Raw genomic sequence first — 56,250 nt, 5'->3', positions numbered from 1 at the left:
TTTAAGTTCACTTCACGACGAAGGTCACCTTCAACTTTTAATTTATCAACTTCCGCACGGATAGCATCTGTTTGTTCATTCGTTAAATCACGAACGCGAACTTCTTCAGACACGCCAGCGTCAGCTAAAATTTGTTTTGCAGTCGTGTTACCAATACCATAGATATAAGTAAGTGAAACGACCACACGTTTATCACGAGGAATATCTACTCCTGCAATACGAGCCATATTTGTTACACCTCCGATTATCCTTGACGTTGTTTATGTTTTGGATTTGCTGGGCAAATCACCATAACGCGTCCTTTACGACGAATTACTTTACAATGTTCGCACATTGGTTTTACTGATGGTCTTACTTTCATGATAATACCTCCTGTGGTTTTACGGAGTACAATTATTTAAAGCGATAAGTAATGCGGCCACGGTTCAGATCATACGGGGATAATTCCACCGTCACTTTGTCTCCAGGTAAAATACGAATGTAGTGCATCCGGATCTTACCAGAAACGGTCGCTAGAACTTGGTGTCCGTTTTCCAATTCTACTTTAAACATTGCATTCGGCAAAGTTTCGACGACTGTACCTTCGACTTCAATCATATCTTCTTTTGCCACGCACAGTACCTCCTTGTACTTGTGATTTTCACACGATAAAATGGCGGAAACTCGGTTCCCACCTGATATTCTCAAACTATGCTCCTACTTAATAAAAAGTAGAAGTCGGACTGACATATTCTATCATATCCTGTCAAAGATTTCAAGAGAAAGTTTTAAGCTGCAAGTTGGACTCGGGCAATCTATGATTAGTCAATGATCTTTTGAACATCTTCGAATACAGCGTCGATGTCGCGATCCCCATCAATCGATTGCAATAACCCTTTGTCTTTGTAATAAGTCAAAATTGGTTCACTGCTTTTGATATTGACAGCTAGACGATTTTTGACCGTCTCAGGCTTATCATCTTCACGTTGGTAGAAGTCATGACTTCCACAACGATCACATGTTCCTTCCTCTTTTGGAGGATTGAACAATTTATGATAAGTTGCCCCACAATTGCGGCACATGAAGCGGCCGGCTAAACGTTCTACAAGAACTTCTTCAGGAACATGAATATCAATAACGGCATCAAGTTTTTTGTTAAGGTCAGCTAGCATCTCATCTAACGCTTTTGCTTGATCCAATGTACGAGGAAAACCATCTAATAAGAAACCTTTCTCGGTATCAGGTTCAGCTAAACGTTCTTTAACGATCCCATTTGTAACCTCATCAGGAACTAATGCGCCTTGATCCATGTATGATTTTGCTTTAAGGCCTAGTTCTGTTTCGTTCGCCATCGCAGCCCGAAACATATCGCCTGTTGAAATATGAGGAAGACCGTATTCAGCAACGATACGTTCTGCCTGAGTACCTTTTCCAGCACCAGGTAATCCCATTAAAATGAAGTTCATTCTAATTCCTCCTGTAAGTTTTTGAATAGTGTTGAGGAAATCCTCAACACTTCAATAACTTTAATTGATGAAACCAGTATATTTCCGTTTCAGCATAAGCCCTTCTAACTGCTTGGCAGTATCAAGTGCCACACCGATAATGATCAATAGACTCGTTCCACCTAGACCGATCGATTGCGGTAGATTCCAAGCCATCTGAGCGATGATTGGAAGTAAAGCAACCAATCCTAAAAAGATCGATCCAACCGTGCTTAATCGCATCAACAAACGTGATACATATTCTTCGGTTCCTTTACCAGGACGCACACTCGGAATGTAACTTCCTTGTTTTTGCAAGTTTTCCGCTAATTTCTCAGGGTTCACTTGAACAAATGCGTAGAAGAAAGTAAACGCAACGATCAAGACAGTATAGATGATCGCACCCGGTACAGTGTTGTAACTAAAGATCGTTTGCACCACTTCGTACCAAGTTTCTCCTCTATATGAACTACCTAATGCTTGAATGATCGCATTTGGTGTTGTAATAAAAGAACTGGCAAAGATAACTGGGATAACCCCGGCAGCATTTACTTTCAAAGGAAGGTAACTGCTGGTAGGCGCTCCTGCTACCCGTTTTGTATATTGGATCGGAATCTTGCGTTCTGCTTGTTGAACATACGTTACTAAAGTAATGACGATCAACACAGCGATCACAAGCAGCGCCATAAAGATAGCATTTAGCCAGATATCCGATTGATCCACGTTAATGAAGTAATCTTCAATCAATTCTTTGATGCTTGCTGGTAAGCGTGAAATGATCCCTGCAAAGATGATCATTGACACACCGTTTCCGATACCACGCTCGGTGATCTGCTCTCCTAACCAAGTGACTAACATCGTTCCGGCTGTTAAAATCAGACCGATCACGATATAGGTTGCCATATTAGGATTGTTTACAAACCCGAGTTGAGTGTAATAGTTAAATCCAGCCGTTAATGTCATGGATTGGACAAAGCCCAATACCAACGTCAAGTAACGTGTTGCCTGATTTAGTTTCTTACGACCCACTTCACCTTGTTTCGACCATTCAACAAATTTAGGGACGATATCCATCTGCAACAACTGAATAACAATTGAGGCAGTGATGTAAGGCGAAACCCCCATCGAGAAAATCGAAAATTGTTGCATGGCGCCACCACTTACCAAGTTTAACATGTTTAAAAATGGTAGATCCGCGATGGTATTTAGGCGACTTGCGTCTACGCCTGGCACAGTAATATGTGTTCCCAGACGAAAGACAAACAAGATTAAGACGGTGAACAATATTCTGGATCTAATATCCTTAACCTTAAAGGCATCCTTCAATAGTCTGATCATTAGATCACCTCGATTGATCCACCAGCAGCAACGATTGCTTCTTCAGCTGCTTTTGAGAATTTAGCTGCTTTCACAGTCAATTTCTTCGTTAATTCTCCGTTAGCTAATACTTTGATTCCAGCTTTTTCGTCTTTGACGATTCCAGCTTCGTGTAAAGCAACAGGTGTTACTTCAGCACCGTCTTCAAAGCGGTTCAAGACATCAAGATTGATGACTGCATATTCTTTGCGGTTCACATTTGTAAAGCCACGTTTTGGTAAACGACGGAACAATGGTGTTTGTCCACCTTCGAATCCTAGACGTACTCCGCCGCCTGAACGAGCTTTTTGACCTTTTTGTCCACGTCCAGCTGTTTTACCGTTACCAGATGAAGTTCCTCGACCGACACGGTTACGTACTTGGCGTGAGCCTTCTGATGGTTTTAATTCATGAAGTTTCATAGGTTTGGCACCTCCTTAATCAAACTAGATCTGCTGATCCTTAGACCTCTTCAACGTCCACTAAGTGAGAAACAGTGTTAACCATGCCTTTGATTGCATCATTAGCAGGTTTTACAACTGTTGAATTCAACTTTGTAAGACCTAACGCTTTTACAGTATCACGTTGGTTTTGGGGACGTCCGATAATACTGCGTTTTAAAGTAATTTTCAATTCAGCCATTATAGTGTCCTCCTTAACCGATTAATTCTTCTACTGATTTGCCGCGAAGTGCTGCCACTTCTTCAGCGCGTTTTAATTGTTTTAAACCTTCAACTGTTGCGCGAACAACGTTGATTGGTGTGTTAGAACCTAAAGATTTAGATGTGATATCAGCTACCCCAGCTAATTCCAATACGGCACGAACTGGTCCACCAGCAGCTACCCCAGAACCTTCTACAGCAGGTTTCATAAGGATGCGTCCGCCGCCGAATACACCGATAACTTCGTGAGGGATTGTAGAACCAACCATTGGTACTTCCACCAAGTTTTTCTTCGCGTCTTCGATTGCTTTACGGATTGCTTCTGGTACTTCTTGTGCTTTACCAGTACCGAAACCTACGTGTCCGTTTTTGTCACCGACAACAACTAATGCAGCAAAACGTAGACGACGTCCACCTTTAACAACTTTAGTTACACGGTTGATCGCAACAACGCGGTCTTCTAATTCCAAATGTTTTGGATCAATATAAACCATGAATGGTGTTCCTCCTTCTCTTAAAATTCCAGTCCATTTTCGCGAGCTGCTTCAGCTAAAGCTGCTACACGGCCATGGTAAAGGTATCCACCACGGTCAAAGACTACTACTTTAATACCTTTTGCTGCTGCACGTTCTGCGACTAATTTACCGACAGCTTGTGCTTGTTCAGTTTTTGTTGCACCTGAAACTTCTTTGTCTAAGGCAGAGGCACTTGCTAGCGTCACACCCGCTACGTCATCAATTACTTGTGCGTAGATGTTTTTGTTCGAACGGAACACGTTTAAGCGTGGGCACTCAGCAGTACCAGAGATTTTGTTACGTACACGACGATGTCTTTTCTGACGTGTCTTGTTTTTATCTGGTTTTGTAATCACAATTTGTCACCTCTTTTAATTTTGCTAGCCTAAGCTGCTAGTCGTAAAGAATTACGACTATTTACCAGTTTTACCTTCTTTACGGCGTACAAATTCGCCAACATAACGAATTCCTTTGCCTTTATAAGGTTCTGGAGGACGAACGCCACGGATATTGGCAGCCAATTCGCCAACGACTTCTTTATCTGATCCTTTAACGATCACAGAAGTGTTTGAAGGAACTTCGATTTCGATTCCAGCTGGCGCTTCGATTTCAACTGGATGAGAGTAACCAACGTTCAATACAAGTTTTTTCCCTTGTAATTGAGCACGGTACCCAACCCCGATTAATTCTAACGCTTTTTGGAAACCTTCAGAAACACCAACAACCATGTTGTTGAAGTTTGCACGGGTAGTTCCGTGGATAGTTTTCATTTCTTTACTATCATTTGGACGAGTGAATGTTACTTCGTTTCCTTCGATATTCATTGTGATATCAGAAGAGAAAGTACGTGTTAATTCACCTTTAGGTCCTTTAACTGTAATGTCGTTTCCGTTTTGCTTGATTTCAACACCAGCAGGAAGAACGACGATCTTATTACCGATACGACTCACTTAGAGGCACCTCCTTGTGGAATATTTTAAATTACCATACATAAGCGACTACTTCGCCGCCAACATTTTTTGCTCTAGCTTCTTTGTCAGTGATTACACCGTCAGAAGTTGAGATAATCGCGATTCCTAGACCATTCAATACTTTTGGTACTTCGTCAGCTTTGACATAAGCACGCAAGCCTGGTTTAGAGATACGTTTTAAGTTTGTGATAACACGTTCACCGTTTTTACCGTATTTAAGAAATACGCGGATCACGCCTTGTTTGTCATCTTCAATGTATTCAACATCGCGGACGAAACCTTCACGTTTCAAGATTTCAGCGATATCACGTTTGATTTTTGAAGCAGGTACTTCTAGGCTTTCGTGTTTAACCATGTTTGCGTTACGCACGCGCGTTAGAAAATCTGCAATTGGATCTGTCATGACCATGGGATAATTTACCTCCTTTATGCGAGTATAGTTTACCAGCTAGCTTTCTTCACGCCGGGAATTTGTCCTTTATAGGCAAGTTCGCGGAAGCAAATACGGCAAAGATGAAATTTACGATAAACTGAATGTGGACGTCCGCAACGTTCACAACGAGTGTATTCTTGCGTTGAGAATTTAGCAGGGCGTTTGTTTTTAGCAATCATTGATTTTTTAGCCACGTAGTTCGCCTCCTTTTTTTATTTTTGGAATGGCATGCCTAATTGTGTCAACAATTCACGAGATTCTTCATCTGTGTTTGCTGTTGTTACAATCACGATATCCATACCACGTACTTTGTCGATCAAATCATAATCTACTTCAGGGAAAATCAATTGTTCTTTGATACCTAAAGTGTAGTTTCCGCGTCCGTCGAACGCTTTTTTGCTCACACCGTGGAAGTCACGGACACGTGGCAATGACACACTTACTAGTTTATCTAAGAATTCATACATTCTTTCGCCGCGTAGTGTTACTTTCGCACCGATTGGCATTCCTTCACGTAAACGGAATCCTGCGATAGATTTTTTCGCTTTTGTGATCAATGGTTTTTGACCTGAGATCAATTGTAATTCTTCAACAGCTTTGTCTAAGTTTTTAGCATTAGAAACAGCGTCACCGACACCCATGTTGATAACGATTTTATCAACTTTTGGTGCTTCCATGATTGAGCTGTAGTTAAATTTGTCCATTAATGATGGGACAACTTCTTTTGAATATTTTTCTTTAAGGCGGTTCATCTGTTAGCCCCTCCTTCCTTCATCAGATTATTTATCAAGAACTTCTCCGGTTTTCTTAGAAACGCGGACTTTTTTGCCGTCAACTTCTTTGTAACCGACACGCGTAGCTTCACCGTTCGATGGATCAACCACCATCACGTTAGAAACATGAATTGGTGCTTCCATTTCAACGATTCCGCCTTGAGGAGCAGTTTGAGAAGGTTTTTGGTGTTTTTTGACAACATTGACACCTTCAACAACGACTTTGTCTTTTTTAGGAAACGCTGCTAGCACAACGCCTTCTTTGTTTTTGTCTTTACCAGTGATAACTTTAACTTTATCGCCTTTTTTAACAAACATGTTTGTTTCGCACCTCCTTTAGATAAGAATCACTATTACAATACTTCTGGTGCTAGGGAAACGATCTTCATAAAGTTGCCTTCACGCAATTCGCGGGCAACTGGGCCAAAGATACGAGTTCCACGAGGGCTCTTATCGTCACGGATAATAACCGCAGCATTTTCATCGAATTTGATGTATGAACCGTCTGTACGACGAGCTCCTGATTTAGTACGAACGATAACGGCTTTAACGACGTCACCTTTTTTGACAACCCCACCTGGCGTTGCTTGTTTAACCGTAGCAACAATCACGTCACCAATATTGGCAGTTTTACGACCAGATCCGCCAAGGACTTTGATCGTTAGAATTTCACGGGCACCTGAGTTGTCCGCCACTCTTAATCGGCTTTCTGCTTGGATCACGATGTGTATCCTCCTTTCAGATTTTGCAATTCACAATCTATATAGGAAAATCTCGTGTGATTAGATAATCACTGCCTTTTCAACAATCTCTACTAGACGGAAACGTTTCGTAGCTGATAATGGACGAGTTTCCATAATTTTCACGATATCGCCAACTTTTGCTTCGTTGTTTTCATCGTGTGCTTTGTATTTCTTAGAATAGTTCAGACGTTTGCCGTAGATAGGGTGGTTTTTCTTTGTTTCAACGACAACAGTGATAGTTTTATCCATTTTGTCTGATACCACGCGACCTTGGTAAACTTTGCGTTGATTTCTTTCTTCAGTCATACGCTAAATGGCCTCCTTCCACTATTACTTAGCTTGTTCACGCAATACTGTTTTAATGCGTGCAATCGATTTACGTACTTCTTTGATACGTGCAGTGTTTTCTAATTGACCTGTTGCTAATTGGAATCTAAGATTGAACAATTCTTCTTTCAATTGTTTTTCTTGATCTAGCATTTCGGCAGTGGTTAATTCTCTGATTTCTTTAACCTTCATTCGATTCACCACCCATTTCCTCACGTTTTACGATCTTCGTTTTCACTGGTAATTTGTGAGAAGCAAGACGTAGCGCTTCGCGCGCAACTTCTTCAGGTACACCGGCAATTTCAAACATGATTTTACCACGTTTAACTGGTGATACCCATCCTTCAGGAGCCCCTTTACCAGAACCCATACGTACCCCGATAGCTTTGGCAGTATAAGATTTGTGAGGGAAAATTTTGATCCATACTTTCCCGCCACGTTTCATATAACGAGTCATTGCGATACGGGCAGCTTCGATTTGACGGTTTGTGATCCAGTGTGATTCAACAGCTTGTAAGCCGTATTCACCGAATGCTACTTCTTTTCCGCCTTTCGCTTCGCCACGCATTTTTCCGCGGAACTCACGACGGTGTTTTACACGTTTAGGTACTAACATGTTTATTTCCCTCCTTTCTCAGTGTTCTTTTTAGTTGGAAGAACTTCTCCACGATAAATCCACACTTTAACTCCTAGTTTTCCGTATGTTGTATCTGCTTCTTCCCATGCGTAATCGATGTCCGCACGTAATGTATGAAGTGGAACGGTTCCTTCTGAGTAACCTTCTGAACGAGCGATATCCGCACCATTTAGACGGCCAGAAACTTGTGTTTTGATTCCTTTAGCGCCAGAACGCATTGTGCGTTGGATCGCTTGTTTTTGAGCACGACGGAAAGCAACACGGTTTTCTAATTGACGTGCGATTCCTTCGCCTACTAATTTAGCATCTAAATCTGGTTTTTTGATTTCAACGATGTTGATGTGAACTCGTTTGCCAGTTAGGCTATTTAATTCTTTTCTTAGGTTTTCGACTTCAGATCCGCCTTTACCGATAACCATACCTGGTTTAGCTGTGTGGATTGAAATATTCACGCGGTTTGCTGCACGCTCGATCTCAACTGTAGACACAGCGGCATCAGCAAGTTTAGATGCGATAAATTTACGGATTTTCAAATCTTCATGTAGAAATTCAGCATACTCTTTTTCAGCATACCATTTAGCATCCCAGTCACGGATGATGCCTACACGCATTCCAATTGGATGTACTTTTTGACCCACTGATTGTCCCTCCTTATTTTTCTGATACGACTACAGTAATATGACTTGTACGTTTGTTGATCGGTGAAGCTGAACCTTTCGCACGTGGACGGAAACGTTTCATCGTTGGTCCTTCGTTTACGAATGCTTCAGAAACAATCAAGTTTTCAACATCTAAGTCAAAATTATTTTCTGCATTGGCAATAGCTGACATCAAGACTTTCTCGATGATTCCAGCTGCTTTATTTGGTGTGAACTTTAAGATCGCGATTGCTTCAGCAACGCTTTTCCCTCTGATTAAGTCAATAACTAGACGAGATTTACGAGGAGAAACGCGGACTGTTTTAGCAGTTGCTTTCGCTGATGTGATTTGTTCTGCCATTTTTGGATATCCTCCCCTCAAAATTAGCGTCTTGTTTTCTTATCATCGGCAGCATGTCCGCGATAAGTTCTTGTTGGTGCAAATTCACCTAATTTGTGTCCTACCATGTCTTCTTGGATGTAAACTGGTACATGTTTCCGTCCATCATACACAGCAATTGTAAATCCGATAAAATTAGGGAAAATTGTAGAACGACGTGACCAAGTTTTGATCACTTTTTTCTTTTCAGCGCCTTCTTGTGCTTCGACCTTTTTCATCAAATGGTCATCGACAAAAGGTCCTTTTTTCAAACTACGACCCATGGTGTACCTCCTCTCAAAATGTGCGACACACGGTCAAGTATATTACTTAGTTTTACGACGACGAACGATAAGTTTGTCTGATTTTGCTTTTTTGTTACGTGTTTTGTAACCAAGTGCAGGTTGTCCCCAAGGAGAAACTGGTGCTTTACGTCCGATTGGTGCTTTACCTTCACCACCACCGTGTGGGTGATCATTAGGGTTCATTACGCTACCACGTACAGTTGGGCGTTTGCGCATCCAACGAGAACGACCGGCTTTACCGATGTTGATCAATTCGTGTTGTTCATTACCAACAGAACCGATTGTTGCACGACATGATGCTAAGATCATTCGTACTTCACCAGAGTTCAAGCGGATCAATACGTATTTACCTTCTTTACCAAGTACTTGAGCACTTGTTCCAGCTGAACGAATCAATTGTCCACCTTTACCAGGTTTCATTTCGATGTTGTGGATAACAGTACCGACTGGAATGTTTTCTAATGGTAATGCATTCCCTACTTTAATATCTGCATCTGGACCAGAAACGACAGTCATGCCAACTTCTAATCCTTTAGGTGCTAAGATGTATGCTTTTACTCCATCCTCGTAATGTACTAACGCAATGTTAGCAGAACGGTTTGGATCATATTCAATCGTTTTAACCGTAGCAACGACGTTGTCTTTGTTACGTTTGAAATCGATCAAACGGTATTGACGTTTGTGACCGCCACCTTGATGACGAACCGTGATACGTCCGTTGTTGTTACGACCAGCATTGTTTTTCAAAGGAGCTAACAATGTTTTTTCTGGTGTTGAAGTTGTGATTTCAGCGAAATCAGAACTTGTCATATTACGACGGCCGTTCGTGGTAGGTTTGTACTTTTTAATCGCCACGTCTTTTTCCCTCCCATGTAAAGTTTATGCGTGAGTTGCTTATTCAGCAGCTTCGAAAATTTGGATTTCTTTAGAATCTTCAGTTAAAGTCACAACAGCTTTGCGACGTTTTTTTGTATATCCTGCATATTTACCCATGCGTTTGAATTTCGGACGAACGTTGATGATGTTCACGTTTGCCACTTTCACTCCGTCAAAGGCAGCTTCTACAGCTTGTTTTACTAAAGTTTTGTTAGCTTTTGTGTCCACTTCAAAAGTGTATTTCTTGTCATCCATGGCAAGCATTGATTTTTCAGTGATCACTGGGCGTTTAATAACGTCTAGTAAGTTCATTATGCAAGCACCTCCTCGATCTGAGTAAGAGCAGTTTGTGTCACTAACATTTTGTCGTTAGAAACGATGTCTAAAACACTAATGTTATCAGCAGTAACTACAGAAACTTTTGGCAAGTTGCGCGCAGATAAAGCGGCAAAGTCGTTTTCAGATTCTAAAACTACCAATACTTTAGAGTCAATTGTCAAGTTAGCTAAAACTTGTTTGAATTCTTTTGTTTTTGGAGCATCAAAGCTTAATCCTTCTACTGCTACCAAGTTATTTGAAGCAACTTTTTCTGACAATACAGATTTCATTGCTAAGCGACGAACTTTTTTAGGAAGTTTGTAGCTGTATGAACGTGGTGTTGGTCCGAAGACTACGCCACCTCCACGCCATTGTGGTGAACGGATTGAACCTTGACGGGCACGTCCAGTTCCTTTTTGGCGCCATGGTTTACGGCCACCGCCACGAACGGCACTGCGGTTTTTCACAGCGTGTGTTCCTTGTCTTAATGAAGCGCGTTGCATGATGATTGCATCATAGACAACTGATTCATTTGGTTCGATTCCGAAGATTTCTTCGTTCAATGTAATTTCGCCATTTTGGCTTCCATCTTGTTTGAATAATGCTACATTCGGCATTCCTTAGTTCCTCCTTTCTTCCTATCTACTTATTTAGCTTTCACAGCTGATTTGATTGTAATCAATGATTTTTTCGCGCCAGGTACATTACCTTTGATCAAGATAACGTTGCGTTCTGCGTCTACGCGTACGATTTCCAAGTTTTGGATCGTGATGCGATTTCCGCCCATACGTCCAGCAAGACGTTTGTTTTTGAATACACGGTTAGGTGCAACTGGACCCATTGATCCAGGACGACGGTGGTAACGAGAACCGTGAGCCATTGGTCCGCGGCTTTGTCCGTGACGTTTGATAACGCCTTGGAATCCTTTACCTTTCGAAGTGCCGGTTACATCGATGATGTCTCCTGCTTCAAAAATATCAACTTTGATTTCTGATCCTACTTCTAAGCCCTCTAGCTCTACATTCTTGAATTCGCGAATGAAGCGCTTAGGAGCCGTGTTTGCTTTTGCAACATGACCTTTCGCAGGTTTGTTAGACAAAACTTCACGCATATCTTGGTAGCCGACTTGAATTGCTTCGTAGCCGTCATTTTCGATTGTTTTCACTTGTAGCACTACGTTTGGTGTAGCTTCTACTACAGTTACTGGAATCAATTCGCCAGATTCAGTGAAGATTTGAGTCATTCCCACTTTTTTCCCTAAGATTCCTTTGGTCATGATTACACCTCCATCTTAATTATTATAGTTTGATTTCGATATTAACACCGCTTGGCAAGTCTAGCTTCATTAAAGCATCAACAGTTTTTGGTGTTGGATTCACAATGTCGATTAGACGTTTGTGTGTACGCATTTCGAATTGTTCGCGTGAATCTTTGTATTTGTGCGTCGCACGGATGATCGTGTACAAGCTGCGTTCAGTTGGTAATGGAATTGGACCAGATACGCCAGCTCCAGTTCTCTTTGCAGTTTCTACGATTTTATCCGCTGATTGATCTAAAATACGATGTTCATACGCTTTTAAACGGATACGAATTTTTTGTTTTGCCATTGTTTTCCCTCCTTCGCCTATTTTGAAAAGTAGACATAGCTCCACGAAAATTTTCCGTCACGCTCGTCCATGGCAAAGCGTCCGGGCGTGTCGCAACCTCTCGTTTCGTAGCCGGCAGAAAATTTCTTTGCTGCCAGTGCGACTTACGTATTTACGTAAACAGCACCTTTATGATTATATTACGGATAAACATTGATTGCAAGCTTTTTTTATGGAAAAACCGGGATTCTTTTGCATTTCTTTCAGAAAATTTTCTTTTGGTTTCGTAACAAAAAAAAAGAAGCGTTGACCGCTTCTTTTAAGCACTTCTTCATTTCCCATTTATTATAGAAGAAAACCTGCTATTGCGGCGCTTCCTCCTGCATACGGTCTTGGGCGTGGGTATAGGCACCATGCCACACATGACCCACATAAGGATTGATCACCACTCCTTCTTTGATTGCCGCTGTGACAAAGGCTTTCGCTAACCGAACGCTTTCCACGACGGGTTTGCCTTTTGCAAGACCCGCAGCGATCGCTGCTGAAAAGGTGCAGCCTGCCCCGTGATTGAAATCGGTAGCGATTTTTTCACTTTCTAACAAGAGGAAGGATTGCCCATCATAAACGAGGTCAATGGCTTTTGCTCCTGGCAAGCGATGCCCCCCTTTGATCACGACGTATTTAGCACCTAATTCATGGATTTTTTCAGCAGCTTGCTTCATGGCCTCCACACTCGTCAAATCACCCAAACCTGAAAGAATCCCCGCTTCTACTAAATTGGGGGTGACAACATCTGCTAACGGCAACAAATGCGTGATGATGGCATCGACGCTTTTTGGCTGTAAGATTTCTGCAGTCCCTTTGCAAGCAATGACAGGATCGATCACCACATTTTTGACTTGCTGCTGTTGGATCATCTGCGCAGCTTGGACAATATTGTCTTCATTGCCTAACATGCCCGTTTTTAGAGCATCCATCGGATCACCTGCAAAAGCAGAGATCATTTGTTTTTCGACAAGCGCTGTTTCCATCGCCGTTACTTCATGGCTCCAACCTGCTTGTGGGTCCATCGTGACGATCGAAGCGATCGTGGCAAAACCAAAGACACCATATTCCTGAAATGTTTTTAAATCTGCTTCGATACCGGCACCTCCGGTTGAATCTGACCCAGCAATTGATAGGACTTTTTCCATCTTCCTCATCTCCTTGTGCTTTTTGCTAAGTATAGTCAATCTTCCCCTTGACGAAAAGAGCCATTTGGCTTATTTTTAAACCATCCAATTGAAAAAGGTGGTGCAGGATGGCTTCATCAAGTATCGACAAACAGAAGAAACAACCGATTTACCAGCAGATCGTGACTCATTTTATCGAAGAGATCCAAGCGGGAACCTATGGACCTGGGGATCGTTTGCCGCCAGAGCGCAGCCTCGCCCAGACTTTTGGCGTCAATCGTTCCACCGTCGTCAAAGCGTTAGATGAATTGAAAAGCTTAGGATGGATCGAACGAAAACAAGGCAGCGGCTCTCGTGTATTGGAAGGTCGTTGGGGGAACCGCCAAACGCCACTTTCTTATTTGCGCTCGTCTTTAAGCAGCCCTTATCTGCAGCAAGACCCTTACGTTCAACAGATTCAGCATTTGCGCACCGAGAAGGATGTGCTGGATCTGTACACAGGTGATCTACCTGCCGATCTGATCCCCGATTTCACGTTTCCTGCCTTTACCTGGGAAGAGATTCGCAAGGAAAGCACCAAAGTATTACCGACGGGTTATGAACCTTTGCAAGAAATCTTATTGCAGCACCTTGCTGATTCCTTCAATTTGCCCACCAACGGACAAAAACTAGTGATCACTGCTGGATCGACACAAGGAATCACCTTGCTAATGCAAGTCTTATTGCATGCGGGGGATTGCATCGCGACAGAGGACCCTTCTTTCTTGTTCTCTCTCCCCTTGTTTTCCACGATGAATGTCCAGCTGATCGGGATCAAGCAAGATAGCGAAGGGATACGGCCTGCGGCATTGGAAAAAGTGTTGAAGGAAAAGAAGATCAAATTTGTTTATCTGAATCCCACCTTCCAAAATCCAACGGGTCATACTATGAGTGACCATCGGCGCCAAGCGATCATCCGCCTTTGCCAGACCTACCAAGTACCGATCATAGAAGACGATGTTTTTAGCGAGTTGGCTTTTGATAAAGTACCGCCCAAGCTAAAATCCATGGCTCCCGAAACCGTCATTTATTTAGGCTCGCTTTCCAAATTACTAGGATCATCCATCAAAATCGGCTGGCTTTTGGTGCCAGAAGCGTTAGCCGACCAATTTGCCCAAGCGAAAAAACGGATGGCGATCGATACCACGATCTTCCCGCAAGTCCTTGCCAACATCGCCTTACGCTCCCTTGATTACCACCAGCAACAGCGGACACTGCTTGCAGAAATGGCCCAGCGTCAGCAAGACTTACTCCAACTCTTGCAGGCATTCCAGGAGGATTGGCAATGGCAGTCGACGAAAGGTGGTCTTTACCTGTGGTTGACTTGGCGTCACCGCACATTGACTCGCAAAGATTGGTCACTCTTTTTGGCGAACGATTGCTTAGTAGCACCTGCGTTTCTTTTCAGTAACGATACGAATGGCTTGCGTTTGAACTATACCCGCTTAGCCAAAGATGATTTACCGCGATTTCAAGAACGATTCACAAAAATCACCCAACAGTTAAAGGAGCAAACCTATGAACGAAACCATTGAGCTTTTGCACAATCACCGCACTTATCGACAATTTGACCCTGACTACCGCTTGAGCCAAGAGCAAGTAACCGCGATTTTGACTGCGGCTCGTCAAGCACCTAGCTGGATGAACGGGCAAGCCTATTCGATCTTAGTGATCGACGACCCGCAGATTCGCCAACAAATGGTCGAATGGAATCCTGGCAATCCTCATATCGCAGCAAGTTCACTCTTTCTGCTATTTTTAGCTGATTTAAATCGAACCAAAAAAGTTGCTGACGAAAAACAGACTCCCTATCCAATCGATGAGGGCTATCAGCCACTATTGATCGCCACCACTGATGCCAGCATCGCTTTGCAATCTGGTGCGATCGCTGCTGAATCACTGGGCTTAGGCACCGTCATTTCTGGCAGTGTCCGCAAAGACAGCGCCAAAATCGCTGAATTGTTGCACTTACCAGAATATGTCTATCCTGTGGCTGGCTTGAGCATCGGTAAACCAATCGTAGAAATGAAGGTCAAACCTCGCTTGCCAGAAGAAGCGGTCATTCATTACAACCATTATCAGGACTATTCTTATGAGGCGATCGAAGCGTACGATCAAACGATGACTGCTTTTGGAGAAGCCCGCGAGACCAAACCATGGTCAGAAAAATTCGCTGGCTTTTACAGCAATCGTCCTGACCAAGGATTTGACGCCTTCTTGAAGAAGCAAAATCTAATAAAATAAAAAGCACCGCTCTCTTTAGCTTCGATGAACCGTAACGGATTCATCCACGCTAGAGAGAGCGGCTTTTTTTCTACAAGAGTCAAAAAAAGAGCAAAAGCGCGTACGCTTTTGCTCTTCGATCAATCAAATTAAGCTTGGATTGAAGTTACAACGCCTGAACCAACAGTACGTCCGCCTTCACGAATTGAGAAACGAGTTCCGTCTTCGATAGCGATTGGGTGGATCAATTCAACGTCGATTGTTACGTTATCACCAGGCATAACCATTTCAGTTCCTTCTGGTAATTCAACAACACCAGTTACGTCAGTTGTACGGAAGTAGAACTGAGGACGGTAGTTAGTGAAGAATGGTGTGTGACGTCCACCTTCTTCTTTTGTTAAAACGTAAACTTCAGCTTTAAATTTTGTATGAGGTGTGATTGTACCAGCTTTAGCCAATACTTGTCCACGTTGGATGTCTTCACGAGCAACACCACGTAGCAATGCACCAATGTTATCCCCTGCTTCAGCATAGTCTAACAATTTACGGAACATTTCAACACCAGTTACAGTTGTTTTAGCAGTTTCTTCAGCAATACCAACGATTTCAACTTCGTCACCAACGCGAACTTGTCCACGTTCAACACGGCCTGTAGCAACAGTACCACGTCCAGTGATTGAGAATACGTCTTCGACTGGCATCATGAATGGTTTGTCAGTGTCACGTTCTGGAGTTGGAACGTATTCGTCAACTGCAGCCATTAATTCCATGATTTTTTCTTCGTATGAAGCATCGCCTTCAAGAGCTTTCAAAGCAGAACCAGCGATTACAGGAACATCGTCGCCTGGGAAGTCATATTCTGACAATAAGTCACGAACTTCCATTTCAACTAATTCTAGTAATTCTTCGTCATCAACCATATCCATTTTGTTTAAGAAAACAACGATGTATGGTACACCAACGTTACGTGATAACAAGATGTGTTCACGTGTTTGAGGCATAGGACCATCAGCAGCAGATACTACTAAGATCGCGCCGTCCATTTGAGCAGCACCAGTGATCATGTTTTTAACGTAGTCCGCGTGTCCTGGGCAGTCAACGTGAGCATAGTGACGTGCTTCAGTTTCGTACTCAACGTGAGCAGTTGAGATAGTGATTCCGCGTTCGCGTTCTTCTGGAGCGCCATCGATTTGGTCGTAAGCTGAAGCTTGAGCCAAACCTTTTTTAGATAATACAGTTGTGATAGCAGCTGTAAGTGTAGTTTTACCATGGTCAACGTGTCCGATCGTACCAATGTTTACGTGGGGTTTAGAACGGTCAAATTTTTCTTTTGCCATTTTAAAATGTTCCTCCTAAAAATGCAGTTTATTTTTTATATTTGATAGGTAGGGAGCCGCAGCTCCCCATCCCTTATCATCGATAATATTGTACACGAAACTCAGAAAAAAATATAGCTTTTTACTTAATTTCCTATACTTCCATCAATTATTCAGCTTTGCCGCCGTTTTTCTTGATGATTTCTTCTTGAACAGATTTAGGTACATCTTCATAGTGATCAAATGTCATCATGAACGTACCGCGACCTTGTGTTGATGAACGAAGTGTTGTTGCGTAACCGAACATTTCAGCTAATGGCACGATTGCGTTCACGATTTGTGAGTTACCGTGTGCTTCCATTCCTTCTACGCGTCCACGACGAGCAGTTACGTGACCCATAACATCACCTAAGTAATCTTCTGGTACAGTGATAACTACTTTCATCATTGGTTCAAGAATTACTGGGTTTGCTTTCTTCGCTGCAGCACGTAAAGCCATAGAAGCTGCAACACGGAAGGCAGTTTCACTTGAATCGACATCATGGTATGAACCATCATAAAGTTTTGCTTTGATGTCTACTAATGGGTAACCGGCTAAGACACCGTTCGCCATTGAGTCTTCAAGTCCTTTTTCAACTGCTGGGATGTATTCACGAGGAACCACACCACCGACAATCGCGTTTTCGAATTCGAAGCCTTTACCTTCTTCGTTTGGTGTAAATTCGACCCATACGTGACCGTATTGACCTTTACCACCAGACTGACGTACAAATTTACCTTCCGCTTGTGTTGCTGCACGGAATGTTTCACGATAAGAAACTTGAGGCGCACCTACGTTTGCTTCAACTTTAAATTCGCGACGCATACGGTCAACTAAGACGTCCAAGTGAAGTTCTCCCATACCAGCGATAACAGTTTCGCCTGTTTCAGCGTTTGTTTCCACACGGAATGATGGATCTTCTTCAGCAAGTTTTTGTAAAGCAACCCCCATTTTATCTTGGTCAGCTTTTGATTTAGGCTCAACAGCGACTTCGATAACTGGTTCTGGGAATTCGATTGATTCAAGGATTACTGGTGATTTTTCATCACATAGTGTATCCCCAGTTGTTGTGTCTTTCAAACCAACAGCAGCGGCGATATCGCCTGAGTATACTGTTTGGATTTCAGCACGAGTGTTGGCGTGCATTTGTAGGATACGACCGATACGTTCGCGTTTGCCTTTTGAAGCATTCAATACGTATGATCCAGAGTTCAAGATACCTGAATACACACGGAAGAATGTCAAACGACCTACGAATGGGTCAGTCATTACTTTAAATGCTAATGAAGCAAATGGTGCTTCATCGTCAGCCGGACGATCAGTTTCTTCGTCTGTTTTAGGATTGATCCCTTTAATCGCAGGAACATCAAGTGGTGAAGGCAAGTAGTCGATGACTGCATCCAACATCAATTGAACCCCTTTGTTTTTAAAGGCAGATCCGCAAAGAACAGGGAAAAAGTCAACAGTCAATGTTGCTTGACGAATACCAGCTTTCAATTCTTCTTCAGTGATTTCTTCACCTTCCAAGAATTTCATCATTAGTTCTTCATCAGTATCAGCAACAGCTTCGATTAATTTTTCGCGCCATTCTTCAGCTAATTCTACGTATTCTTCAGGAATTTCAGTCTCTTGGATTTCAGTTCCTAAGTCATTTGTGTAGATTTCAGCTTTCATTTTTACTAAGTCGATAATACCAGTAAAGTCATCTTCCGCACCAATTGGTAATTGGATTGGGTGAGCATTTGCTTGTAAACGATCATGTAAAGTTGATACAGAGTATAAGAAGTCTGCACCAATTTTGTCCATTTTGTTACAGAATACAACACGCGGTACGCGGTAATCTGTCGCTTGACGCCAAACTGTTTCTGTTTGAGGTTCTACACCTGATTGTGAGTCCAACACAGTTACAGCACCATCAAGTACACGCAATGAACGTTGCACTTCGATTGTGAAGTCCACGTGTCCTGGTGTGTCGATGATATTTACGCGGTTTTCTTTCCATTGCGCAGTTGTCGCAGCAGAAGTGATTGTGATCCCACGTTCTTGTTCTTGTTCCATCCAGTCCATTTGAGAAGCACCTTCATGTGTTTCACCAATTTTATGGATTTTACCTGTGTAATAAAGGATACGTTCAGTTGTCGTTGTTTTACCAGCGTCAACGTGGGCCATGATCCCGATATTACGAGTTTTTTCTAGCGAAAATTCTCTTGCCATTCTAGGTTGTTCCCCTCTCATTCTTACTTAACTTAAGCTAAGGTTGTCTCAGTACCTTCCAATAAAAAGCAGTGAGGATCTTACCAACGATAGTGAGCAAATGCGCGGTTGGCTTCCGCCATTTTGTGTGTGTCTTCGCGTTTTTTCACAGAAGCACCAGTGTTGTTCGCTGCATCCATGATTTCTTTTGCAAGACGTTCTTCCATTGTGTGTTCGCCACGCAAACGAGCGTAGTTTACCACCCAACGAAGACCTAGAGTTGTACGACGTTCAGGACGTACTTCTACTGGTACTTGGTAGTTAGAACCACCGACACGGCGAGCTTTAACTTCCAATACAGGCATAATGTTTTTCATTGCTTGTTCGAAAACTTCCAATGGATCATTTCCTGTAGATTCTTTGATAATGCCAAAAGCATTGTAGATAATATTTGCAGCAACACCGCGTTTACCATCAACCATTACACGGTTGATCAAACGAGTTACTAATTTTGAGTTATAAATAGGATCTGGTAAAACATCACGTTTTGCAACAGGACCTTTACGAGGCATCCGTAACTCCTCCTTCCGAGATATCAGTTCTGATTTAAATAAGATTCATTTGATCTGTTTGTCTTAAAGATTAAGCTTTAGGACGTTTTGTACCATATTTAGAACGAGATTGTTTACGATCGTTAACACCGGCAGTATCCAATGCACCACGAACGATATGGTAACGTACCCCTGGTAAGTCTTTTACACGTCCACCACGTAACAAGACCACGCTGTGTTCTTGTAAGTTGTGTCCGATACCTGGAATATAAGCTGTCACTTCAATCAAGTTTGACAAACGAACACGCGCATATTTACGTAGAGCTGAGTTCGGTTTTTTCGGTGTCATAGTTCCCACACGAGTAGCTACCCCACGCTTTTGAGGTGAGTTAACATTCGTTTGAGCTTTCTTGAAACTGTTATATCCTTTGTTCAATGCTGGTGAATTTGATTTTTCAACCTTGGATTTACGAGGTTTACGTACTAATTGATTAATTGTAGGCATCCCTAGTTGTCCTCCTTCCTTGATTCGCTTTATAGTCCCACACATCCAGGTGGTTCTTTTTTTGCGATAAAAAATAATGCATTCTCTGCATTCATATCAACTATGCTTTGATAGACAGTCAGCACGTCTCCAACGAGAGACCTGTAGATAAAGCACCTTTGATAGAATATCATGCTTATTCTTACCTGTCAAGTATCCTCCTAAGCTTTTTTCAAAAGAAATCTGTTACGAAAAAATCCGCAAATTTTGCGCTTCTTCCTATATAATAGAGACAAAGCATTTATTTAAAAAAGGCGGGAAGAAAATGAACCTAAAAGAAATGGTCGGCATTGAAGCGGCTAGTTATGTAAAAGATGGCATGGTGGTTGGCTTGGGCACTGGCTCAACAGCCTACTACATGATTGAAGAACTGGGTCGACGTGTAAAAGAAGAAGGTCTATCGATCACGGGTGTCCCAACTTCTTGGGCATCGAAAAAACAAGCAGAAGGATTAGGTATCCCGATTCGCACCATCGATGAAGTGGACGCTGTGGATCTAACGATCGACGGTGCAGATGAGATCAGCCAGGATTATCATGGCATCAAAGGCGGCGGTGCAGCCCTTTTATTCGAAAAAATCGTGGCGTCTAACTCCAAAAAAGTCTTGTGGATCGTTGATGAATCGAAAATGGTCGAAACACTTGGTGCCTTCCCGTTGCCAGTGGAAGTGATCCCTTATGGCAGCCAACAGCTGTTGCGTCTGTTCGAGAAGAAAAACTACCATCCAAAACTGCGTCTGAATGAAGAAGGCGAACCGTTAAAAACCGATTGCAGCAATTACATCATCGATCTTCATCTAGAAACGATCACCGCTCCTACTGAGTTGGCACAGGAATTAGATGCTACAGTGGGCGTGGTTGAACACGGTCTGTTTTTGGATATGGTCCATACGATCATTGTCGGATTGCCTGAAGGCCCGAGTACCAAGCACGTTAGATAAAGGAAACAAAAAAGAGGAGCAATAATGCTTCTCTTTTTTTCGTTATTTTTCTTCAATCGACTTAATTTTTATTATTTTTTGTGCAAATTACCCTATCATTTAAGAAATAATTATGATACATTCAATAAAAAGGGAAAGGTAGGAGGGTTTATGAAAATCATAGGCTATGCTCGTTCAACGATCACCGACAACTCAACAAGTGAACAATTAAACAAGCTCGAAGAATTTGGGTGTCATGAATTTTTCCATGAGACATTTAGCGTGGAAGAAAGTGAAGAAAATCATTCATTGGAGTCAGTGGTGGCACAAATGCAGCCCGGCGACACCTTAGTCGTTACGGAACTGCATCGTTTAGGGAAAACCACCAGACAGCTGACCGATCTCACTGATCTATTAAAACAGCGAGAGCTTCATCTGGTTTCACTGGCAGAACAAATCGATACCCGCGGTCCGATGGGACAGGTTTACTTCAATTTAATGGAAGGACTTGCGATCATGGAACGCTCACTCATCAAAGAGCGCACGCTGGTCGGCTTAAATAAAGCCCGCAAAAAAGGCAAAATTGGCGGTCGTCCAAAAATCGATCCGAAAACGATCAAAAAAATCCGTCAATTGTACTACGAGAAAAAAGAAACGATTCAATATATTTCTGAAAAATGCGGTGTTTCTGTAGGTACATGCTATAAATACATAAAATTATCCGAAGAAGAATGGAACAAGTTACGTTCATAGTTGTCGACTCCCCCTAGAACAGCATGAAACAAAAGCGGTCCTCTTTTTAATGATCCCCTTTTGTTTTTCCTTAAGAATGGCGTTTTCCCCCAGCTTTTCCTCCAAAACCATGGAAATTCTTTGAGAAAGAGTGTACAATAAATACGGAATTGAAAATTTCAGAAAAATATCGAATATCTAAAGGAGAGTTTTACATGCCAAAATTAGTATTTTCTCGTCATGGACTAAGCGAATGGAACAAATTAAACCAGTTTACCGGTTGGGCTGATGTTGATCTAGCGCCAGAAGGTGTCGAAGAAGCAATCGAAGGCGGACGTAAAATCAAAGAAGCAGGCATCGAATTTGACGTTGCTTACACATCTGTTTTAACTCGTGCCATCAAAACTTGTAATTACATTTTAGAATATTCTGATCAACTTTGGGTACCAACGATCAAATCATGGCGCTTAAACGAACGTCATTACGGTAAATTACAAGGTTTAAATAAAAAAGAAACTGCTGAAAAATACGGTGACGAACAAGTACACATCTGGCGTCGTTCTTACGATGTTTTACCTCCATTGATGGAAGCTTCAGATGAAGGTTCTGCTGCAAACGACCGTCGTTATGCAATGCTTGACCCTCGCGACGTACCTGGTGGAGAAAACTTAAAAGTTACTTTAGAACGTGCATTGCCTTTCTGGCAAGATGAAATCGCCCCAGCATTAAAAGACGACAAAACTGTCTTAGTTGCGGCTCACGGAAACTCTCTACGTGCATTAGCAAAACATATCGAAGGTATTTCTGACGAAGATATCATGGATCTTGAGATCCCAACTGGTCAACCACTTGTTTATGAATTGAACGATGATTTGACTGTTGCGAAAAAATACTACTTATAAGCCTCGCTTATCGCTGCCCTTTTTTAAAAAAGGGCAGTTTTTTTATTGGCATCTCCTCCCCCCTCTTTTATAATTGAGGGCGTACTCGAAAGGAGCTTACTATGAAACTAGTCAAAAATGATACCGTTTTATTTTTAGGTGACAGCATCACAGATTGCGATCGTGATCGCCAAGATCCCCACGATTTAGGACATGGGTTTGCCCGTCTCGTTGCCGATCAGCTGGCAGAGAAATTCCCCACTGCGGACTTTACCTTTTATAATCGGGGGATCGGCGGCAACAAAGCTGCCGACGTCTTAGCCCGTCTCCAAGAAGATTGCCTTCAATTAGCACCTGACGTCTTGGTCTTTATGATTGGGATCAACGACACGTGGCACAATGCCGGTGGTCCCGATTTTGGTTCAGAAGAGGCCGCAACGTCCTTTGAGGAAACCTACCGTCAAATTCTGGAACAAGTGACCCAACAGGGGATCACGCGCATTTTCTTACTGGAACCTTTTGTTTTGCCATATCCTGAAGATCGTCAAACCTGGCGGATCGATCTTGATCCGAAAATCCAAATCGTTCGTCGCTTAGCTGCCGCCTTTCATTGTCAGCTACTGCCGCTGGATGGCTTGTTTGCCGAAGCAGCCGTTGCTAGCTCCCCGCAGGCACTGACAGGCGATGACGGGGTGCACCCCACTCCTGCAGGACATGCCTTGATTGCAGATCAGCTAATGGCCCGTTTGGCTTTTTCTTCTGAAGGGTAAATAAACAGACCGCTCCGCGACAACCAAGTTGCAGGAACGGTCTTTTTTATGATTAAAGATAGGTTGAAGGAGTCAAGGAATCTTGGTAGATTGCAATCACGTCTTCTTCTTGCAGCGGTACATACGCATTTGTTGCAATAGAGCTGAATTGAACTGCTTGAGCCGCCATTTCAGCAAAATGGGTGTCATCGGCGATCCCTACTTCTGGCAAAGTCATCGGAATATCGCAAGAAGCAAAAAAGTCATACAGTTTTTGAATCCCCATTCGGGCAGCTAATTCTGGCACTGCTTCTTGGACACCAAAGACTTCTCTAGCAAACCGCGCAAATTTCGGCGCCGTTTCTTCATTCAATACATGAAGCATCCAGCGTGGGGTCAGGATCGCTAAGCCGATGCCATGGGTAATGTCATAAAACGCACTCAACTCATGCTCCATCGCATGACAAGACCAAGCACCACCCTTGCCGCTTCCAGTCAAACCATTTAAGGCTAAGGTGCTCGCCCACATCAAATTCGCCCGTGCATCATAGTCTGTGGGGTCATTTAATGCGATGGGCAGATTTTTAATGACTGCTTTTAGCAATCCTTCTGCTACACCGTCTTGGACATCTGTTCCTTCTGTTTTACTGAAATAATTTTCAATCAGATGGCTCATGATATCCGCTGAACCGGCAGCCGTTTGATAGCGACTGACACTAAAGGTCGTTGTTGGATCTAAAAAAGATACTTTCGGTAAAAATTCGGGTCCGTGAACACCAAGTTTTTGTTTCGTTTCTAGATTAGAGATCACCGCGCCGCGATTCATTTCACTGCCAGTAGCCGCAAGGGTCAAGATCGTTACTAATGGAATCGCTGGTCCTTGATAGCTTCTGGAAAGAACTAAGTCCCAAGGCTCTTGCTCACTGCAAGCCGCCCCAGCGATCACTTTGCTGCAATCAATTACAGAACCGCCGCCAACAGCTAAAATGACGTCGATCTTTTCTGAACGACAAAGAGCGGCTCCTTGACGAACGGTTTCGATTCGTGGATTTGGATCGACACCAGTCAATTCAGTGACTTGATTGCCGTTGGCAGTCAATTGCGCCATGACTGCATCGTACAAACCGTTTTTCTTGATACTGCCGCCACCATAGACTAGCAAGACGTTTTTTCCAAATGTATTCAGTACTTCTGGCAGCTCGTTCAGACGGTCTTTCCCAAAACGAATGTCCGTCGTTACATGAAACGTAAAATTATTCATTGTCTCGTCTCCTTTTTACACCTTTTCTTTTCATTAAACCATTTTCTGGCAAAAGTGCAACGCTTCTTCGTGGCTTTTTGCCAACAAAAAAAGATAACACATTCTCGGTTGCATGCAAACCAATACGATTTGGCTGCTTGCTTTATCAAAAGCAAGCAGCCTTCGCATCGTTCATGCACCGATCCTGCGGTATCTTTTTTACGTGATCGCTGTTTCTAAGCCAACTTTGATCATGTCGTTAAATGTCGTTTGTCTTTCTTCTGGCGTTGTTTCTTCTCCAGTGATGATGTGGTCGCTGACGGTACAGATCGCTAAGGTTTGAACGTGGAATTTCGCCCCTAAATAGTATAAGGCTGCGGCTTCCATCTCAACACCCATCACCCCAAGGTCTGCCAACTGTAACGTTTCCGTCATGTCATCTTTGTAGAAGGTATCTTCAGATAAGATATTGCCGACGTGAGTCGTAAATCCTGATTCAATCGCTGTATCATAGGCTTTACGCAACAGTGCAAAGTCAGCGATTGGTGGGAAATGGAAACTTTGGAAGTTTTTTGCTACCATCGATGAACTTGTTGCTGCCGCTTGGGCAATCACAAGATCACGCACGTGGACATCTTTTGAGATGGCACCACACGTACCGACCCGAATCAATTTCTTCACGCCGTAAGAGTTGATCAATTCATGGGCATAGATACTCGCTGAAGGCATGCCCATGCCGGTTCCTTGGACAGAGACCCGCTCGCCCTTATAAACGCCTGTATAGCCCAACATCCCCCGAACGTTGTTGTAACAGATCGGGTCTTCTAAAAATGTTTCAGCAATATATTTTGCCCGCAGTGGATCACCTGGTAACAAGATTTTGTCTGCGATCTCGCCTGCTTTTGCTTCGATATGAACGCTCATTCGTTTTTCTCCTTTGGTCTGCTTTTTATAGTACTGCTAACGTTTCTTTGATCAACGCTTTAAATTCTGCCTTGACCCGTTCCGTCGTTTCCACGACTTCTTCATGATTCAAGCTCGCTTGCATACCAGCAGCCAAGTTTGTGATACAAGAAACACCTAAGACTTTCAAGCCACTGTGAACAGCAACGATCACTTCCGGGACAGTCGACATACCGACAGCATCGGCACCGATCGTCCGAGCAAAGCGGATCTCTGCTGGCGTTTCATACGTAGGACCTGAGAAGCCCATATAAACGCCTTCTTTTAAGTGCAATCCTTTTGATGCACCAACTTTTTGTGCCGCTTCCCGATAAGGCAAATGGTAGGCTTGGCTCATATCTGGGAAACGTGGCCCCATTTCTTCTTCGTTTTCACCAATCAGTGGGTTGTCCCCCATAAAGTTGATTTGATCGGTGATCAACATCAAGTCTCCCGGCTGGAAGCTTTCGTTTACGCCGCCACAGGCATTGGTCACGACTAAAGAGTGAGCTTTCAATGCCGCCATCACACGGACGGGGTAAGTGACCGTCTGCATCGAATGGCCTTCATAATAATGGAATCGTCCTTGCATCGCTAAGACTTTTTTCCCAGCTAATGTTCCATAGACCAATTGTCCTGCATGACCGACCACTGTCGAAACAGGAAAATGCGGGATATCGTTGTAAGGCAACACGATTGGGTTTTCGATCTCATCGGCTAATTCACCTAAGCCAGATCCTAAAATCAACCCAAATTCCACTTCACCGACGCCGCTTTCTTGGATAAATGCCGTTGTTTCTTGTAATTTCTCATGTAACGTTGTCATTTCATCACCTCTAGTTTAAATGTTGTAAAAAGCTTGTTCCGTTTTCTGTAGCTGAAACACCAAAGTTTTCAGCGATCGTTGCGGAAATATCCGCATAGTAGCCTTGTGGCAATTTGCCTTGGCCTTGGAATTTCTTGCTGTACGCTAATAATGGCACATATTCTCTCGTGTGATCCGTTCCCGTAAAGGTTGGGTCATTGCCGTGGTCAGCTGTGATCAACAACAGATCCTCGTCTCCCATTGCTTCTAAAAGTTCTGGAATACGCAAATCAAAATCTTCAATGGCATGGGCATACCCTACGACATCGCGACGGTGACCATAAAGCGCATCGAAGTCGACCAAGTTCGTAAAGCTTAGACCCGTAAAGTCTTGTTTCATCACCTTCAGTAACTGATCCACACCGTCCATATTGCTCTTCGTCCGTACAGAATCGGTGATTCCTTGTCCGTTGAAGATATCATTGATCTTCCCAACGGCGATCACATCTTTTCCAGCTTCTTTCAAGGAATCTAATACTGTATGGCCAAATGGATCGAGTGCGTAGTCATGACGATTGCTCGTACGAGTAAAGTTTCCAGGCTCACCGACATACGGACGCGCGATGATGCGGCCGATCATATATGGCTCATCTTTCGTGATGTCCCGAACGTACTGACAAATACGATACAATTCTTCTAATGGAATGATTTCCTCATGCGCAGCGATCTGCAACACTGGGTCAGCCGAGGTGTAAACGATCAAATCGCCTGTCTTCATTTGATGTTCGCCGAAGTCATCAATGACTGCTGTCCCTGAGTACGGCGCATTGCAGACGATTTTACGTCCAGAGAACGCTTCGATCTGTTGCAACAATTCATCGGGAAACCCATCGGGAAATACGCGGAAAGGTTTTTGGATATTCAGGCCCATGATCTCCCAGTGCCCCGTCATCGTATCTTTCCCAACGGAAACTTCTTCCAATTTGGTTGCATACCCATCATGGTCAGCTACCGCCTTCACGCCTTCTAAAGGACGGATCGTCCCTAGGCCTAATTGTTCCAAGTGAGGGATCGTCAAGCCTGCTTCTTTTGCAATATGGCCTAACGTATCTGAACCGACATCACCAAAAGCTGCCGCATCAGGTGCTTCACCAATTCCGACTGAATCCATCACGATCAAGTGTACACGTTTAAACATTCTATTCCCTACTTTCTTTATTTTATGCTTTTACAAGCGGATCTACTACCTCTATCATACTAAACTTAAGCAAAAATTGCGCTGGGTTGCTTTGGAAATTTCCTGATGTGTTCCTTTCACCCAGAGGATAGAAAAAGGGCAGGACACAGCAACACATTCATGTCCCATAGCCCCACCCTTTCATACTGAAAAAATTATTTAGATTTAATGTAGTTCTTCCCGTTAGCTTTCGGACCAGCGGCTTTTCCAAGGAAAAGAACGAGCACGATGATCGTCAAGGCATAAGGCGCAGCTTGTAAGTAAACCGCTGGAATGGAAGAGATGATTGGCAGTTGGCCACCTACGATACTGATGTTTTGCGCAAAACCGAAGAAAATCGCAGCTCCCATTGCACCAAGTGGATTCCATTTACCAAAGATCATCGCAGCCATCGAGATAAATCCTTGACCGGCGATCGTTGTCACGGCAAAGCGACCCGCGATCGATTGAGCAAACAAGGCACCGCCCATCCCGCCAAGGAAACCAGAGATCAAGACACCTGAGTAGCGCATCACGTAAACATTGATCCCTAAGGTATCCGCTGCTTGTGGATGCTCACCGACAGAACGAAGACGCAACCCAAAGCGTGTTTTGAAAATCACGAACCACGCGATCACTGAGATCAAAATAGCGAAGTACGCCGGTAAGAATGTTTGATTAAAGAAAATCGGGCCAATGATAGGAATATCTTTAAGAATCGGGAAATTGAAATACCCCAATGTCCGTTGGATGTTATCCGTTTGCCCTTTGTTGTAGATCGCTTTGACTAAGAACACAGCCAAAGCTGGTGCCATCAAGTTCATCACCGTACCACTGATGATGTGGTCGGCACGGAAGTTGATGGTTGCCACCGCATGCAGCAAGGAGAAAACCACACCGACAAGTCCGCCGACGAGCATCCCTAACCATGGTGTCCACGCACCAAATTGTGACGCAAATTCAATATTGAAAACAATCGAGCTAAAAGCACCCATAACCATGATTCCTTCAAGACCCACGTTAACGATCCCGCTGCGCTCTGAGAACACGCCACCTAGCGCCGTCAAAATCAGAGGAGACGCATAAATCAATGTTTGAGTGACGATCGAAGAAATTAAACTAATATCCATTAGATGGTTCCTCCTTCCTGATCTTGATCGTTTGGTTGGGCTTCAATCTCCTGTACGACCAGCGCTTCTTTTTTGCCGTCAAAGATTTTTGCCAACAAGAAACGAATCACAAAGCTGATCGCTACGAAGAAAATAATAATTGCGATATTGACATCGACTAATTCAGATGGAATACCTGCAAACTGCATGCCTTGTCCACCTAATTTCAAAATACTGAACAAGAGGGCTGAAAGCAAGATTCCGATCGATGAGCCGCTTCCTAACAAGGATACAGCCATACCGTCAAACCCGATGCTCAATGATGACCCTTGAACGAAGAAGTTTTCAAACGTTCCTAGTCCTTGAACGACTCCACCTAATCCAGCAAGCGTTCCAGAGATGATCATGGAGATAATGATCGTCCGTTTGCTGCTCATCCCCGCATATTCAGAAGCGCTTGGGTTCAAGCCCACCGCGCGGATTTCATAACCAAGAGTGGTTTTTTTCATCAAGAACCAAACCAAAACTAAGAAGATCAAGGCTAAGAAGATCCCTAAGTTCAAGCGAGAGTTGCTCGTGATGCTTGCTAGAAACGGCGTCTGCATGGAGGCATTTTCCCCCACCATTTTTGTGACCCCTTTTGTCGTGATCATGGATTCGCTCATCACATTATTGACTAAATGGTTCCCCGTATAAAGCAAGATATAGTTCATCATGATCGTCACGATGACTTCACTTGTTCCAAAGAATGCCCGTAGGAAACCAGGAATCGCAGCTGCGATCGCCCCGCATAAAGCCCCTACGATCACGGCTAATGGCAAGACCACCAACCGAGGCGCATCTGGCATCGCTAGTGCGACCCAGATACTGGCAACCCAACCTGCTAGCGCTTGACCAGAAAGACCGATATTGAAGAATCCGGCTGAGTTTGCAACGGCAAACCCCAGAGCGGTAAAGATCAATGGTCCTGCTGTAACAAAAATCTCACCAATGTTGCGGGCATTTAACCCACCTGTTTGTCCGTTGATAAAAACGGTCCGAAACATTTGTGTATACCCTGTGATCGGGCTGTAGCCGAAGGCCGCCATGATGATCCCGCCAAGGACGAATCCTAACAAGACAGCGATGATCGGCACTAATATATTGCGGATCTTTTCTTTGCGGTTATTCAACCGAACCACCTACTTCCTCCATTTGCAGCTCTCGTCTTGCTTCCTCCAAGGAGTACCCTGCCATCAACAAGCCAAGCTCTTTCTCTGATGTTTCTTTCGGATCAACGACCCCAACGATCTCACCAGCATGAATAACAGCAATGCGGTCTGATACATTCAAAATTTCATCTAATTCAAAGCTGACTAACAACACCGCTTTGAACTTATCCCGCTGTTCAATCAAGCGTTTGTGGATAAATTCGATCGCTCCAACATCCAACCCACGGGTCGGATTGGCAACGATCAATAGATCAGGATCACGGCTGATTTCTCGTGCAATGATCGCTTTTTGTTGATTCCCGCCGGACAATGCCCGTGCTGGTACGATCTCGTTGACTGTTCGTACGTCAAATTCTTGAATCAAATCACGAGCAAACTCGTTGATCTCTCCGTAATCCAAGACACCTGCATTACTCAAAGGTTTTTTGTAGTAGGTTTGCAAGGCGATGTTTTCTGATAACATCATATCCAAGACAAGCCCGTATTTATGGCGGTCTTCTGGCACATGACCAACGCCGGCTTCGGTGACTTTCCGAGGCTTGAAGTTGGTGATGTCATCACCATTCAGCAAGACCTTGCCGCTTTCGACTTTCCGTAAACCAGTGATGGCTTGTAACAGCTCTGATTGCCCATTGCCATCGATCCCAGCAATCCCCAATACTTCACCTGCACGTACTTCTAAGCTTAAGTTTTTGACTGCTTCTAAGCCACGGTTTTCTTTTACGACTAAGTTTTCAACAGAAAGCACGACTTCTTTTGGTGACGCTTCTTTCTTCGGTGTCTTGAAGGACACAGAACGACCAACCATCATATCGGCCAACTGTTGCGAGCTGACGTCTTTGACATTGACAGTGCCGATCCCTTGTCCCCGACGGATAACTGTACAACGGTCTGCCACCGCTTTGATCTCATCCAGTTTGTGGGTGATCAAGATGATCGATTTGCCTTCACGCACCAATCCGCGCATGATCTCGATCAGCTCTTCGATTTCTTGCGGTGTCAAAACTGCCGTTGGTTCATCAAAAATCAGTACATCTGCGCCGCGGTAAAGAGTCTTCAAGATCTCTACCCGTTGCTCCATCCCAACAGAGATGTCACGCACATAGGCATCTGGATCAACCGATAAACCATATTGCTCAGAAACTTTTTTGATTTCTTTGCGGGCTTTCTTGCGATCTAACACACCGAGATGATGGGGTTCGCTCCCCAAAATGATATTTTCTGTTACAGTAAAGGCGTCTACCAGCATGAAATGCTGATGCACCATACCGATCCCCAATTTGTTTGCTGCGGTCGGACTCGTGATATTCACTTTTTCACCATTCATCCAGATTTCACCAGATGTTGGTTCCAATAATCCTGACAGCATATTCATCAAGGTCGACTTGCCCGCTCCATTTTCACCAAGCAATGCGTGGATTTCTCCTGGCCTTACTTGCAAGTTGACATCGTCATTGGCTTTGAACGTTCCAAACTCTTTGGTGATATGACGCATTTCTACAACATATTTTTCCTCAGCCAAATTACTCACATCCTTACTTTCTAATTCGCTTATACAAACCATTCGTCATGTCAAAAAAATAATTGCTATTGCTTAGGATGATTACTATCCTCATGAAAACCCGTAGCTTTCATCAACATAGTAATCCAATGACGATCATCTTGCCCTAAACTAGGGCAAGATAACCGAAAAGAACAACTTTATTTTTCAGGTGTTTCTGGTACTTCTACTTTGCCGTCGATCACGTCTTGTTTCGCTGTTTCGATCGCTGCTTTGGCATCATCTGAAAGGAATCCTTCAGTAATGTCTACACCGCCATCTTTCAAGCCGTAAACAATATGTTCGCCGCCAGGGAAGTTGTCTTCCAACGCACGAGTTGAGATATCTTGTACCGCTGCGCCAACACCTTTCAATGTTGAAGCCAATGTGAAGTTATCTTCTTTGCCGTCAGCAGTTGTGTATTTTCCTTCGTCTTGTTGATCGCTATCTACACCGATGACCCAAACTTTTTTATCTTCTAGGTCTGCTTCGTTCAATTGTTCATTGATTGCTTTTGCTTCTTGGAAGACACCTGCACCAGTACCACCAGATGCGTGGAAGATTACGTCAACGCCACTTTGGTACATTGAAGCTGCCAATGCTTTCCCTTTAGCAGGATCACCAAATGATGCTGCATATTGAGGATCAACCGTGATTTCTTTGCCTAATTTTTCAGCTGCGTCTTGAACACCCTTCATGAAACCAGCTTCGAAACGGTCGATAACGACGCCTTCTTCACCACCGATGAAGCCGACTTTGTTTGTTTTGGTTGTATACGCTGCGGCAAAACCAGCTAAGTAAGCTGCTTCGTTATCTTTAAACGTTGCTGAAACAACGTTGTCTTTGCCTTCGATCACATCATCGATGATCCCGAATTGTGTATCAGGGTTTTGGTCAGCTGCTGCTGCGATTGAATCTTTCAATAAGTAACCCACACCGAAAACTGTTTTGAAACCATTTTGAACGGCACCATTTACGTTGGTTGTGTATTCTGAAGCTTCATTTGATTGCACGTAGTCATAACCACCAGCACCGCGAGCGATCCCGTGTTCCTCACCCCATGCTTCTAAGCCTTCCCACGCTGATTGGTTGAATGAACGGTCATCCACCCCACCGATATCGGTAACGATTGCGACACTATGCGCTGCATCAGTCGTACCGTCTGCAGAACCGCCGCCAGTTGAATCAGTTGAACCTGAATTTCCTCCGCCACAAGCACCAAGTAAAGTCAACCCAGCTACTGCAACAATACCTAAACTAAATAATTTTGCTTTTTTCATTGCTGTAAAGCCCCCTAAAAATATAGTTTTTTTCAACAGCCGCATCGACTGAATGAACATGGTTTATAAATCTTTGTTCGTGAAGTAATAAGGCAATAGGCCTTCTACCGTGGTTTCTTTGATGACACCATCATCGCCGACTAAGGTCACCGGCATATCTGGCGCACAAAATTCCACCATGACCTGGCGGCAAGCACCGCAAGGAGAGATCGGTTCTGGCGTATGACCCGCCACAACCAAATGTTGAAACTCTTTTTCGCCTTCAGAAACGGCTTTGAAAAAAGCGGTTCGTTCTGCGCAATTTGTTAAGCCATATGAGGCATTTTCAATGTTGATCCCTTGATATATCGTACCATTTTTGGCAACGAGACAAGCACCGACCGGAAACTTAGAGTACGGCACATACGCTTTATCTAAGGCGGAAACGGCGGTGTCGATCCACTCTTTTTTCGCTATTGTCATTGTCTTCCCCGCTCTTATTTTTATTTTTTGCTACTTGATGCTAGGCTTAGTAGCCAGCACCTGTTGAGCCAGTCACGATAGCAACACTTGCGCTTGTTCCTAAACGGTTTGCGCCCGCTTCCACCATAGCTGCAGCTTCTGCTTCGTTGTGGATACCACCAGAAGCTTTGACACCCATTTCTGGTCCTACTGTTTCACGCATCAAGCGAACATCTTCAACGACTGCCCCACCAGTTGAAAAGCCAGTTGAGGTTTTCACGAAATCTGCACCAGCTGCTTTGGCTAATTCACAGGCTTTGACGATTTCTTCGTTGTCTAATAACGCTGTTTCAATGATTACTTTGACAAGCGCTTTGTCTTTGGCTGCTTCAACGACTGCTTCGATGTCTGCTTGAACTTTTTTGTATTGTTTTGATTTCAAGGCACCTACGTTGATTACCATATCGACTTCATCTGCGCCGTTTTTGATCGCATCTGTTGTTTCATAAGCTTTGACCTCAGATGTGTTTGCCCCTAAAGGAAAACCGATCACGGTACAAACAGCCGTTGGTTCGCCTTGTAATTTTTCTGCTGCTAATGAAACCCACGTTGGATTGATGCAGACAGAATAGAAGTGATAGGTTTTTGCCTCTTCGATGATTCGTAAAACATCTTCCTCCGTTGCGTCTGCTTTCAAAATCGTGTGGTCGATCATGCGATTCAATTCCATTTTTATTCGCTCCTTATTCTGTAATAATGTCATGGATCAATGGCGGTTCTGCGCCATCTTCCCCAATTTCAATATTTTGGTCGATCAATGCTTTGACATCCTCGATTGCTTCGGTATTGCTATAGATCGTCAATAGCGATTCCCCTTTGCTTACGGATTCGCCAACTTTCTTATGCAATTTGATGCCCACTGCATGGTCGATGTCTTCGTCTTTGGTCTTACGACCTGCCCCTAACATCATCGCCGCGATCCCTAGCTCATTGGCAACTAATTTCGTCACCACGCCGCTCGTTTTCGCTGGGACTTCCACTTCATATTTCGCTGTCAAAATCTTGCTCGGGTCATCGATCACTGTAGCGTCTCCGCCTTGGTCTGTGATCATCTGTCTGAATTTTTCTAACGCTTTGCCTGAATGCAGGGCTTCTTCCAACAGTTGGCGTGCTTCTTCCAATGAATCAGCTTTTTTCGCTAAAACGACCATTTGGCTGCCCAGTGCATAGCACATTTCTTCCAAGTCTTTCGGTCCTTTTCCTTGCAGTGTCTCAATGGCTTCCACCACTTCCAAACTGTTGCCGATCGCTTCCCCTAAAGGCTGTGACATATCAGAAATGACTGCCATCGTTTGGCGATTTGCCAATTTTCCGATGCGGACCATCGTTTGGGCTAAGCGTTTGGCATCCTCCAAGTTTTTCATAAAGGCGCCATCGCCTGTGGTTACATCTAACACGATCGCATCGGCACCTGCCGCGATTTTTTTACTCATGATCGAGCTGGCGATCAATGGGATCGAACTAACCGTTGCCGTCACATCTCGTAAGGCATACAGTTTTTTGTCTGCAGGAGCTAAATCTCCTGATTGACCGATCACGGCCACTTTGCTTTCGTTGACTAATCGGATAAAGTCGGCTTCAGAAAGCTCGATTTTAAATCCAGGGATCGCTTCAAGCTTGTCTAACGTCCCACCAGTATAGCCTAAGCCGCGCCCAGACATTTTCGCAACTGGTACGCCAACACTAGCCACTAAGGGCGCTAAGATCAATGTGGTCGTATCACCAACACCGCCAGTCGAATGCTTATCGACTTTGATTCCTTCAATTGAGGATAGGTCGATCACTTCACCAGAATTTGCCATTGCTAGCGTTAAGTTCGTGATCTCTTCATCTGTCATATCTACATAAAAAATAGCCATCAACAAGGCACTCATTTGATAATCTGGAATACTTCCTTCAGTATACGCAGTTACAATGTAGTCAATTTCTTCCTTCGTCAATGACTTGCCGTCACGTTTCTTTTCAATTAAATCCACCATTCGCATCGAAATGACCCTCGCTTCCTTTAACATTATACAATAATTTTTCGTAGGGTAAACCACTTTAGTAAAACAGTTTACTAAATATCGCAAAACTATGAAAACACTTACAAGAAGAAATATACCGCATTATTTCTCGCTTGTCAATGTCTTCACGCTCTCACGAATAATTAATTTTGTATCAAAAATCTTATTTGGAATTCGCCGTGTCGGAAACTCAATGGCGTCCACTAAAAACTTCGCTGCGGTAAACCCGATCTCAAAAGTCGGCTGCATGACCGTGGTAAGCGGTGGTGTGATGTATTCCGATAATTTCAAGGCATCAAAGCCGATCACCGAGTAGTCTTCTGGTACTTTTTTGCCCGCCTCATAAATCGCTTGATAACAGCCGATCGCCATAGCATCGTTGCCACAGAAGAACGCTGTGATCTCTTTGTACTTCAATAATTCCTTCGTTGCTTCGTACCCGCCAGTAACCGTTAATTCAGCATTTTCTACATATCGGCCTTTAAAAGGGATCTGATGATCCTTTAAGGCATGGCGATAGCCATTGAACCGTTCCTCTAATTGATAGTAGCCGGTGATTTCTTTGAGCATCGCAATGTTGCGGTGACCATTTTTGATCAAATAGCTGACGGCTTGGTAGGCGCCTTCGTATTCTTTCACGATCAAACGACCATTGTCCCGCTGATTGATCCCACGATCGACTAAAATAATTGGTCGGTCATCAAAGAACCCGCTCTTCAAGGAATAATCCTCTGGCAGCAAATGCGGCGTCGCTAATAAGATGCCATCTACCGAACGATGAGACAGTTCATTCAAATATTGAACCTCTTTTTCTTGGCTGTGGCGCGAATTGCATAACACTAGCATGTAACCTAGTGGATTGAAATAACTTTCCGCCCCTTCAATGACTTTAGAGAAAAAGAAATCCGTCACATCAGGCACGATCATTCCGATCGTTTTTGAATGGCGGTTGATAAGATTCGAAGCAAAAAAATCCGGCTTATAGTGATATTTATTTACGATATCTAAGACCCGCTTTCGGGTTTCTTCACTAAAACGGCTGCCTTTATTGTTTAGGATCTGCGACACGGTCGTGACAGAGACGCCAGCCATTTCAGCAATCTGTTTAATCGTCAATTTCATCTGCTTCTCTCCTCTCTTGCCTAAAGTGTAGCAAATTTTTCTCAAAAAAAATAGCACACTTTCAACAAGTGTGCGACTTTCTTTTTCGTTGATCAAAAATGGCCCGATGATACAGACAGCTCTTTTAGCGGAGCTGCGATTGCCCCAAAGGCTGGTGACAACAGGCTTTTTGAGAAACCAACTGGTCCAGTTGCCGCTAACCAGCGCTTGTCTTGGCGATGCCTTTGATCTGTTGAGAATCAAAGAGCAGCTACGCTTCTTTTACGCTTTGAATGATGTAATAGCCTTTGTCTTTTTTGATGATTTCGGCATTGCCAAAGGTCTCTTGCATTTTCTTTTGAGCACTCGGCGCCCCTTGTTTCTTTTGGATCACGATCGTTAAAGTCCCGCCTACTTTAAGCAAAGGAAACGCCCCCGTCAAAATCTCATGAACGACTTCTTTTCCTGCCCGAATCGGCGGATTGCTAAGGATCGCCGCATAAGCAGGTTGATTTAATTGGGCATAGATATTGGATTGATGGATATCTACCTGTTCAATGCCGTTACGCTGGGCATTGCCTTTTGCCAAATCCACTGCCCGCTGATTGATATCGATCATCTCGACAGGTCGTTGACTCGCATGAGCTAACGCTAAACCAACAGGTCCGTAGCCGCAACCAACGTCCAGCAGACTTCCTTCTGGCAGCTCCCCCCACTCAAACGCATCGATCAACACCCGCGAGCCATAGTCCACCGTGTCACGGGAAAACACCCCGCTATCTGTCACAAAATGAAACTTCTTTCCTCTTAATTCAAACGACCACTGCTCAAAATCATGGGCCGTATCAGGATTTTCTGTATAGTAATGATTACTCATGGTTATGCTCCTTTCTTCTATTTCCTCTTCGCTTGTTTTTTCTACTGGTTTCTACTAGTTTTTCCTTGTTTCTTCTATTCGAACGAGTGAACATAGTGAAATCACCAGTAAAAAAGCCCTGCAAGATTTGTCTGCTGCTTCTTTCTAATCATACCGAAAAACAGCCAGAAGTAAACGCCCAGCAAAAAAAACAACGAAAAAACAGTTTTTTGTTGTTTCTGCAAAGGAAATCATGTCTTTTTTCCAAGTTCCGCAGGTTTCTATGGTAAAATACTTTCGAACAGTGGCCCGTCGCTTCTAATAGAAACCGACGATGCCGCAAAAAAGGAGCCTACTATGCAAGAAACCATGAATTTTTATCAAATTCCTCGTGAGCAATGGCAAGGGTTTTATACGAACGGCATGATGCCTTTCACTCAAGAAGAATTGGATAATATTAAAAGTTTGAACGACCGGATCTCGGTCCAAGATGTGGAAGATGTTTACGTGCCTTTGTGCCATCTGATCCATCTTTATATGAAAGAGTTTGAATCATTGACCCTCAGCAAGGGACTCTTTTTGCACCGCTACGTCAAAATGCCGCCTTTTATCATCGGCATCGCTGGAAGTGTCGCCGTCGGCAAAAGCACCACCGCACGGCTCGTCCAAAATTTGCTGGCCCGTTTGTTTCCCCGTAGAACCGTCCAACTGATCACCACTGACGGCTTTTTGTACCCGAACGAAGTCTTGGAAGAACGCGGCAGCTTGAATCGCAAAGGATTTCCAGAAAGTTATGACATGGAAGCCTTGATCAACTTTTTGAATGCGGTCAAATCAGGAGAACCAGACATTCAGATCCCCGTCTACTCCCATGAAGTCTACAATATTATTCCTGATACGTATGAAACGATCAGTCAACCAGATATCTTGATCGTGGAAGGCATCAATACCCTACAACTGCCTGCCAACCAACAAATCTATATCAGCGACTTTTTTGATTTTTCAATTTTCGTGGATGCCCAACCAGCACTGATCGAAAAATGGTATTTGGAACGATTTGAATCATTACTAGACACTGCCTTTCAAGATCCCAGCAATTATTATTACCAATATGCGATCGGGGATCGCAAGGAAGCGATTAAAATGGCAAAAGAAGTATGGAAAAATGTGAATTTAAAGAATTTACACGAGTATATCTTGCCTACACGCAGCAGAGCCGATATAATTCTTCATAAAACAAAGCACCATTTGATCGATGAAGTGTTCTTGCGCAAGTATTGACCGCTTCATTTTTATGATTATGCTGTTGAAAAGGCCCAGCCTTTTTTCAATAAAAACTAAAAGAATTGAGGTAATTTATTGTGACAAACGTTGACACTTTGCCAAACGTCGAAAAAATTATCGTACTTGATTACGGTAGTCAGTACAACCAGCTGATTACACGCCGTATTCGTGAGTTCGGTGTTTTCTCAGAATTATTGAGCCACCGCATTACCGCTGAAGAAGTAAAAGCGATGAACCCAAAAGGGATCATCTTATCTGGCGGACCAAACAGCGTCTACGACGAGAACTCTTTCGGCATCGACGAGAAAATTTTTGAGTTAGGCATCCCAGTTTTAGGGATCTGTTACGGCATGCAGTTGATTACTTATAAATTAGGCGGAAAAGTTGAACCTGCCAAAAACCGTGAATACGGCAAAGCAGAATTGGAAGTCACTTCTGATGCAGCGGCCCTTTTCCAAAACACGCCCGCAACACAAACCGTGTGGATGAGCCACGGAGACTTGGTCACTCAAGCACCTGCAGGCTTTGATGTTGTGGCGACGAGCAAAGATTGCCCGATCGCTTCTATCCAAGATGCCGAGCGCAAAATGTACGGTATCCAATTCCACGCAGAAGTTCGCCATTCAGAATACGGCAACGACTTATTGCGTCACTTTGCCATTGACGTTTGTCAATGTACAGGTGATTGGACAATGGACAACTTCATCGATATGGAAATCGCAAAAATCCGCGAACAAGTGGGCGACAAAAAAGTCTTGCTTGGTCTTTCCGGCGGGGTCGATTCTTCTGTCGTTGGTGTTCTTTTACAAAAAGCGATCGGCGATCAACTGACTTGTATTTTTGTTGACCACGGCCTCTTGCGTAAAGGCGAAGCCGAGCAAGTAATGGAAAGCCTAGGCGGCAAATTCGGCTTGAACATCATCAAAGTTGATGCCAAAGAACGTTTCCTATCAAAACTTGCTGGGGTTTCTGATCCTGAAGAAAAACGCAAGATCATCGGAAATGAATTCGTGTACGTCTTCGATGATGAAGCAACCAAACTAGCTGGCGAAGAAGGCGTTTCTTTCCTTGCCCAAGGAACCCTTTATACCGACGTCATCGAATCAGGAACCGAAACTGCCCAAACCATCAAATCACACCACAATGTGGGTGGTTTACCTGAAGACATGCAATTCAAATTGATCGAACCATTGAACACCTTGTTCAAAGACGAAGTCCGTGAATTAGGGACTCAACTTGGCATGCCAGACAGCATCGTATGGCGCCAACCATTCCCTGGACCAGGTCTAGGCATTCGTGTCCTTGGCGAATTAACAGAAGAAAAACTAACGATCGTCCGCGACTCGGATGCAATCTTGCGGGAAGAAATCGCAAATGCCGGCTTAGACCGCGACATTTGGCAATACTTCACCGTCTTACCAGGCATCCGCTCCGTCGGTGTCATGGGTGATGGCCGGACCTACGATTATACCGTCGGCATCCGTGCAGTCACTTCGATCGATGGCATGACCGCTGACTTTGCCCGCATCCCATGGGAAGTCCTACAAAAAATCAGCGTCCGCATCGTCAACGAAGTCGCACACGTCAATCGGATCGTGTACGATATTACGAGCAAACCACCTGCTACTGTGGAGTGGGAATAAGAAAAAAGAGCTTAGAACCCTTTATTTATAGGGTGTCTAGGCTCTTTTTCTCGAGGTTACTCAACCATTAGCTTTTACTCTTCTTTTGAGTTAGAATCAGAAAAATCATGTTTTATTTTTCTACATAATTTTAACCCCTTAACTTTTCTTTGTGTAAGTTCTAAAGAATCATAACTTTCTCTACATCCGAAATTATTATGTTCATATTTAGCAACTTCATTTAAGGCTAACTGAAAAGCTCCACATAATGTTTCATATAAATCATTTCCATCAGCATAAACAGACATGACTTGCATATTCAATTCTTTAAACTCATCTGGTATATCTTTGCCAAATCTTTCAATTTTTATAGATACTTGATTTTTCCGCATACAACAACCTCCTAATTATGTTCTAAAGATATTTTCTATTCAAAAAGATTTCTTTATCATCAACAGTCATCGACCATTTTTAAAATCTAATAAAATGCCATATAACTTAGCAATACTATGAATTTTTTTCAAATATTTCGTTCAACTTGTTAAACACTCCATCACTTTGCCAATCCACTTGAATTGGTATTAGTGTGCAATTATCATAAAGTAAAATTTCTCCACTACCAATTTCTTTGAAAAAAGGTTTTCTTTTAATTGGAATAATCGTAAATGTATCAATTCCCACAAGTTCAGACTCTCCCTTATGAACAGTCGTGATTTTCGTTTGCGGTGTATGCCCTACAATTTGTTTTTGATACTTTGGATTTGGCAAACAGCTTAATTCATGGTCAAAGTCAGCCCATAATGGACTACCTAAAAAGTATTTCCCACCTCTTGCTTTGCCGACATGGTCTTCTAAATCATCTAAATTGTCGATTAAATTTTCAGTTATTGTTTCAAAATGCCAATCTTCTAAATTAAAGTCTTGGGTGTAACCAGCATGACTAATCAAATAATCATCTAACTGAAAGGCAATTTGCAGATTTAACTTCAACAGCTTTCGACCGACTGAAAGAAATCCATCTGCACTTTGCAGTGAATACCTTCTAGGTGTAACCGTCAAATAAGACACGTCATGATTTCCTAAGAGATTTATCACTTCGACACCGAAAACTTTCATCTTTGATTTCCATATGAACAAATAGTCTAATTCATTCATGTAAAGATCAACGTTTTTTTCTTGCTCGTATGCGTCTGTATAATCTCCTAGCAAAATCACTTGTTTAATGCCTAATTCTTTAACTTTCTGCTCAACCATTGGCAAGATTATTTGTGCTGTTAAGTGTAAATCGCCCACTAAAAGTGTTCTCATTTTGAATCACTCTCCCTCTAACTCTAATATTTTAAACGCCTTTTGATATTTCTTAACTCTTTCAAAGTCTTTTTCAGTTGGGGTAGTAATTCTTGAAAGATTCATATTATCTTTTAAATCTGCAAGTTTAACCATGGTGGCTAGTTTATTTTTCTTAATTTCTACAATACAATATAGTCAAAATAGGGTTAATAACGTTCCTGTGTCAAAACCTGTACTGCCGAAACAATCGTGTCTGAAAAATCTAACTCTTTCAGTTTTTCAATAGTAATATCCGTGTCTTCAACAGTATCATGAAGATAGGCAACAACCTTAGCATTTTTATCTGTTAGTGAATTTGCCACTCGTTGAACATGAAAAAAGTAAGGTTCACCACCTTTGTCAGTTTGACCAGCGTTAGCTTTTTTCGCTACCTCGATAGCCATATTTTTAAATTTATCATATTCTGTCATGTTGGCAATCCCGACTTTCTTTTAAAATTTTGGTCTGAATGTCATTGAGAAAATTTATTTCTTACTGAGAATAATCTTTCTCAAATCCGACAATTGAAAAATGGGTGACATTCTTGAGTAAAGCTGAAACGACACAATCAAAAGAATGTGCATGGTCTCGCCGTACATCTCCGGCTATTAAGGTATTAAAACTATAATGTAACCCGTCCTCAATAAATTCCGATAAAACATAATACATATCGCCAAATTCAACACGATTACCTGTATCAACAGCCCAAACACCAGATTTAGAATCATATTTCGGTATTTTTTACCCTTTAAATTTGTCTGAATCAAAAACAGTATTTTCCATATTGATACACCTCGTCATTCTTTATGCTTCACATACTGATTGCCTGTAAGTTTCCGTTGCGCATTTTCCTTAGGCATTTCAATAGTATTCGTTAATTTTTTAGCGACTTCTTTGTTAGCGTTCTCGTATAAATGTCCGTAAGTTCCCAAAGTTGTTTGAATATCTTCATGACCTAAGCGATCACGAACGACCAACGCATTTCTTCATAATGTTGTTATTTTCGCTTTAAGCTATCATATTTCTCAATAGTTGGTAGCTCATCATAAGTTCGACGTGTATTACTATCAATTAACCAATCTAATTGACGTGAACCATTTTCATTTTCAACAGAATAACTATAGAAAATAGGTTCATCATACTGATACACCTCAATATAGGTGGAAGTTTCAATAATTTTAGTATTATACGCACGAGTTTCTTTAGACATCACACACCTCTCAGCGCGCGCTCAAACGAGCATATGTTGTTTTATATATCAAGTTAAGTGTCAGGCAAAAACCGCCCGACTGGCCCCCACAAAGTGAGTGAAAAGACTCGGACACTCCGTTTAGTCGCTGGGGCGACTACCTCCCTATTTCACTCACTTCGAGGGGGTTAATTTGTTGTTGAGGGAACTGACTACGGCTAGTAAACCAAATATTAAGCCAGTCACCTTTGTTATGGCTAGCCCTATACTTAGAGCTAAGAAAAAGTAGAAACGAAAATTATCAGCGTTCATTTTTTTCAATCCTTTCAATTTTTGATAATGCTTTGAGTATGCTTTTTCGGCGTATTCACGTTATAGGGTATCGAATTGTGAGTAGTATTCGATTTCTTTTAGAATAAGGCTTGCTTGTTCCACTTTTTCATAATAACACCCTCTATTCGATATCGTGGTACAACATGTAAACATTTATTTGAAATAAAATTCTAAATAGCGACTAAACTATTTAGAAAAATAACTTTCTAGTCGATTTGACTATAAAAGGCAAAAATAATTAATTTAATGATATAACTTAATCGCGGTAGACGTTTACTAGGCTCATCACTTTTAAAATGGTAACGATATTCCTCTAAGCCATCTAATACATTTTCATCTAAATAAAGTCGGGGCGTAACGGAAGATTTATCTTTATAATTTTCTTTTACAATTGTTCTATCCATGCGATTTTGAATTTTTTCCCAATCGTCATCAGTGAAATTTTGTTTTTTACAATATCTGTAAGCTTGTTCTATAACACTACCAGCTGATACTTTTAACACCACATTGAATGATATCCCATCCAGCAAATCACTGTAATGTTCTTGCATGTCTGTTTCTAGTTTATTAATCAAGCCATTTTTTAGTTCATTTTTTAGTTCTCGTTCTCTATGAATAATTAGTTTGTCTATCCAAATTTTAGCCTCATAAGCCAATCTGACTGCTTTATATACCCTTGCCATTTGTCATACTCCCTATTTACAATTTATCAGAGCTATCTGTTGTGATATTGCTAAGTAAAATCCATAATTGTTCGGCGTATTCTGATTTCGATAACAGTTCCGCTCTATTTTTAATTGCAGTAATCATTCCTGAAACAATGCTAACAGCATCTTTTTCATTCAGTGAACCGAAGTTTTCAGTTTCATCTTTTGGAGATTCTAAATAGTCCGTTTCAATAATAAAATGCTTTTCTATAAATTCGCTGTAATCTTCAAAATTTTTAAAATAGAAATTGTATAATCCTTGTTTTTTCAATCTGTTCCAATTATTCCTAATTTCACTCAAAAACCTTCCCATATAATCTTGTGTTCTAAATTCAAAATTATCTATAGAAATTGTTTTAGAACTCTTTCTTCCCATCTCTATAGGTATTATCCAAAAATTAGCTAAACTATGATACAGTTTATAAAACTCATAAAATATCTTTTGAGTATACTCATCAGCATCACTGTCAAATATCAATCTCATTCGTCCTTTTGAATCATTGGGCATATAGTATTGCTTATTTATTTTTTCCCCATCTATTGATAACTCTTTAATCAATTTCCCAGAAATTGTTTTAAAAGAGTTCATTGTATCACCAGCAAAAGAAACATTGGCAAAATCATTAATATAAATATTTCCTTTATCATCAGATTTTCCAAATACATTAAATTCGCCTTGTTGATTTTTGGGAATAGTATTTTTATAGATGATTTCGTAAAAAGCAATTGATACATCAGACATGTCGGGGTCTTCCACACCTCTATATACTTGAGCGCTTTTTATTGTGTCGCCTTCTTTTTGAATTGTATTGGTAAGTTTATCAACCACAATAGGTGTTAGCAGCATTTGTTTTAATTTTTCTTGTTTTTCAGATAACATTTTTTTTCCTCTCAAATTCTCAAATCAAATCTTTTGCGTTTGCACTTGCAAGTAAGAAAAACTGCACATCATCAATGAAATATTTGGCATCAAAATCATAAAAAACAAAGTTCTCTTTTTCCACAACCTTTTTATTCGCTTCGATTAAAGCATATTTTATACCCCTGCATAATTCTTTTAGTTCATCTCTACTTAAGTATTCATTTAATTGAAGCTTTCCCCAGTTATCAATTAATATTTTAAATTCTGGATCAATTAGAATTCTTAGGTCACTACTTTTAAAAACTCTATCTAGATTTTCTTTGAACAACATAAAACCCCACCTCTTTTGTTTATTTGAATTACTACAACTTACAATAACATAAATTCATTCATTTTCAAGCATTTCATTCAAAAAAATTTTATTACTGCAACCAATTTGCAACCAACACAAGAAGAACATTACAATTTCTATCACTCCCAAACGATACAAAACTGCATAAACTCAACAAATCAATCCTTATAAATCATCAAGCGCATGGAATGGGAATAGTACAAAAAGCTTTGGAGTTCCTATAAAAAGGCCTACCAAGGCTTTTTTGTGTCTGATATCAATTGGTTTTTTATATTTTTTCATAGTAGAAAATCATTCTGATAAATTTTTCTCATAAGTAGCAAAGACTCTATCTAATGCTATCTTTATTTTCACATCATTTTCTATATAGGAGTCTTCAATGTCTTTTTTACAGTATTTATATTCCACTTTCCTATCTGAATCGTGTGTTTTCACTATAAAGCTTTGCATAATTTTAACTGAGAGCTGTCTTCTTAAAAATACCAACAATTTTTCTGCTGTAATTTTACCTGAATAAATATTTTCTGTATCTAAACATATTCTTTCTTTAATAGCTCCATCAATATGAGAAACCGTTGGAGGATTCCTTAACAAAAATGCGTTAAATGAAGCTTCATCAACTACCAACACATTCTCTTGTTTCCCAGCTTCACCAAGAATAGTAGAGGTAAGTAATACCCGCTGGACTTTTTCTATTGATATTTCTTCACTCAATCCCAATTGCTTTAGAGTTATAGAAATATTCTCCTCAAAATAGTCAGCATTTTTATTTAATTGTTTAATTGCCTCTTTTATTTTCTTATTAGTTTTAGCATGCTCTCTTACCGTATACGGTTGATTGAATGACTTACATTCAAATAAGAAGAGCGTTTTATCTAAAACAAATGCTAAATCAATCTCTCTTTCCAAGTCTTTTTCCTTTGTAATCTTAATATGTAATCGTTTAGCATCTATTTGACTACAAACTTGTAATAAGTGTTTGGTACGTTGTTCAAACATAGCTCCTTTGAACCCTAATGCAATGTCTTCCCTATTTTTTTGGGTCTCTTCTTCATCTCTTGAAAACATAGATAAAATGACAGACAGTGGTCGAATTTCTTTAGCTAACGTTGGTAACAGTATTAATTTATCTTGAATCTTTATTAATGGAGCATCTATTAAGTCTTTTGATTTGCCAGTAAAAATGAACTTTTCTAAAATCATTTTTGCTTCTTTTTTTGATATATTTTGAGAAAACTTAGACAATTTTTTGATCCAATCATACTTTGTTTTTACAACACATAAATTCTGAACAGAGTAAATATTTCTATTCTTCTTTTTATTGGAATATAGAATAGATTCATGTTGCAAAAAATAAATTCCCTCTATCCACTTTCTAATTTCAATGCCATGAACTTTTTTATCTAAGTTTTCTTGTCCAATATATCTTCGACAAAGTTCTTCTGATAAAAAAGTTGTTAGTTCTTCGTCGATTGCTCCATCAATCCTTCGTCTGTCTTTTTCTAATTTATAATTTAAAATGTCTAATTCAATGCTAGTCATAAATCTTTTATATCTAAAATTAGATACTAAAACAGCTCTATTAAAATCCTCATCTAAAAAATCGATAATTACTTTCTCATAAATTTCTTCAATTCGTATATCTGAATACTTCCAATACTCAAAAGCATCCATTAAATTATCTCTTTCTTGATATTTCGAATATACATTTATATTCCATAATAAATTTTTTTCTGAAAATATTCGATTAATTCCACATTGTTTTTCCAGAGAAATGTTATGAAGTAAATACTTTAAGATATTTCCTGAACTAAATACATAAGTATCATAAGTATCAACCCTCTGTTCAAGACTAATATCCAAATTATTTTGTTCTCTTAACAATCTCAATTGTCTCTCCAAAAAAATTATAAATATAGCCAAAATATGGTTGGGGTCGATAATAGATTCATCAAGCTCTTTGTTGATAGATTTATTAGATTCTACGAACAAATTTTGTAGCTGGTCAACTTGTTTTAAATGTCTATCTAAAACTTTATTCATTCCTGTATCTGTGTTTTTTTTTAGTAAATTATTGTATTTTTCTAAATATGGATTTGGTTTATAGGAACACAGATACTCATTAATTTCTAAGCCAAGTGATTTGATTTTAAGCAGAAAAAGATAAATATCTTCAGGCGCTTCTTTAAATAATTTTTCAATATATTTCTTTTTACTTAGTTTTTTCATTTCATCCATATAATCCAAATAGTCAAACTGTTGGTTTTTGGTGTAAAAGTCATTTCCCATTTCTATGCTCTCCTCGTAAATTTAAAATTTGTCTAACGATTTTTTAAAGTTGTCTTTAAAAGCAAAAAAAATTGAACAAGATATTCCTAACGTAATTTATTTCGTTATGGTGTGATTTCTCAGAGTAAAATAGATACATGAGAAGGAGCCAACGGGAATTTATCACTTCCTCCTGGAGGTTTATCTACCTCTATAAGTTTGTTATTCGAACCAATGTATTCGCTAACAATACGTTAAGTAACTTACCAGAATTAGCAACACTTTTTAGAAAATCTAACTTACAAGTGAAATAATTGGGGTCAGGAAATGGGCGTCCTATCAACGAGCTTATTTAGCTTTACTGCCATTTTCCTTGTGACTGTAGTGCCTATGCTAGGTGAATTTCAGAACTTTCTTTTGTATAATTTTTCCTCATCAATCTTTTAACATATCATCCTTTCCTCTTCCCATATTTCCGTTGCAGCTTCTTTGACATCTTTTTTTCTTTCTTTTTTACTAACGGATTTTTCGCCCGCTTTTCTGCGTAAAATACGTAATAGTCGTCAACTTCCGTGACTTTCACGTAACCGAAAACGGAGCGAATCTTGTTCTCATACCATTTTCGGCGCTTGGTCACCATGTATAGCTTTCCGTTGAGTGCCAGTTGACGATAGGCTTTCTCGATAAATTCCTTTGGTACAGAAAAATCTACATGGTACGGCGGATTAGACAGAATAACATCAAACGTTTTGTCGCTGATTTCTCTAAATCCTTCACTTAAGACGATCTCTGGTGCTACGTCATTTCGTTGCGCATTTTTTGTAGTCAAGTCGATGGCATTTGCTGAAATGTCTGTCATTGTAACTGCTGCTTCAGGATACCTTTTTGCCAGATAAATTCCTACAAACCCATAACCACATCCCAGATCCAAAATTCTATCCTGGTCATTGATAACTGCTGCTTTTAACATCGCTTTCGTTCCTACATCTAACCCTTTTGGGGAAAATACGCTTTCATTTGTTTCAAACTCTAATGATAGTTCATCATATCTGACTGCAAGCAAATCCTACCCACTCCTTTAGCTGTTTTATGAATTGCTTGGTGGCAGCTTTATCACTAATAGTAGATTATCACCGTAATCACCGTAAGACCCTTGTGAATTGGTCAATTAGTTACCAAGCCAAAGATCCTCATTTTTCTAGTCCACTGCCCAAACAAAAGACAGCTTTTCAATCATTATATAATAAAAATAATTAAATATTTGATTTATAGGAGTAAATATAACGGTTTTTTGTTAAAATCAAATTATTTATGAGTATAAATAAGAAAATTATTTTATAAAAAAAGAGTGCGGAAAAATATTCCACACTCTTTTTCTATTTACATATTCTTATCTATCAGTTGTTACTGATAATCTTAACCCAAAATACCAAACGCACTCAAAACGATCGATAAGATCAAGATGATCCAAATTACTCGAGTGGAATTTAGTTTCTTTTGGCCTAGCATCCAGTAGGTCAGCAAGACGAGCAAGATAGGTACAAGGGATGGCAAGATGGCATCCAACGTGTCTTGGATCACCAATTCGACGCCATCTTTTTTATAGACAAAAGGAACAGTTGCTTTGACCACAGAGGGAATCAAGGCACCAATCACTGTGACCCCTAAAACGGTTGCGGCATTGGTGAAGGCCGATAATTTGTCTTTCAAGGTCGTCACTAATTTGACCCCTTGTTTGTAACCTAGAGGTAGCAACGCTGCCCGACCGAAAAGTAACGCGATGTTGGCGATGATCCAGATGACACAGCCAACGACGGAACCATTTTGCGCCAATGTGCCGGCAACAGAGCCAAAGATCGTTCCCCAAATCACGTGGAACAAGGAGTCACCGACACCTGCTAAGGAACCCATCAAGGCCGTTTTCAAGGCGATGATCGTTTCTTTGGCTTTGTGTCCGTCTTGTTCTTCAATCGCGACATCGATCCCCATGATCAAGTTCCCAAAGATCGCATTGGTATTGAAAAATTGATTGTGGGTCCGCAGCATATCTTGTAGCTGAGCTTCATCGTGACCATAGAATTTTTTCAAGACGGGCAGGATGCCGTAAAGGTAACCTGAACTCATCATTCGCTCATAGTTCCAGTTTAATTGGCTTGCCAAAATATAGCGCCAGCTAATGGTATTCAACTCTTTTTTTGTCAGTTTTTGATCACTCATCGCCATCATATCCTCCTTCAAAATCTCCAGCAGCTGCCGTTGCAACGGTGCCTTTTTCGCTATCTCGTTTAAAGACTAACATTGCTGCTACGAGCCCAATGATGGAAACGCCGAGCATTGGCACTTGCAGATACGCAGCTAAAAAGAAGCCTAATAACAAATAAGGAATGTAGTGCTTTGTTGGCAAGTAGCGCAATAAGATCGCTACCCCGACGACTGGCAAGACGCCACCAGCGGTTTTTAGTCCAGTCATCAGCCATTCTGGCGTGTTATCGGTAATCGTCGTAACGACTGCATCTCCAGCTAAAAGCATCAATAAAATCGGAATCGCCCGTGACAATCCCCATAAGAAAGAACCCGATAAAACTAACCGTGGGATTCGTTTGACTTGCATGTTGTCGATGGCTCTATCGATCCGGTGTAGTAGAAATACGTTACAAAAACGAGCCACGACGTCCAGTTGCAGCATCAGTAAGGACACTGGAACTGCTAAGCCGATGCCGTATTCCGCGCCGTTTCCTGAGATCACGGCAAACGCCGTTCCCAGTACTGCGCCGGTAAAATAATCTGGGACGGATGCACCACCAAATGCGGCGATCCCTAAACGCATCAACTGCAAGGTACCGCCGACCATCAAACCGGTCTTCAAGTCCCCCATGATCATTCCAGAAATCATTCCGGCGATCGCTGGTTGGGTCAACGTATTGGAAATAAGTGAATCATTAATAGCAATAAAAGCATAAACAGTAATAAGAATGATTTGATACGCTGCTAAATGCATGAATTTTCCTCCTAATTGTATGAACGAGTCTTAACTGGCTGGTTATCGATCGTTGTGTCGCCTCAGACAAATCGTGAAAAACACTCGTTTTTTGACAAATCCTTCGCTACATATTCTCCTCGATCGAAGCGCTGCCTGATTTATCCTCGTAATTTCTTCATAAAGTCGATCGATGGTTCATTGGGTACAAGCTGTGCCGTGACGGTGATTCCTTTTGCGGCGATCGCTTCAAAGATCGGCTCTTCTTCTGGCAGCACTTGAATGCTTTTGGTCACTTCCCGTGCGCCTTCTTTGTAGCTCATGTTGCCGACGTTGATCGCTTTGATCGGTCCATCTGCTTCAATATAACGCAAAACATCTTGGGGATTTTTGAAAAGTAAAAACAACCGTTGCTTGCCGTAACGACCAGCGCGAATATTCTTGGCTGCAGTTGCCACTGGAAGGACGGAAAGTCGCATCGAAGTTGGCGCTGCCATTCGTAAAGAAGATTTTTGTAATGGGTCTGCGGCGGCTTCATCATTGGCCACGATGATCCGTTGCGTGTTTAAACTGGTGGACCAGATACCGGCGACTTGTCCGTGGATCAAGCGCTCATCGATCCGACTATTGACGATATTTTCTTGCCCAGCATACGCACTGTAATCCCCTAGTTCCTCTTGCTTTTCTTCTAAAATTTCTTGTTCTGCCTGGTTCATCCCTGCTTTGACATCAACGATGTTTTCTTTGGCTAAGCAAAGCAGCTCGTTGATCGTCGCTCGTTGATTGACGACTGCCTCGATCACTACGGACAATGTCATTCCAGCGAAAATCGCCACTTCGTCATCCTCTAAATAATTCTTGACTGCAACGTTGCACGGGGTTCCTCCTAATAGATCCGCAATAATCAATGTTGAACCGTTAAGGGCTTTCATTTTCTCGTTCAATTCTTTTTCAAACTGCAGATTGTCACTATCTGGTCGTAATGAAACGGTGTGAACGTTTGCTTGTTGGCCTACGATCATCTCCAGACTGCTTTTGACCCCTTCTGCCATGCCGCCATGACTGATCAACACAATGTTTTCCACTAATTTCCCTCCTACTCCGTAAGTCGCCCTACTTAACATGTTATGTTCCTTGTAAGCATACTATACCACATGGCAAGCCATCCGTAAACCTAATATCTTAACATATTGAATTTTATTTTTTAGGCCTGTACAGACTGGAAAACAACGAATTTTCTACAATAATTAAGTGGCAGGAAAGGATTTAACATGTTATGCTTGATGTATTCATATGGAATGGAGGGAAACCACTGTGTTGCCAAAGTATGAGCAGATCAAGCAAGATCTTTTACAAGAAATCAAAGACCATAAATTCATTCCCGGTGATAAGTTTTATTCAGAGGCGGATATCAAGCGGATGTATTCTGTTAGTTCGATCACGGCAGTCAAAGCGTTGAATGAATTGACGAGTGCTGGCTATCTGTATCGCATCCAAGGCAAAGGGACCTTTGTTTCAAAAGCAAAAGTATCTCAGAGTGTGAAGTTTTCCGACATTGAGCTGCATTCACTGGACCAAGAAAAGGTCAAGGTTCTTGCGGTGGTAGAAGGAAATGACCCCGAGATTTTGAAAGAATTAGGCTTGGCTGCCAGTGCTTCCTACTACCGAATCAAACGGGTCCGCTATTTTGGCGATGTTCCTTTCTTGGTTCACATCACTCATCTGCCGAAGAAGCTGATGAAAGAACCGATCGCCAAAAACCTCAACCGGTATGCCAGTGTTTATGAGCGGGTCCGGAAAGACTTTGCGATCGACCTTTTCTCATTGGCTTCTGTTGAAACCAATGAAATCGTCTTTCCTGATGATGCTGAATTGTTGAACTTATTGCAACTGAGCTTCCGAGAGCCTGCGGTCAAACAAGTCAAGCACTCCTATTTAGCAGATGGAAGTGTCGCTGAATACATCGTCAGCTACAAGCATTGGAAATATTTCAAAACAAAAATAGAAGTAGAGCCCGCATAAATTTGGGTCTCTACTTCTATTTTTTTATTCCACGACAGGTTGATCACAGAAAACGAGCTCCTTGATCTCCACGCCATCGGTTTCAAATACCACGACTTCGTTGCTGCCTTTTTTCAAAAATTCTTTCGGACAGTATAAGGAATGCACGGGGCCACGTTGCCAATAGCGACCAAGATTGATGCCGTTCACGATAACGACACCTTTGCCATACCCACGGCAATCGATGAACGTATCTCCTACCTCTGTCAGCGTGAAGGTCGTTTGATAAAAGGAGGGGTGTGTCGGATTTTTTCCTGCTTGATAATCGATGGCTTGCAGCTGCTCTGCGGAAAGCGTCACTGGGTAATGACGATAGCCTTGATGAAAATGAATGTCTTGCATGATACCTCCACGGATGCCTTTGGCTTGTGTAGGCCCATTCAATTTAAATCCGTAATTCACGCGCCCTAAGTTTTCTACTAAGACATCTAGCTCGATGGTTTCTTTATCTGGTGTCCCTTGGATCAACAGCTCCTCACCTAGCGTTTCTTGGTATTGGATCGCCTGTAATTGGCCGTCGGTAAAAATATGCAACCGATCGCTAGCTTCTACCACTTTTAATTTGTTTTCTCGATGATAGTTTTTTAACTGAACCGAATAGAGCAAATAGCCGTAGCCTGTACTGGCAGCTTCCATTGTTAGTGGATACATGCTTTCTTGCGGGGCCATCAGCTGGTCTTTGATGGCCAATAACGAGACACTGTTTTCGATGGGAAAGGTTCCTAATGCCGCTAATTGCTTGGTCCGTGGTTTGGCTTGCCACACTTCGGGACAGGCTTCTTTTATGGCTTTTTGTACCTGATAGTATTTGTCGGTAGGTTCTCCTGCTTCTGTCAGTAAAGCATCGTAATCATAGCTGGACACTTGTGGTAGATCCAGCGCCCTCCGAGCGGAACAGCCATTGTAAAAGCCAAAATTCGTGCCTCCATGGAACATGTAAAGATTCAAGGAACCGACTGCTAACATCTCTTTGACTTCATTGGCTAAGTCTTGACCGTCTCGCTTGATGATTGGCTCGCCCCAGCGGTTGAACCAGCCATCCCAATATTCCATGCACATGATGGGCCAGTTTTTGCCATGTTTTGCCATAAACTCTTTCATCACAGCCGCATTTTCCTTGGAACGACTGCCGAAATTGCCTGTGACAAAGACATCGTCTTCAATCAATGTCCCAGCGTCCAAGACTTCTTCCCATGCCCCATCTGAAGTAAACAAGGGTACATCGATGCCGCATTCTTCCATCAACTCTTTGGTCTGGCGCAAATATGCTTTTTCCATTCCATAAGAGCCATACTCATTTTCCACCTGCATCATGATCACTGGTCCCCCATGGGTGATCTGCAACGGCACAAGTTTTGGCAGCAAGACCTGGAAATAGTTACGCACCTTTGCCATGAAGCGTGGGTCGGTTGAGCGCAACCGCATCGGTTCGTTTAACAGCCAAGCTGGCAGCCCGCCAAATTCCCATTCAGCACAAATGTAGACAGAAGGCCGCAAAATGACCATCAAGCCTAGCGCTTGGGCTTGCTTTACAAAAGCACAGATGTCTTTCATTCCTTCAAAGTCGTAGACTCCTTCACGAGGTTCGTGGAGATTCCAAGGAATGTAGGTCTCAACTGTGTTGGCTCCCAGTGCTTTTAGATTGTAGAGGCTATCTGTCCATTGCGCCGGTGTCATGCGGAAATAATGGATCGCTCCGCTGATCAATTTGATTGGTTTTCCATCTAACAAAAAATCTTCTTTTATCTCAAACGTTCGCATGTCGTCTTCCCCTTTACCAGTATCTTTGCCAATTAGGCAATGCCAATCGGATCAATCCTTCTAAATAGAAATAGTCTCCCCAAAGATTGGGTTCATCGATGCCTTTGCCTTCCGCATGAGCATACACACCATGTAGCAATAAGCCCTCATTTTCTGGCACTTGGCTCGCTGCATACTGCTCGCCTAATTGGTAAAGCATCCCTTTAGCGATTTTTTTAGCATCCGGATACGCCCCCATTTTCTCTGCTTCCAACAAGCCACAAGCTGCGATCGCTAAAGCTGAGCTGTCTTTTTCAGCAGGATGTTGGTCGTTAAAATCAAAGTCCCAATACGGCACCAAATCTGCTGGCAAATGAGCTAAGAACACCTCCACGATCTGCGAATAATTTTCTGGAAAAGGCTGACTATACAGGTAGCTTTCATTCAAAGGAAGCCCTAAAATCGCCCAGCTTTGCCCTCGTGCCCAAATCGATTGGTCGCTGTTTCCTTGATGCGTCGCACCGTGACTTGGCTGCCCCGTTTCAGGTTCGAAATAATACGTATGAAAGGTGGTGGCGTCATTTTTGATGACGGTATTTCGGACTGTCTGATAATGCTTACTCGCGGCCTCTGCATAGCGAGTCTCTCCCGACAATTGGGTTGCTGCAAATAAAAGCGGCAAGTTCAGTAGCGAATCAATAATCAAGCGGTATTCTTGTGGGTCGCCATAAGTGCCCCAAGCTTGAATAAATTCCCCCTTTTCTTGAAACCGTGCCAACAAAACATCTGCTGCTTGAATGACTTCTTGCTTGCAGTGTTCATCGCCAGTGATCTTGTAGCCAGCACCGGCGGATAAGCTATATAAAAACCCGATATCATGATGATCTAATACAAAATGGTCGTCTAAGCGCGTTTGAAAACTGTCGATATTCTCCATAGCTCGAGTCAAAAAGATCTTTTCTTTGGTCCACTCATAGGCGAGCCACAACATCCCCGTCCAAAAGCCATTGGTCCAATCATCGTTGCCTTTCAGCCGATATTTGCCATCGGTGGCACAGGCTGAAGGAAACTGTGTGCCAAAGCGCTGACTATTTTTTTCGATCTGTTGGATGCACGCGGTGATTTTATCCGCTAACCACACATCGGTCACTTTTTCTCCTAACAGGATCAAGCGTTGTTTGTTCCCTTGCAGACGCATGTTTACCCTCCTCTTAACTTGTTAACATATTAACTGAAATCATTATAACGTAAACGAACAAAAAAAGCGACCTTCCTTCATTGATTCCTAAAAAAAGAGCATGACAGCTGCCCACAAATGCAGACCTGTCATGCTCTTGTCCTCTTTTTTTAACAGTTCCAACCAAATACTTCGATTTGTGTAAGAGCTGGAAACGGGGAATCATCCTCTGCTTTTTGCAGCTCTTTATAGGTCAGCTTAGTCGTTTCTTTTTTCGGAAAACGAACTTCTTGAAAAGACGCCGTATTTGTCGTTTCCACCACCAGCTCTTCTCCATCAGCAAAGACCAAGGTCCCTTTGGTCCAATAGCTATCATGGGGATAATCAGCCCGTAATAGAAAACGAACCCGATCGATCAAGACAGGACGACCAAAATCAATGGTCAATGCAGCATCGGCTTGCTGATTGATGCCCCAAGAAGCAAACGGATACGAACCGTGGGATCGGTTGCCATATTTTCCATCGATCGCATTCTTGGCAAAAAAGACGGAATCATCTCGCGTCTCCACATTCGCTGAAGCATGAGGATACGCCCCTGTCGCTGACTTTTGATCATGGGCATTGAAAGATAAATTTTGATAATTCGTGATCTCAAACGCATGGGCTTTGCGCACCATCAGGTGATGGCGCTGCGAGGCAAAGGCCGTTTCCACCGAGGACTTTCGATGAGATTCCGTCCAAGGGATCTGATATTCCCAAGTGGATTGGGAAAGATAGATCAGGGACGGTGTTAAGGTTTCATCAAGCTGAAGGACATAATACGGATTTTCCCCTGTCACCTCAACGACGATCTTATCCCCTTCCTCATAGGGATAGTTTTTAATGGCTAATACGGCCAAATCATCACCAGAAACTTGAAACGGCGCGGGTTCTTTTTCATGGTCGATGCGACCGACGATCACCTGGTCCTGCTTATTTTTTATTGCTAGCGTAATCATTTGGATCGCTCCTTTCTTTTTCTACGATACCACCGACTAAACAAATCAAACGGTGTTTCCCTGGTGGAATATGTTGTGCTAAGTATGGAAAACTAGTTCTTGGAAAAAAGACGGAGGTATTGGCTTCTGGCTGAACAATACTGGCTTGTTGATAGCCTTCGATGTTGATGATTTGAGAACAAAAGCCTCCTTCACTGACTCGA

The 56,250-nt window shown here is 42.1% G+C and carries 69 protein-coding genes and 1 pseudogene (2 of these 70 only partly in view); 9 read left to right on the top strand and 61 right to left on the bottom strand.

Going from position 1 to position 56,250, the window contains the following annotated elements:
• From rpsM to thiD, 27 genes are all read right to left on the bottom strand, one after another.
• Positions 1–227 carry the 5' portion of a 30S ribosomal protein S13 gene (gene rpsM / locus IGI72_RS01425; protein WP_005227102.1) on the bottom strand. Its footprint begins 139 nt before the window's first position, so the window shows 227 of its 366 coding nt (coding positions 1–227); its start codon is at positions 225–227; its stop codon lies beyond the left edge, outside the window.
• A 17-nt stretch (positions 228–244) separates the two neighbouring features.
• Positions 245–361, bottom strand: a complete 117-nt coding sequence (gene rpmJ / locus IGI72_RS01420; RefSeq protein WP_002288710.1) for a 50S ribosomal protein L36 — start codon at positions 359–361, stop codon at positions 245–247.
• A 32-nt stretch (positions 362–393) separates the two neighbouring features.
• Positions 394–612: a translation initiation factor IF-1 gene (gene infA, locus IGI72_RS01415; protein ID WP_002288695.1), complete on the bottom strand. Its 219-nt coding sequence runs from the start codon at positions 610–612 to the stop codon at positions 394–396.
• Between the two features lie 188 nt (positions 613–800).
• Positions 801–1,445, bottom strand: a complete 645-nt coding sequence (locus IGI72_RS01410) for an adenylate kinase (RefSeq protein ID WP_005227100.1) — start codon at positions 1,443–1,445, stop codon at positions 801–803.
• Between the two features lie 60 nt (positions 1,446–1,505).
• Positions 1,506–2,801 (bottom strand): preprotein translocase subunit SecY, encoded by a 1,296-nt coding sequence (gene secY, locus IGI72_RS01405; RefSeq protein ID WP_005227099.1) that lies wholly within the window; start codon positions 2,799–2,801, stop codon positions 1,506–1,508.
• Complete coding sequence (gene rplO, locus IGI72_RS01400; RefSeq protein WP_003128016.1) at positions 2,801–3,241, bottom strand: 50S ribosomal protein L15; 441 nt, start codon at positions 3,239–3,241, stop codon at positions 2,801–2,803. Before rplO ends, secY begins: the two co-directional genes overlap by 1 nt.
• Before the next feature lie 40 nt (positions 3,242–3,281).
• Positions 3,282–3,461 carry a 50S ribosomal protein L30 gene (gene rpmD, locus IGI72_RS01395; RefSeq protein ID WP_003128015.1) on the bottom strand — a complete coding sequence of 60 codons (180 nt, stop codon included), beginning with the start codon at positions 3,459–3,461 and terminating at the stop codon, positions 3,282–3,284.
• A 13-nt stretch (positions 3,462–3,474) separates the two neighbouring features.
• Positions 3,475–3,975, bottom strand: coding sequence for a 30S ribosomal protein S5 (rpsE, locus tag IGI72_RS01390; protein WP_003128014.1), 501 nt, complete (start codon positions 3,973–3,975; stop codon positions 3,475–3,477).
• Between the two features lie 20 nt (positions 3,976–3,995).
• Positions 3,996–4,352, bottom strand: coding sequence for a 50S ribosomal protein L18 (gene rplR / locus IGI72_RS01385; protein WP_005227097.1), 357 nt, complete (start codon positions 4,350–4,352; stop codon positions 3,996–3,998).
• 57 nt (positions 4,353–4,409) lie between these two features.
• Complete coding sequence (gene rplF, locus IGI72_RS01380; RefSeq protein ID WP_005227095.1) at positions 4,410–4,946, bottom strand: 50S ribosomal protein L6; 537 nt, start codon at positions 4,944–4,946, stop codon at positions 4,410–4,412.
• A 31-nt stretch (positions 4,947–4,977) separates the two neighbouring features.
• A complete protein-coding gene (rpsH, locus tag IGI72_RS01375) occupies positions 4,978–5,376 on the bottom strand; it encodes a 30S ribosomal protein S8 (RefSeq protein WP_005227093.1) in 399 nt (132 codons plus the stop codon).
• Between the two features lie 32 nt (positions 5,377–5,408).
• Positions 5,409–5,594, bottom strand: a complete 186-nt coding sequence (locus tag IGI72_RS01370) for a type Z 30S ribosomal protein S14 (RefSeq protein ID WP_003128010.1) — start codon at positions 5,592–5,594, stop codon at positions 5,409–5,411.
• Positions 5,595–5,612: 18 nt separating this feature from the next.
• Entirely contained in the window at positions 5,613–6,152 is a 540-nt protein-coding gene (rplE, locus tag IGI72_RS01365) for a 50S ribosomal protein L5 (RefSeq protein ID WP_005227088.1), read from the bottom strand.
• 27 nt (positions 6,153–6,179) lie between these two features.
• Positions 6,180–6,491, bottom strand: a complete 312-nt coding sequence (gene rplX / locus IGI72_RS01360) for a 50S ribosomal protein L24 (RefSeq protein ID WP_003128007.1) — start codon at positions 6,489–6,491, stop codon at positions 6,180–6,182.
• A 35-nt stretch (positions 6,492–6,526) separates the two neighbouring features.
• The gene (rplN, locus tag IGI72_RS01355; protein WP_003128006.1) at positions 6,527–6,895 is read right to left on the bottom strand and encodes a 50S ribosomal protein L14; all 369 of its coding nucleotides are present in this window, start codon (positions 6,893–6,895) and stop codon (positions 6,527–6,529) included.
• A gap of 60 nt (positions 6,896–6,955) precedes the next feature.
• Positions 6,956–7,222, bottom strand: a complete 267-nt coding sequence (gene rpsQ / locus IGI72_RS01350) for a 30S ribosomal protein S17 (RefSeq protein WP_003128005.1) — start codon at positions 7,220–7,222, stop codon at positions 6,956–6,958.
• Positions 7,223–7,246: 24 nt separating this feature from the next.
• The gene (rpmC, locus tag IGI72_RS01345; RefSeq protein ID WP_002288664.1) at positions 7,247–7,435 is read right to left on the bottom strand and encodes a 50S ribosomal protein L29; all 189 of its coding nucleotides are present in this window, start codon (positions 7,433–7,435) and stop codon (positions 7,247–7,249) included.
• On the bottom strand, positions 7,425–7,859 hold the full coding sequence (gene rplP / locus IGI72_RS01340; protein WP_005226918.1) for a 50S ribosomal protein L16: 435 nt from the start codon (positions 7,857–7,859) through the stop codon (positions 7,425–7,427). The genes rpmC and rplP overlap by 11 nt, the downstream gene beginning before the upstream one ends.
• Before the next feature lie 2 nt (positions 7,860–7,861).
• Positions 7,862–8,518, bottom strand: a complete 657-nt coding sequence (gene rpsC / locus IGI72_RS01335; RefSeq protein WP_005226916.1) for a 30S ribosomal protein S3 — start codon at positions 8,516–8,518, stop codon at positions 7,862–7,864.
• A gap of 13 nt (positions 8,519–8,531) precedes the next feature.
• Positions 8,532–8,879: a 50S ribosomal protein L22 gene (gene rplV / locus IGI72_RS01330; protein ID WP_003127973.1), complete on the bottom strand. Its 348-nt coding sequence runs from the start codon at positions 8,877–8,879 to the stop codon at positions 8,532–8,534.
• Between the two features lie 23 nt (positions 8,880–8,902).
• Positions 8,903–9,181, bottom strand: a complete 279-nt coding sequence (gene rpsS / locus IGI72_RS01325) for a 30S ribosomal protein S19 (RefSeq protein ID WP_005226914.1) — start codon at positions 9,179–9,181, stop codon at positions 8,903–8,905.
• Positions 9,182–9,223: 42 nt separating this feature from the next.
• Entirely contained in the window at positions 9,224–10,057 is an 834-nt protein-coding gene (gene rplB / locus IGI72_RS01320) for a 50S ribosomal protein L2 (protein WP_005226912.1), read from the bottom strand.
• A 39-nt stretch (positions 10,058–10,096) separates the two neighbouring features.
• The gene (locus tag IGI72_RS01315) at positions 10,097–10,390 is read right to left on the bottom strand and encodes a 50S ribosomal protein L23 (RefSeq protein WP_005226911.1); all 294 of its coding nucleotides are present in this window, start codon (positions 10,388–10,390) and stop codon (positions 10,097–10,099) included.
• Positions 10,390–11,013 (bottom strand): 50S ribosomal protein L4, encoded by a 624-nt coding sequence (rplD, locus tag IGI72_RS01310; RefSeq protein WP_005226910.1) that lies wholly within the window; start codon positions 11,011–11,013, stop codon positions 10,390–10,392. The genes IGI72_RS01315 and rplD overlap by 1 nt, the downstream gene beginning before the upstream one ends.
• Positions 11,014–11,042: 29 nt before the next feature.
• Entirely contained in the window at positions 11,043–11,672 is a 630-nt protein-coding gene (gene rplC / locus IGI72_RS01305) for a 50S ribosomal protein L3 (protein ID WP_003127967.1), read from the bottom strand.
• Between the two features lie 22 nt (positions 11,673–11,694).
• Positions 11,695–12,003, bottom strand: coding sequence for a 30S ribosomal protein S10 (rpsJ, locus tag IGI72_RS01300; protein WP_003127966.1), 309 nt, complete (start codon positions 12,001–12,003; stop codon positions 11,695–11,697).
• 341 nt (positions 12,004–12,344) lie between these two features.
• A complete protein-coding gene (gene thiD / locus IGI72_RS01295; RefSeq protein WP_010748615.1) occupies positions 12,345–13,175 on the bottom strand; it encodes a bifunctional hydroxymethylpyrimidine kinase/phosphomethylpyrimidine kinase in 831 nt (276 codons plus the stop codon).
• A gap of 107 nt (positions 13,176–13,282) precedes the next feature.
• On the opposite strand from thiD, the gene IGI72_RS01290 reads away from it, so the two are divergent.
• Together IGI72_RS01290 and IGI72_RS01285 are read left to right on the top strand one after the other, a co-directional pair.
• Positions 13,283–14,728 carry a PLP-dependent aminotransferase family protein gene (locus IGI72_RS01290; protein ID WP_438752771.1) on the top strand — a complete coding sequence of 482 codons (1,446 nt, stop codon included), beginning with the start codon at positions 13,283–13,285 and terminating at the stop codon, positions 14,726–14,728.
• On the top strand, positions 14,712–15,437 hold the full coding sequence (locus IGI72_RS01285; RefSeq protein ID WP_015508810.1) for a nitroreductase family protein: 726 nt from the start codon (positions 14,712–14,714) through the stop codon (positions 15,435–15,437). Before IGI72_RS01290 ends, IGI72_RS01285 begins: the two co-directional genes overlap by 17 nt.
• 128 nt (positions 15,438–15,565) lie before the next feature.
• Here IGI72_RS01285 and tuf read toward each other — a convergent pair whose 3' ends face one another.
• The 4 genes from tuf to rpsL all read right to left on the bottom strand — a co-directional run bounded on the left by tuf (position 15,566) and on the right by rpsL (position 20,021).
• Complete coding sequence (tuf, locus tag IGI72_RS01280) at positions 15,566–16,753, bottom strand: elongation factor Tu (protein ID WP_005226902.1); 1,188 nt, start codon at positions 16,751–16,753, stop codon at positions 15,566–15,568.
• A 148-nt stretch (positions 16,754–16,901) separates the two neighbouring features.
• A complete protein-coding gene (gene fusA / locus IGI72_RS01275; protein ID WP_005226900.1) occupies positions 16,902–18,986 on the bottom strand; it encodes an elongation factor G in 2,085 nt (694 codons plus the stop codon).
• 80 nt (positions 18,987–19,066) lie between these two features.
• Positions 19,067–19,537 carry a 30S ribosomal protein S7 gene (gene rpsG, locus IGI72_RS01270; protein WP_003127957.1) on the bottom strand — a complete coding sequence of 157 codons (471 nt, stop codon included), beginning with the start codon at positions 19,535–19,537 and terminating at the stop codon, positions 19,067–19,069.
• Positions 19,538–19,607: 70 nt separating this feature from the next.
• Positions 19,608–20,021 (bottom strand): 30S ribosomal protein S12, encoded by a 414-nt coding sequence (gene rpsL, locus IGI72_RS01265; protein ID WP_003127956.1) that lies wholly within the window; start codon positions 20,019–20,021, stop codon positions 19,608–19,610.
• A gap of 304 nt (positions 20,022–20,325) precedes the next feature.
• Between rpsL and rpiA the strand changes: the two genes are divergently transcribed.
• From rpiA to IGI72_RS01245, 4 genes are all read left to right on the top strand, one after another.
• Entirely contained in the window at positions 20,326–21,000 is a 675-nt protein-coding gene (rpiA, locus tag IGI72_RS01260) for a ribose-5-phosphate isomerase RpiA (RefSeq protein WP_010748612.1), read from the top strand.
• Positions 21,001–21,150: 150 nt separating this feature from the next.
• Positions 21,151–21,732: a recombinase family protein gene (locus tag IGI72_RS01255; protein WP_005226873.1), complete on the top strand. Its 582-nt coding sequence runs from the start codon at positions 21,151–21,153 to the stop codon at positions 21,730–21,732.
• Between the two features lie 194 nt (positions 21,733–21,926).
• Complete coding sequence (gene gpmA / locus IGI72_RS01250; protein ID WP_005226871.1) at positions 21,927–22,613, top strand: 2,3-diphosphoglycerate-dependent phosphoglycerate mutase; 687 nt, start codon at positions 21,927–21,929, stop codon at positions 22,611–22,613.
• A 101-nt stretch (positions 22,614–22,714) separates the two neighbouring features.
• Entirely contained in the window at positions 22,715–23,362 is a 648-nt protein-coding gene (locus IGI72_RS01245) for an SGNH/GDSL hydrolase family protein (RefSeq protein WP_438752767.1), read from the top strand.
• 52 nt (positions 23,363–23,414) lie between these two features.
• On the opposite strand, the gene IGI72_RS01240 is transcribed toward IGI72_RS01245, so the two are convergent.
• The 13 genes from IGI72_RS01240 to IGI72_RS01180 all read right to left on the bottom strand — a co-directional run bounded on the left by IGI72_RS01240 (position 23,415) and on the right by IGI72_RS01180 (position 37,169).
• Positions 23,415–24,602 (bottom strand): iron-containing alcohol dehydrogenase, encoded by a 1,188-nt coding sequence (locus IGI72_RS01240; RefSeq protein WP_010748609.1) that lies wholly within the window; start codon positions 24,600–24,602, stop codon positions 23,415–23,417.
• 198 nt (positions 24,603–24,800) lie between these two features.
• Entirely contained in the window at positions 24,801–25,505 is a 705-nt protein-coding gene (gene deoD / locus IGI72_RS01235) for a purine-nucleoside phosphorylase (RefSeq protein ID WP_438752765.1), read from the bottom strand.
• Positions 25,506–25,530: 25 nt separating this feature from the next.
• Entirely contained in the window at positions 25,531–26,349 is an 819-nt protein-coding gene (locus tag IGI72_RS01230; protein WP_005226849.1) for a purine-nucleoside phosphorylase, read from the bottom strand.
• A gap of 10 nt (positions 26,350–26,359) precedes the next feature.
• Complete coding sequence (gene deoB / locus IGI72_RS01225) at positions 26,360–27,526, bottom strand: phosphopentomutase (RefSeq protein WP_015508806.1); 1,167 nt, start codon at positions 27,524–27,526, stop codon at positions 26,360–26,362.
• A 194-nt stretch (positions 27,527–27,720) separates the two neighbouring features.
• Positions 27,721–28,674 (bottom strand): ABC transporter permease, encoded by a 954-nt coding sequence (locus IGI72_RS01220; RefSeq protein WP_005232556.1) that lies wholly within the window; start codon positions 28,672–28,674, stop codon positions 27,721–27,723.
• On the bottom strand, positions 28,674–29,825 hold the full coding sequence (locus IGI72_RS01215; RefSeq protein ID WP_005226844.1) for an ABC transporter permease: 1,152 nt from the start codon (positions 29,823–29,825) through the stop codon (positions 28,674–28,676). The genes IGI72_RS01220 and IGI72_RS01215 overlap by 1 nt, the downstream gene beginning before the upstream one ends.
• Positions 29,818–31,428: an ABC transporter ATP-binding protein gene (locus tag IGI72_RS01210; RefSeq protein WP_005232559.1), complete on the bottom strand. Its 1,611-nt coding sequence runs from the start codon at positions 31,426–31,428 to the stop codon at positions 29,818–29,820. The genes IGI72_RS01215 and IGI72_RS01210 overlap by 8 nt, the downstream gene beginning before the upstream one ends.
• 137 nt (positions 31,429–31,565) lie before the next feature.
• Positions 31,566–32,684: a BMP family lipoprotein gene (locus tag IGI72_RS01205; protein ID WP_015508805.1), complete on the bottom strand. Its 1,119-nt coding sequence runs from the start codon at positions 32,682–32,684 to the stop codon at positions 31,566–31,568.
• Between the two features lie 63 nt (positions 32,685–32,747).
• Positions 32,748–33,146 carry a cytidine deaminase gene (locus IGI72_RS01200; RefSeq protein WP_005226837.1) on the bottom strand — a complete coding sequence of 133 codons (399 nt, stop codon included), beginning with the start codon at positions 33,144–33,146 and terminating at the stop codon, positions 32,748–32,750.
• Positions 33,147–33,192: 46 nt separating this feature from the next.
• Entirely contained in the window at positions 33,193–33,855 is a 663-nt protein-coding gene (deoC, locus tag IGI72_RS01195) for a deoxyribose-phosphate aldolase (RefSeq protein ID WP_005226835.1), read from the bottom strand.
• A 13-nt stretch (positions 33,856–33,868) separates the two neighbouring features.
• On the bottom strand, positions 33,869–35,170 hold the full coding sequence (locus tag IGI72_RS01190) for a pyrimidine-nucleoside phosphorylase (RefSeq protein WP_005226834.1): 1,302 nt from the start codon (positions 35,168–35,170) through the stop codon (positions 33,869–33,871).
• A gap of 123 nt (positions 35,171–35,293) precedes the next feature.
• On the bottom strand, positions 35,294–36,313 hold the full coding sequence (locus IGI72_RS01185) for a LacI family DNA-binding transcriptional regulator (RefSeq protein WP_005226832.1): 1,020 nt from the start codon (positions 36,311–36,313) through the stop codon (positions 35,294–35,296).
• Positions 36,314–36,563: 250 nt separating this feature from the next.
• The gene (locus tag IGI72_RS01180; RefSeq protein ID WP_438752762.1) at positions 36,564–37,169 is read right to left on the bottom strand and encodes a class I SAM-dependent methyltransferase; all 606 of its coding nucleotides are present in this window, start codon (positions 37,167–37,169) and stop codon (positions 36,564–36,566) included.
• Positions 37,170–37,505: 336 nt separating this feature from the next.
• Here IGI72_RS01180 and coaA point away from each other — a divergent pair, with 336 nt between their 5' ends.
• Both coaA and guaA read left to right on the top strand, forming a co-directional pair.
• Positions 37,506–38,429, top strand: coding sequence for a type I pantothenate kinase (gene coaA, locus IGI72_RS01175; protein ID WP_005226828.1), 924 nt, complete (start codon positions 37,506–37,508; stop codon positions 38,427–38,429).
• A gap of 80 nt (positions 38,430–38,509) precedes the next feature.
• Positions 38,510–40,075 (top strand): glutamine-hydrolyzing GMP synthase, encoded by a 1,566-nt coding sequence (gene guaA / locus IGI72_RS01170; RefSeq protein ID WP_008376418.1) that lies wholly within the window; start codon positions 38,510–38,512, stop codon positions 40,073–40,075.
• A gap of 74 nt (positions 40,076–40,149) precedes the next feature.
• Here guaA and IGI72_RS01165 read toward each other — a convergent pair whose 3' ends face one another.
• The 13 genes and pseudogenes from IGI72_RS01165 to IGI72_RS01105 form a co-directional block, all read right to left on the bottom strand.
• A complete protein-coding gene (locus IGI72_RS01165; RefSeq protein WP_121260291.1) occupies positions 40,150–40,446 on the bottom strand; it encodes a hypothetical protein in 297 nt (98 codons plus the stop codon).
• Positions 40,447–40,561: 115 nt separating this feature from the next.
• Positions 40,562–41,362 (bottom strand): metallophosphoesterase family protein, encoded by an 801-nt coding sequence (locus IGI72_RS01160; protein ID WP_438752759.1) that lies wholly within the window; start codon positions 41,360–41,362, stop codon positions 40,562–40,564.
• A 188-nt stretch (positions 41,363–41,550) separates the two neighbouring features.
• Positions 41,551–41,814 carry an HD domain-containing protein gene (locus IGI72_RS01155; protein ID WP_438752757.1) on the bottom strand — a complete coding sequence of 88 codons (264 nt, stop codon included), beginning with the start codon at positions 41,812–41,814 and terminating at the stop codon, positions 41,551–41,553.
• Positions 41,815–42,180: 366 nt separating this feature from the next.
• Positions 42,181–42,366 (bottom strand): annotated as a pseudogene (locus IGI72_RS01150) (site-specific integrase); the annotation flags it as partial.
• A 14-nt stretch (positions 42,367–42,380) separates the two neighbouring features.
• The gene (locus tag IGI72_RS01145) at positions 42,381–42,593 is read right to left on the bottom strand and encodes a hypothetical protein (RefSeq protein ID WP_236596103.1); all 213 of its coding nucleotides are present in this window, start codon (positions 42,591–42,593) and stop codon (positions 42,381–42,383) included.
• 518 nt (positions 42,594–43,111) lie between these two features.
• Complete coding sequence (locus tag IGI72_RS01140; protein ID WP_060791603.1) at positions 43,112–43,588, bottom strand: hypothetical protein; 477 nt, start codon at positions 43,586–43,588, stop codon at positions 43,112–43,114.
• A gap of 16 nt (positions 43,589–43,604) precedes the next feature.
• The gene (locus IGI72_RS01135; protein WP_005226808.1) at positions 43,605–44,492 is read right to left on the bottom strand and encodes a hypothetical protein; all 888 of its coding nucleotides are present in this window, start codon (positions 44,490–44,492) and stop codon (positions 43,605–43,607) included.
• 19 nt (positions 44,493–44,511) lie between these two features.
• Positions 44,512–44,805 carry a hypothetical protein gene (locus tag IGI72_RS01130; protein WP_005226807.1) on the bottom strand — a complete coding sequence of 98 codons (294 nt, stop codon included), beginning with the start codon at positions 44,803–44,805 and terminating at the stop codon, positions 44,512–44,514.
• Positions 44,806–45,117: 312 nt separating this feature from the next.
• Positions 45,118–47,115 (bottom strand): NERD domain-containing protein, encoded by a 1,998-nt coding sequence (locus IGI72_RS01125; protein WP_396443511.1) that lies wholly within the window; start codon positions 47,113–47,115, stop codon positions 45,118–45,120.
• A 430-nt stretch (positions 47,116–47,545) separates the two neighbouring features.
• Positions 47,546–48,157 (bottom strand): class I SAM-dependent methyltransferase, encoded by a 612-nt coding sequence (locus IGI72_RS01120; protein WP_438752752.1) that lies wholly within the window; start codon positions 48,155–48,157, stop codon positions 47,546–47,548.
• Between the two features lie 353 nt (positions 48,158–48,510).
• Positions 48,511–49,320, bottom strand: a complete 810-nt coding sequence (locus tag IGI72_RS01115) for a PTS system mannose/fructose/sorbose family transporter subunit IID (protein WP_034695281.1) — start codon at positions 49,318–49,320, stop codon at positions 48,511–48,513.
• Positions 49,304–50,092 (bottom strand): PTS mannose/fructose/sorbose/N-acetylgalactosamine transporter subunit IIC, encoded by a 789-nt coding sequence (locus IGI72_RS01110; protein ID WP_005226797.1) that lies wholly within the window; start codon positions 50,090–50,092, stop codon positions 49,304–49,306. The genes IGI72_RS01115 and IGI72_RS01110 overlap by 17 nt, the downstream gene beginning before the upstream one ends.
• A 140-nt stretch (positions 50,093–50,232) precedes the next feature.
• The gene (locus tag IGI72_RS01105) at positions 50,233–51,195 is read right to left on the bottom strand and encodes a PTS mannose/fructose/sorbose transporter subunit IIAB (protein WP_010748603.1); all 963 of its coding nucleotides are present in this window, start codon (positions 51,193–51,195) and stop codon (positions 50,233–50,235) included.
• Positions 51,196–51,385: 190 nt separating this feature from the next.
• On the opposite strand from IGI72_RS01105, the gene IGI72_RS01100 reads away from it, so the two are divergent.
• Complete coding sequence (locus IGI72_RS01100; RefSeq protein ID WP_438752749.1) at positions 51,386–52,093, top strand: GntR family transcriptional regulator; 708 nt, start codon at positions 51,386–51,388, stop codon at positions 52,091–52,093.
• Between the two features lie 24 nt (positions 52,094–52,117).
• On the opposite strand, the gene IGI72_RS01095 is transcribed toward IGI72_RS01100, so the two are convergent.
• The 4 genes from IGI72_RS01095 to IGI72_RS01080 form a co-directional block, all read right to left on the bottom strand.
• Complete coding sequence (locus IGI72_RS01095) at positions 52,118–53,893, bottom strand: glycoside hydrolase family 35 protein (RefSeq protein WP_438752746.1); 1,776 nt, start codon at positions 53,891–53,893, stop codon at positions 52,118–52,120.
• A gap of 13 nt (positions 53,894–53,906) precedes the next feature.
• Positions 53,907–55,070 (bottom strand): glycoside hydrolase family 88 protein, encoded by a 1,164-nt coding sequence (locus tag IGI72_RS01090; RefSeq protein ID WP_438752743.1) that lies wholly within the window; start codon positions 55,068–55,070, stop codon positions 53,907–53,909.
• Between the two features lie 149 nt (positions 55,071–55,219).
• The gene (locus IGI72_RS01085; protein ID WP_438752741.1) at positions 55,220–56,047 is read right to left on the bottom strand and encodes a DUF7402 domain-containing protein; all 828 of its coding nucleotides are present in this window, start codon (positions 56,045–56,047) and stop codon (positions 55,220–55,222) included.
• Positions 56,022–56,250: the end of a DUF2264 domain-containing protein gene (locus IGI72_RS01080; RefSeq protein ID WP_438752739.1), read on the bottom strand. The gene runs 1,538 nt beyond the window's last position; only the last 229 of its 1,767 coding nucleotides appear in the window; the start codon falls outside the window, past its right edge — the gene reads right to left on this strand; the stop codon is at positions 56,022–56,024. Before IGI72_RS01080 ends, IGI72_RS01085 begins: the two co-directional genes overlap by 26 nt.

The organism is Enterococcus sp. DIV1059_2 (assembly GCF_051713685.1).
Taxonomy (GTDB): domain Bacteria; phylum Bacillota; class Bacilli; order Lactobacillales; family Enterococcaceae; genus Enterococcus_D; species Enterococcus_D casseliflavus.
Note: the sequence above shows the minus strand (reverse complement) of the source record. Positions and strands in the feature narration are given on the sequence as shown.

Bases quoted from the DNA above. Each gene is read 5' to 3' on its own strand.
- IGI72_RS01285 (WP_015508810.1), top strand. From the start codon at position 14,712: ATGAACGAAACCATTGAGCTTTTGCACAATCACCGCACTTATCGACAA.
- rpmJ (WP_002288710.1), bottom strand. From the start codon at position 361: ATGAAAGTAAGACCATCAGTAAAACCAATGTGCGAACATTGTAAAGTA.
- IGI72_RS01165 (WP_121260291.1), bottom strand. From the start codon at position 40,446: ATGCGGAAAAATCAAGTATCTATAAAAATTGAAAGATTTGGCAAAGAT.
- IGI72_RS01220 (WP_005232556.1), bottom strand. From the start codon at position 28,674: ATGGATATTAGTTTAATTTCTTCGATCGTCACTCAAACATTGATTTAT.
- deoC (WP_005226835.1), bottom strand. From the start codon at position 33,855: ATGGAATTGAATCGCATGATCGACCACACGATTTTGAAAGCAGACGCA.
- IGI72_RS01090 (WP_438752743.1), bottom strand. From the start codon at position 55,070: ATGCGTCTGCAAGGGAACAAACAACGCTTGATCCTGTTAGGAGAAAAA.
- rplC (WP_003127967.1), bottom strand. From the start codon at position 11,672: ATGACCAAAGGAATCTTAGGGAAAAAAGTGGGAATGACTCAAATCTTC.
- IGI72_RS01125 (WP_396443511.1), bottom strand. From the start codon at position 47,115: ATGGGAAATGACTTTTACACCAAAAACCAACAGTTTGACTATTTGGAT.
- IGI72_RS01230 (WP_005226849.1), bottom strand. From the start codon at position 26,349: ATGACAACGTTACATGAGAAATTACAAGAAACAACGGCATTTATCCAA.
- IGI72_RS01160 (WP_438752759.1), bottom strand. From the start codon at position 41,362: ATGAGAACACTTTTAGTGGGCGATTTACACTTAACAGCACAAATAATC.
- IGI72_RS01205 (WP_015508805.1), bottom strand. From the start codon at position 32,684: ATGAAAAAAGCAAAATTATTTAGTTTAGGTATTGTTGCAGTAGCTGGG.
- rpiA (WP_010748612.1), top strand. From the start codon at position 20,326: ATGAACCTAAAAGAAATGGTCGGCATTGAAGCGGCTAGTTATGTAAAA.
- rplE (WP_005227088.1), bottom strand. From the start codon at position 6,152: ATGAACCGCCTTAAAGAAAAATATTCAAAAGAAGTTGTCCCATCATTA.
- IGI72_RS01315 (WP_005226911.1), bottom strand. From the start codon at position 10,390: ATGAACTTACTAGACGTTATTAAACGCCCAGTGATCACTGAAAAATCA.
- deoD (WP_438752765.1), bottom strand. From the start codon at position 25,505: ATGAGCGTTCATATCGAAGCAAAAGCAGGCGAGATCGCAGACAAAATC.
- IGI72_RS01095 (WP_438752746.1), bottom strand. From the start codon at position 53,893: ATGCGAACGTTTGAGATAAAAGAAGATTTTTTGTTAGATGGAAAACCA.
- rpsH (WP_005227093.1), bottom strand. From the start codon at position 5,376: ATGGTCATGACAGATCCAATTGCAGATTTTCTAACGCGCGTGCGTAAC.
- IGI72_RS01410 (WP_005227100.1), bottom strand. From the start codon at position 1,445: ATGAACTTCATTTTAATGGGATTACCTGGTGCTGGAAAAGGTACTCAG.
- coaA (WP_005226828.1), top strand. From the start codon at position 37,506: ATGCAAGAAACCATGAATTTTTATCAAATTCCTCGTGAGCAATGGCAA.
- IGI72_RS01180 (WP_438752762.1), bottom strand. From the start codon at position 37,169: ATGAGTAATCATTACTATACAGAAAATCCTGATACGGCCCATGATTTT.
- secY (WP_005227099.1), bottom strand. From the start codon at position 2,801: ATGATCAGACTATTGAAGGATGCCTTTAAGGTTAAGGATATTAGATCC.
- IGI72_RS01085 (WP_438752741.1), bottom strand. From the start codon at position 56,047: ATGATTACGCTAGCAATAAAAAATAAGCAGGACCAGGTGATCGTCGGT.
- IGI72_RS01240 (WP_010748609.1), bottom strand. From the start codon at position 24,602: ATGAATAATTTTACGTTTCATGTAACGACGGACATTCGTTTTGGGAAA.
- rpsG (WP_003127957.1), bottom strand. From the start codon at position 19,537: ATGCCTCGTAAAGGTCCTGTTGCAAAACGTGATGTTTTACCAGATCCT.
- rpmC (WP_002288664.1), bottom strand. From the start codon at position 7,435: ATGAAGGTTAAAGAAATCAGAGAATTAACCACTGCCGAAATGCTAGAT.
- IGI72_RS01290 (WP_438752771.1), top strand. From the start codon at position 13,283: ATGGCTTCATCAAGTATCGACAAACAGAAGAAACAACCGATTTACCAG.
- IGI72_RS01155 (WP_438752757.1), bottom strand. From the start codon at position 41,814: ATGACAGAATATGATAAATTTAAAAATATGGCTATCGAGGTAGCGAAA.
- rpmD (WP_003128015.1), bottom strand. From the start codon at position 3,461: ATGGCTGAATTGAAAATTACTTTAAAACGCAGTATTATCGGACGTCCC.
- rpsE (WP_003128014.1), bottom strand. From the start codon at position 3,975: ATGGTTTATATTGATCCAAAACATTTGGAATTAGAAGACCGCGTTGTT.
- gpmA (WP_005226871.1), top strand. From the start codon at position 21,927: ATGCCAAAATTAGTATTTTCTCGTCATGGACTAAGCGAATGGAACAAA.
- rplV (WP_003127973.1), bottom strand. From the start codon at position 8,879: ATGGCAGAACAAATCACATCAGCGAAAGCAACTGCTAAAACAGTCCGC.
- IGI72_RS01200 (WP_005226837.1), bottom strand. From the start codon at position 33,146: ATGACAATAGCGAAAAAAGAGTGGATCGACACCGCCGTTTCCGCCTTA.
- IGI72_RS01115 (WP_034695281.1), bottom strand. From the start codon at position 49,320: ATGATGGCGATGAGTGATCAAAAACTGACAAAAAAAGAGTTGAATACC.
- IGI72_RS01245 (WP_438752767.1), top strand. From the start codon at position 22,715: ATGAAACTAGTCAAAAATGATACCGTTTTATTTTTAGGTGACAGCATC.
- IGI72_RS01105 (WP_010748603.1), bottom strand. From the start codon at position 51,195: ATGTTAAGTAGGGCGACTTACGGAGTAGGAGGGAAATTAGTGGAAAAC.
- rplD (WP_005226910.1), bottom strand. From the start codon at position 11,013: ATGCCGAATGTAGCATTATTCAAACAAGATGGAAGCCAAAATGGCGAA.
- rpsS (WP_005226914.1), bottom strand. From the start codon at position 9,181: ATGGGTCGTAGTTTGAAAAAAGGACCTTTTGTCGATGACCATTTGATG.
- rplX (WP_003128007.1), bottom strand. From the start codon at position 6,491: ATGTTTGTTAAAAAAGGCGATAAAGTTAAAGTTATCACTGGTAAAGAC.
- deoB (WP_015508806.1), bottom strand. From the start codon at position 27,526: ATGTTTAAACGTGTACACTTGATCGTGATGGATTCAGTCGGAATTGGT.
- IGI72_RS01135 (WP_005226808.1), bottom strand. From the start codon at position 44,492: ATGTTATCTGAAAAACAAGAAAAATTAAAACAAATGCTGCTAACACCT.
- IGI72_RS01190 (WP_005226834.1), bottom strand. From the start codon at position 35,170: ATGCGAATGGTGGATTTAATTGAAAAGAAACGTGACGGCAAGTCATTG.
- IGI72_RS01210 (WP_005232559.1), bottom strand. From the start codon at position 31,428: ATGGTTTGTATAAGCGAATTAGAAAGTAAGGATGTGAGTAATTTGGCT.
- rplO (WP_003128016.1), bottom strand. From the start codon at position 3,241: ATGAAACTTCATGAATTAAAACCATCAGAAGGCTCACGCCAAGTACGT.
- IGI72_RS01185 (WP_005226832.1), bottom strand. From the start codon at position 36,313: ATGAAATTGACGATTAAACAGATTGCTGAAATGGCTGGCGTCTCTGTC.
- IGI72_RS01145 (WP_236596103.1), bottom strand. From the start codon at position 42,593: ATGTCTAAAGAAACTCGTGCGTATAATACTAAAATTATTGAAACTTCC.
- rpsQ (WP_003128005.1), bottom strand. From the start codon at position 7,222: ATGACTGAAGAAAGAAATCAACGCAAAGTTTACCAAGGTCGCGTGGTA.
- IGI72_RS01130 (WP_005226807.1), bottom strand. From the start codon at position 44,805: ATGTTGTTCAAAGAAAATCTAGATAGAGTTTTTAAAAGTAGTGACCTA.
- IGI72_RS01140 (WP_060791603.1), bottom strand. From the start codon at position 43,588: ATGGCAAGGGTATATAAAGCAGTCAGATTGGCTTATGAGGCTAAAATT.
- IGI72_RS01255 (WP_005226873.1), top strand. From the start codon at position 21,151: ATGAAAATCATAGGCTATGCTCGTTCAACGATCACCGACAACTCAACA.
- rpsL (WP_003127956.1), bottom strand. From the start codon at position 20,021: ATGCCTACAATTAATCAATTAGTACGTAAACCTCGTAAATCCAAGGTT.
- rplP (WP_005226918.1), bottom strand. From the start codon at position 7,859: ATGTTAGTACCTAAACGTGTAAAACACCGTCGTGAGTTCCGCGGAAAA.
- tuf (WP_005226902.1), bottom strand. From the start codon at position 16,753: ATGGCAAAAGAAAAATTTGACCGTTCTAAACCCCACGTAAACATTGGT.
- thiD (WP_010748615.1), bottom strand. From the start codon at position 13,175: ATGGAAAAAGTCCTATCAATTGCTGGGTCAGATTCAACCGGAGGTGCC.
- IGI72_RS01110 (WP_005226797.1), bottom strand. From the start codon at position 50,092: ATGCATTTAGCAGCGTATCAAATCATTCTTATTACTGTTTATGCTTTT.
- rpsJ (WP_003127966.1), bottom strand. From the start codon at position 12,003: ATGGCAAAACAAAAAATTCGTATCCGTTTAAAAGCGTATGAACATCGT.
- fusA (WP_005226900.1), bottom strand. From the start codon at position 18,986: ATGGCAAGAGAATTTTCGCTAGAAAAAACTCGTAATATCGGGATCATG.